The organism is Brevibacterium picturae, from assembly GCF_900105045.1.
GTDB classification, from domain to species: domain Bacteria; phylum Actinomycetota; class Actinomycetes; order Actinomycetales; family Brevibacteriaceae; genus Brevibacterium; species Brevibacterium picturae.
Genome location: NZ_LT629739.1, coordinates 2,919,401 through 2,975,729 on the forward strand (window position 1 = coordinate 2,919,401; position 56,329 = coordinate 2,975,729).

Below are 56,329 nucleotides of genomic sequence, written 5' to 3' on the forward strand. Positions count from 1 at the left end.
CCAAGGGTCCGATCGCCGCCAGCGCTACGCCGACCGCCGAGGTCACTGCCGACACCGAGGCGGTGTGGGCAGGTGAGCGCCCGAACTTCACGATCTGGTCGTAGGAGGCACCGAGGCACAGCCCTTGTGAGACTCCGAGCAGGATGGTGGTAGGCAGGGCTCCGGCCGAGTTCAGCGTCAGCAGCAGGAGCAGACCGATGACGGCGAGCACCGGAGCCAGGGGTGCGATGAAGCGTGAGAGTCGGCCGCGCAGGGCGATCGGTGCGATGAGGCCGAAGGGGATCGCGACGATGCTGATGAGAGAGGTGTACGCACCGGCCGCCTGAGCCGACATCCCGTCCATGACGAAGACCGAGGGCAGCCATGCCGAGGTGGTGTAGAACGTCAGTGACGTGGCGCCGAGGAACAGTGCGAGGAGCCACACATTGGCATCGGTGACCACAGCTTTGGCGCGGTGGTCGCCGCCGGTCCCAGAGGCAGCGGGGTCTCTGTGCGGTCCCGATGACGCGGCGACGTGAGGGGTGCGGACGTAGACGAGCCACAGGGTCAGAGCGATCACCGAGCACAGCGCCCAGGTCAGCAGAGTGCCGCGCCAGTTGAGTCCTGTGACCTCCCGGATCGGAATCGTCAGGCCCAGAGCCAGAGCGGGGCCGAGGCTCAGCGACATCGAGTAGGTTCCGGTCAATCGCGAACGGATCCCGGCTCGTTCGGCATTGATGATCGAAGGGACGAGGACGGTGACGATGGCGATCGAGAACCCCAGGAGTCCCGTCCCGATCAGCAGCGGAACGTCCCCGGGGACCGACCTCAGGGCCATGCTTGCGACGATGGCCACGAGCGACAGGCTGACGGTCCGACTGCGGCCCAATCGATTCGCCAATGCCGGAGCGATGGGAGCGGCCAGCAGGGTGAGGACGAGAGGGATTGACGTCAGCAGAGACAGGAACGTCTCCCCATGCCCGGTATCGACTTTCATCGTCGGCACCAGCGGTGCCAGAGAGATCGTCGGAATCCGCAGGCTGAGCCCGATGAGGAGGACCGAGGCGATGGCGACGATCGCAGCGGCTGCAGATCGGGAGGGAAGCGGCCGAGGGTCGGGCGTTGAGGGATCGTCAGACATTGCTCGTCATCTTAGCCCTGCATCACTCGTGGCCGGGCGCACTTCCGGCCAGGACCGCCTCGGTGACCACACGCGAGCCGACCTTGCCGGTGGCGTCTTCGCGCCGAGGGCGTCGTTGCCGTCGGCAAACGAGGCACGGCTTGCCCGCCGAGGTGGCAGTGGGGTGAGATAGGCAGGTGGATTTACTGGGATTGGTGCTCGTCGGCTGCCTTGTCGGGCTGACGACTGTGCTGTTCGGGTTCGGCGGAGGCTTCGTCACCGTCCCGATCATCACCCTTGTCCAAGCGGACCTCGGCAGTGACACTGCACGGGTGGCCGCAGCCACCTCGGCGCTGGTGATGCTCGTCAATGCCGTCGTCTCTACTCTCTCGACCAAGCGCGAGACCCTGGCCCACCTCAAGGGGGAGTGGTGGCTGTTCATCCTCCTCGCCGCAGGTGGGGCGTTCGGGGCCTTCTGTGCCAAATTCGCGCCGGAGACGCTGCTGAAATGGGGCTTCGTCATCTACATCGCCGTGACCGCGATCGACCTGCTCGCCCGCCCCGGCTTCTTCCGCCGCGGAGCGGCGAAGGCCCGTGACACGGTGAAGGCCGGCGGTGGCTCGGGCGCAGACGGTGAGGACCTGGGTGATGGCGGTCGCGGAATTGCTGCGCTGTTCGGATTCCCGATCGGTGGCCTGGCCTCATTCCTCGGCGTCGGCGGCAGCGTGATGACAGTCCCGATGATGCGTCGGTCCGGGGCGACGATGACTGTGGCGACGACGCTGGCCAACCCTCTGACCTTGGTGATCATGCTCCCCGCGGTCCTCGTCACGATCACCGCCCATGCCTCCACCGAGGTCTCGGGAATGGTCGGTTCCGTGGACCTGCGATCGGCGCTGGCCCTCCTCATCGGCGCTATCCCGTTGATCGTGCTGCTGCGTCGCCGCGTGCCCAAGATCCCGGAGATCATCCACGCCTGGGGCTACGTCATCCTCCTCATCACCGCCGGGGCCGTCGTCGCCGTGTCCTGACCAAGTCGCCGTCTCCTGATCGACGGGAGACTCATCCTTCTCGACGTCGGCGGCGCAGCACCTCGGGCAGGCCGAAATAGATCGGCGGGCGCAGCGAAGCACGGTCCTCTTCGTCGGCACGGTTCGCTCCCTTGGGGCCCTCGTCAATCGGCGACGCCGGCGCCGCGTCGGCGGTCCCGCTCAGCGCCCACGCGCTCTCCCAGCTGATGAGCTCGCCGGCGTGGCAGACGGGATCGCCGCCGCTCGAGGGCGGTTCGGCCCACAGCCACAGGTTGATCCCGTATTCGATGAGGGTGAGCTTCTCATCCCGCTCCCGCACCGTGTTCTCTTTGACCAATGCCGCACGCACCTTCGCCGAGGTGGTCTCAAGTTCCGTCCACCCGTCCTGCTGGTGCGGAAGGAAGATCCACGTCCCCGCGGGGACGTCGGCAGGCACGACTTCCTCGGCGGTGATGATCGTGATGAACCCGTCCGTGGCGGTGGTGTCGGTGTCTGAGGAAGCGCTGTCCAGGAGGTCGGCAAAGCAGGTGCGGGCCACCTCGGCGGTGGGGGAGACGAAGAGAATGTGGGAAGCCTCGGCCCGGACCTCGGCAAGGCTGAGGCGGGTGAAGGTGTTCGCCCGCATCGTCGCCAGCACCTGGATCCAGTGCCCGGGGATCGGGGTACCGGTGATCAGGCGCGTCGTCTCAGGTCGCTCCGCATCGTGTCGCATGATCGTCTGCCTTCCTTCGTCACTGACGAATGCGTTCTCCTCAACCATGGCACGAACCGGTGCCCAGCCTCAGCCCTTCGTCTGTGTCCCTGTTGCCTGGCGGTGGTGGCTGGGGCGGACGCCGTATTCGCGGTGGAAAGCGGTGCTCAGAGCATAGCCGCTGGAATAGCCGACCTCGTGGGCAACGGATTCGACAGTGGCATCGGTGCGCTGAAGAAGGTCGGCGGCCAGGCACAGCCGCCACCCGCTCAGGTATGACATCGGAGGCTCTCCCAGCAGATCGGTGAAGCGGCGGGCCAGGGTGGCGCGAGAGACAAGCGCTTGACGGGCAAGGGTCTCGACTGTCCACGCTCGGTGTGGGGCGTCGTGCATGGCGGCTAGCGCGGCACCCACGACCGGATCCGAACTCGCCTGATACCAGCCCGGGGCTCTCGATTCGGGGAGGGCGAACCAGTCGCGCAGGGCACCCGCGAGCACCAGGTCGAGCAGTCGGTCGAGGATGGCCTGCTGGCCCGGTTCCTCACGCAGGATCTCCGCCTCCAGAAGCTGCAGCGCTGCTGTGCGCTGTACGGCTCGGGGCACGACGAGCACACGTGGCAGTGCGTCCAACAGGCGATCGGCGATACGACCGGTGACGGTGAAGGAGCCGGTCAGCATGGCGTCATCGGCATCCAACGCCAACCCGCATGTTCGTGCACCCAGCGCGATGCTCTCGGACGCGGCGCCGTCATCGGCGAAGCAGACTCCGGTCTGGGTCTGTATGTACATGGGAGTGGGGTTCGCCGTGGGGTCACTGGTCACGTCGAAGGGTGCCGGTCCCACGACAATGGCGATGTCGTGGCAGAAGAGCTGATGGGACGCGTCGCCGTCGCCGTCGACGATCCACGCTTCTCCACGCAGCATCGTGACCAGAGACAGAGAAGCGTGTTCCTCGAAAGCGGTACACCATGGCGGGTTCGCAAGAGTCCGACCTACCAGCGCGCCGGAGGAGCGGATGTGGGTGAGTACATCGGTGAGCGTGTCCACAGCCTCAGCTTAGACGATGGATGATCTGTATGAGACTGTGAGCGATTCTGCGTCTCACTCCAATGCGGTGAGATTGGCATATGAACACATTTCACGAACCCACACCAGGCCGTGCTCATTGGGTCTATACCCACCCGCGGCGCAATTCGCTCAACCGGCACCTGCTCCGGGCGGGGACCTCAGCACTGACCGAACACTTCGATGTGACGGTCTCCGACCTCTATGCCGAGGGTTTCGACCCAGCTCTAAGCGACCGTGACTTGGGCAGTCTGTCCACCGTCGACGGCAACGTGTCAGACCTGGCCGGTCAAGCGTATGCACGTGGCGAAGTTGAGCCCGAGGTGAGACGAGAGCAGGAGAGGCTGGCGGCCTCCGAACTGCTGGTCCTGCAGTTCCCGCTCTGGTGGTACGGGCCTCCTGCGATGCTCAAGGGGTGGCTTGATCGGGTGCTGCAGACCGGGTTCGCGCAGGGGGAGACCGATGAAGCCTCCGGTCTTCCACGCCGGTACGGCGACGGCCGGCTGCTGGGCAGGAAGGCACTGATCATTGTCACCGCGGGAGATGATCAGCGCACGCTGGGTCCGCGTGGTGTCAGCGGAGATCTCGAATCACTGCTCTTCCCCTTGACTCATGGTGCCCTCTGGTACGTGGGGGTCGAAGCGCTGGACCTCCATGTGGTCTATGAGGCGGACGGCATCGGCGAAGCAGGGCGTGAGCACGAGGGTCGGCGCCTGGCTGAACGGATCAAGGGACTGTCCGCTGAACGGCCCCGTTCGTACCGGAGGATGCTGGGAGGAGACTACGACCGCGCGACCCGGGCACTGGTCGATACGGTCAATCCCGGTCGCACCGACCTGGCTATCCACCTCGGCGACTGAAGGGCAATAACGAATCCGTCTCATTGTCCCCATCTGCCGTGCTTTCGGTGCAGATCGGCCATATTCTAGCGGTAGTGGATCGCGACGCGGCATCTTTGCCGCGCACGGTCCACGACCACGTTCCCACCCTTTTTCACGACTGGACACCCATGCCCTTTTCCGCCTTCCTCAACCATGCCATGACGCGCCTTCGTGCAGGCATGGTCTTCGCTCTCATCGCTTTCCTCAGCATCGTTCTCCTGTCCGCATGTGCCGACGGCGGCGAAGTCGGGGTTACCGAGGACGCATCCTGGAACTCGGAATCGACGCCGACAGCGAAGACGACCGACAAGCCGGCCGCGGCATCCGAAACTCCTGCTCCGACCGAGGGCAGCGGAAGCTCAGAAGCAGAAGGGACGAAGGCTGAGGAAACCGAGCAGGGCAGAGCCGGCGGTTCGGCTGCCGGCACCGCGCTGGCACTGCTCGACGAGTTGGAGGTCAAGGGTCGGGCGCCGAAGACCGGGTACGACGCGGACCTCTTCAAATGGCGTTCGGATGCCGACCACAACGGCTGCGACACCCGCAACGACGTGCTGCGCCGCGACCTGTCCGACATCACCCTCAAGGCGGGCACGAAGGGGTGTGTCGTCATTGCCGGTGGCCTGAAAGATCAGTACAAGGGTGAGACCTATACCTTCGACCGGGACCCGAACAACATCGACATCGACCACATCGTGGCCCGCTCAAACGCGTGGCAGACCGGAGCCGCGACGTTCGACGAGGACACGCTCAAAGAATTCGGCAACGACCCGCTCAACCTGCTGGCCGTGAGTTCGAGCCTCAACCGGCAGAAGGGCGATGGCGACGCCGCGACCTGGCTGCCGCCGGCCAAGAGCTACCGCTGCGAATACGTCTCCCGGCAGATAGCGATCAAGCACAAGTACGACCTGTGGGTGGTCACGGCAGAGAAGTCCGCGATGCAGCGAGTGCTGAGCGCCTGTGACGATGAGCCCGCTTTCACCGAGAACGTGACCTGGCCGAAACCCGGCGAGGGTGACGATGTGACAACGGCCGAGGACACGAAGAGGAAGTCGTCGAACTCGCAGAAGTCGAATTCGACGGGGTCGAGTTCGAAGGAGACACGGACCTCTGGGGGAGGCTCCGTCTATTACGAGAACTGCACTGCGGCCCGTGACGCGGGGGCCGCTCCCGTTCGCCGAGGTGACGCGGGATATGCGTCGCACCTCGATCGCGATGGTGATGGAGTTGGTTGCGAGTAGCCGCCTAAACTGTGACATTTCTGACGTTTTCGACCGTCTCATCCGAGGTAGATAACGAAACGGATAATGATTGAGCATTCAACCCACAGGCAGGGTGGATTGGCCCTAACATGTCAAGCGTGCCGAATTTCTTGATCTCCGCAGATGCCGTCCGCAGCGTCCGAGCTCGAGTAGTGGCCCTCTTTGCGGTTCTTGTGCTTTTGCTCTTGTCTGGATGCGGGAGCACCGGAGCGGGCCAGGCGACTGGCGGCGACGTGGACTGGTCCACCGGAGGCGGCGGCAACGCGAATGCCGACCCTGTTCCGTCTCGGCCCGCAGTCTCTCCCGAGACGCCTCAATCAGCGCAGCGAGCTCAGCGCTCGGAGGCACCTTCGAGCGTGCCGCCTGCGGCTGCCAGTCAGGACGAGGCGGCGCCGGCTGCCGAGGGTGCCGACGACAGAGATTCCCCACCGACCAGCGGAGATTCCGCGACGACAGGCGCTGCGATGTCTGAGTTGAACGGGCTGGACGTCAGGGGCAAAGATTACCGAACCGGTTACGACCCGCAGGAATTCGACTGGCGCTCCGATGCCGACAACAACGGCTGCGATACACCCAATGACGTTCTCAGGCGCGACCTCGACGAGCTTGTGCTCGAGGCAGGAACGAACGGGTGCACCGTTGCAGCCGGTCGCCTCGACGACAAATACCTTGGCGACTCCTATGACTTCGAACGCGGCTCCTCCAAGATTGAGATCGACCACATCGTGTCTCGCTCCAATGCCTGGCAGACCGGAGCCGCTGGCCTGACCTATGACGAATTGCGAGAATTCTCCAACGATCCACTCAACCTTCTTGCGGTGAGCTCGACCCTCAAACGGCAGAAGAGCGGAGGCGACGCGGCCGCGTGGCTGCCGCCGAATGAGGACTACCGGTGCGAGTACGTGTCTCGGCAGATCGCAGTCAAACAGAAGTACGGACTCTGGGTGGCTGCGGCGGAGAAAGACGCCATGGAGGAAGTGCTCGACTTATGCGCCGGCCAGCCCTCCTTCAACAAGGACGTGAATTGGCCGCAACCCGGTGAGGGAGACAGTGTGACGACCGAGTCGGCATCGCAGGAGTCCTCCGGGGAGCCTTCCGAAGGGCCTTCGGATCCGGCTGAGGAGACGGCGGGTAACCCCGCCGGAGATTCCTCTGCGAAAGACTCCGCAGGGGACTCTTCGGCGGCGAAAGGCTCTGAGGCGGGAGACTCCGGCGCGGGAGATTCCCCGACGGGAGAGTCTCCGGCCGCGCCGCCACCGGAGTCGGCTGCGAACCCGACCACGCCCGCGACGGAGTCGGCCGGGGACGATCGCCGAGGCGAGCGCTGACCCGACGTCGTCCGACGCTCTTCGTGTTACGTGGTTTCGAGCGGGAAGATGAGCAGGCTTCCTGACGCAGTCGCGACGGTCTTGCCCAGGTTGTCGACGACTTCCCCTTCGGCGAAGGCCACGCGGCGTCCGCCCTTGGTGACACGGCCCGTGCAGACCAGTGGGCCGCTGTCCTTGGAAACCGGGCGCAGGTAATTGACCTTGATCTCGATCGAGGTGTACCCGGTTCCGGCGGGCAGGGTCGTATGCACAGCGCAGCCGAGGGCCGAATCGAGCAGGGTGCAGACGAGCCCACCGTGGACCATGCCGATCGGGTTGTAGTGGGATTCGTCGGGATGGCAATGGAAAGTGACCGTCCCTTCACCCACCTCGGCGATCTGCATTCCGATATGCGCGCCGATGGGTGCCCCGGGGACCTCGCCGGCGGCCATCTTGCGCAGGAAGTCGATGCCGTCCATCGTCGGCAGCAGAGACAGGCCCTGCGAGGGATCGGTCCAGGTCACGGTCGTCTCGCGGGTAGTCGAATCGGTGCTCATGTCAGTTGGCCTCTTTCGGCATCGGAACGTTCTGCAGGCGCAGCTGGCCGCGGGCAAGGACCTTGTCCGTTGACGAATCGGTGATGATGACTTCCCACAGCTGCTGGGTGCGTCCCTGGTGCAGGGCGGTGCCCTCGACGCTCACGCGGGCACCGGTGGTCGGTCGTAGGAAGTCGGTGGCGTTGTGGATTCCGACGGCGAATTCGCCGCGCTCGGCCACCGCGTGGCTGGCGCCGATGCTTCCCGTGCTCTCGACCAGGGTGGTGTAGACGCCGCCGTGGACGACGCCCCACGGGGTGTGGTGGTCGGCGCCCAGATCGGCATGGCCGCGGACGGTTGTGTTCGTGACCTCGTCGATGACGAGACCCGAGGCGGCGACGAAGCGGCTTGCGGCTTCGAGTGAGACGTTCGGGACGGGCCCTGATGGTGCGTTCATGAGTTCTCCTTTGAGCTGTCTGAGATCCTGTCTGAGGTAGCTGGCTGAATAATTTGAAGTTAGCCTACAATGAAGCGACAGGTCAACCGGAGGAGAGGCGATGACGGGGGCGGCGATGGAAGGAGCGCAGGTGGACTGGTTGGAATTCGACACCGCGGAATGTTCGATCCAGAAGACCCTCGATGTCATCGGGGAGAAGTGGACCATGCTCATTCTCCGCGAGGCGTTCAACGGGGTGCGCAGGTTCGATCAGATCCGCGATCATGTCGGCGTCTCCGATCCGGTGCTCTCCGACCGACTGCGCAAGCTCGTGGCCGCCGGAGTCCTCGAGTCCAAGCCCTATCGTGAGCCCGGGCAGCGCGTGCGCAAGGAGTACCGGCTCACGGACAAGGGTCTCGATCTCTATCCGGTGATGATCTCGCTGCTGAGGTGGGGCGACGAGCACTGCGCCGACAGCGATGGTCCGCCTCTCGAGGTGCTGCATCGCGACTGTGGCGAGCCGATCCGTGCCGTCGTCGAGTGCGCGGTCGGCCACACCATCTCCTCGCCGCGGGAGGCCGTGACCTCACCGACGCCTGCGGCGACTATGCGGCCTGCGCCCGTGCGCGGATGAGGTCCTCGGCGGTGCGCACGTATGCGTGGTGATGGACCGCTTCCCTCGTCTGCAGGACGATTCGGCGCCGAGGTGTCGGATCGATGAGCGGCACCGTCGTCACTCCTGCCGGCAGGTCTCGGACTGCCAGTGGGGGCAGGGCCGAGACGCCGACTCCGGCGGCGACCATGGCCAGGACGGCATAGTGGTCATCGGAGCCGGCCGCGAAGCGGGGCTCGTAACCGGCAGCATTGCAGGCTCGGGTGACGATGAACCCTGCCGGCGTATTGCTGATGTCCGCATCGACCCACGCTTCGTCCTTCAGCTCCGACATCGAGACCGCCTCGGCGCTGGCCAGGCGATGATCGGAAGCGAGGACGAGCAGGTAGTCCTCTTCGGTGAGCACCTGCCGGCGGAATCCCGGGATCGTTGTCGGCGGCAGGGACGGTTGCTCCGAATGGATCTCGAGGTCGTGCGGGCGCCAGTCCTCGGCATCGGTTGCGGGACTGAGGCTGATTTCGAACTGCACGGTGGGGAATTCGGTGACGACGGAGGAGACGATGGCAGGTATCCACTCCTTCGCCGCCGAAGAGAAGCAGCCGATCTCGAGCCGGGGGTGGGGGCCTCGACGCAGGTCATCGAGTGTGGCCTCGAGGCGTCGCAGGCTGGAGAAGACCTCACCGGATTCCTCGGCCAGACGAGCCCCGACGGAAGTCGGCGTGATTCCTCGCCCGCTCCTCTCGTAGAGGGGCAGGCCCACGTCCTTCTGCAGCCTGATGATGTGCTGGCTGATCGTCGCCGGAGTGTATTGGAGATTGGCCGCGGCCTGCTGGACGGAGCCGCTGGCGACCACGGCCCTCCAGATCGCGAGTCGGTGGGTGTCGAGCATGCTTCGATTGTAAAGCGTTTGCTGACAGACATGTGAAAACAATTGCTTGTGCTTGATTGAAGCTCGGGGAGACGATAAGGGCATGTGGATCATTCCGGTGCTGTTTCTCACCTTCGGCTACGCCCTCGTCCTCTTCGGCATGGGTCGTTTCCTCCAGCCCTCGCACGACCGGCTGCGGCTGAAGCGTCTGGACAATCCTGCCGTCGTCCAGACCCTTGCTCGCGGGTGGGCTGGACTGACTTCGGGCGGCAACCTCGAGCGCATCACCGATGAACTCTCGGTTCGCCGGCACGTGGCGAGCCGGCGCGGCGATCAGTTCTGAGCCTTATGAGAAGAGCGTGATTGCAAAGATCGCGAAGATGACGAGGTGAGCCGCGCCGTGAATCGCCGTGACCCTCTTCGCCGCGAAAGCAGTCACCGACAACAGCAGGGTGACCGCGAGCAGCAGCAGGTTCGCCGGGGATTCCGCTAGCACGATCGGCTGATCGGTGAGCAGGCCGATGAGCAGCACCGTCGGAATCGTCAGCCCCACCGTGGACACCTGCGCCCCGTGGCACAGGTTGCTCACCCGCTGGATCTCTCCCTGCCAGGCCGCCCGCACCGAGGTGATCGTCTCCGGGAGGAAGACGATGATCGCGATGACGACCCCGGACAGGGCCACAGGAGCGCCGAGGCGGCCCAATCCGTCATCGAGCAGCGACGCCATATCATGGCTGAGCAGGACGATCGGTGTGACCGTGGCGATGAGCAGGGCGAGGCGCACGATGATCTCGCTGCGGTGCGTGGAGATGATCTCGACGATGCTCTGCTTCGGTGGAGTCTCCTCGACAGTCGAAGCAGACCTGCGTGTCACCGCGGCGGGGGTGGTCAGTCGTGGATCCACCTCATGGAAGTCGGCGGCCTGAGCACCCATCTGGCGAAAGAGGAAGAAGGCGTAGATGCCGATCGTGAGCACGATGATCGGGATCTCCTGCCATGCCTCGTAGCTGCCGTTCGTGCCGATGAGGGCCGGCAATGCGAAGGCGAGGGCCGCCAGGACGATGATGAGGGACAGGTACGTCGAGACGCCCGTGCGATTATGGGCGAGACTCCCGTGGCGCAGCCCTGCCACCAGCAGACACAGTCCGATGACGGCATTGAGGATGATCATCGACACGGCCATGACCGAGTCGCGGGCGATCGTCGCGTGCTCGCCGGGGCCTAAGAGGACGGCGGCGATGAGCACCACCTCGATGAGCACGATCGAGAGCGTGAGGACGAGCGAACCGTAGGGATCGCCGAGGCGGCGGGCCAGATGCTCGGCCTCGTGCACCACGCCGAAGGCACAGACGAGGATGACACCGACGATGATGATCAGTGCTGTCACCAGGAGTGGAGCGGGAACCGATGGGGCCAGTAGCGGGCCGGTGAAGAGAAGCGCGGCGAAGGCACCCCAGCCGAGTACCAGGCGAACGATGGCAGACGGAGTGAGAATGCTGCGAATAGCGGCAGTCATGACGGGCATTCCTGTTCTACGAGGCCGTCCTCATCGTGACTGATTGCGTTCGGGTCGTCCCGACCGTTTCTTGCTGATGTTACTCATCCTCAGGATATCGAGACCGCTGCACGAGGGGCAAACACGTCGGCTTTCCGTCGGCTCGGAGCCCTCACCCCATCATCACGAGACGATCGAAGCATCGATGAGCACCGGGCCCGACGCCTCGAGTGCCTCCCGATAGGCGGCGGCGAACTCGGCGCGGGTGGACGTCTGCTTCGCCGGGACCCCGTAGCCGTGGGCCAGGGAGACGAAATCGATGCCGCCCAGGGCCAGCCCGGGGGCCTTGGGCACGCCCATGCGCTGGGCAAAGCCTGCCAGGGCACCGTAGCCGGAGTTGTTGATGATGACGAAGATGGTCCGCGTCTGCAGCTGGGCGGCCGTGTACAGGGCGGTGATGCCGTAGTTGGCCGAGCCGTCACCGACGGTGGCGACAATGGTCTTCTCCGGTGCTCCGATCGACATTCCGACGGCGACAGGCAGCCCGAAGCCCAGACCGCCGGAGGCTGGGAAGCTGTACATGCCGGGTCGGTCGATGGCGACACGCTCAAGGTAGTCGAGGTCCAAGGTGGTGGTCTCATTGACATAGGACACGGAGTCATTGACGTGCTCGTTGAGCACCTCGAGAACCTCTGCGCCGGTCATCCCCTCCGCCGAGGTGGCCGCTGGGCTCATGATCCGTGAGCCACGTTCGCCGCGTCGGGTGCCGCGATCGGTGATCTGCTCGGCGAGAGCCACGGCGGTGCTGGCGATATCGGTGATAAGGGCCTTGCCGAATGGTGCCCGGGTGGCCTCGCGCGGATCCTGGGTGATCTGGATGACCTCGGTGCCGGGAGTCAGGTAGTTCGACGGCTCCCACCGGTGATATCTGAACACTGCGGCACCCAGCACCAGGACGACGTCATGGTCGGCCAGTTGGTCACGCACCGACTTGATCCCGGGAACCAGGACACCTTCGAAGTTCGGGTGGGTTGTCGGGAAGGGGCAGCGGGTGGGCGACGGCGCGACATACACGGAAGCGTCGAGCTTTTCCGCCAGCGACATCACCGCTTCGGAGACGCTGGGATCAGTGACAGCAGCGGCATCCACCTGAGGGCCGACCACGAGGGCGGGACGCTTCGCCCCATCAAGAGAGGCGAGCAGTTCCCGCTGCTGCTGCGGATCGAGACCACGCCCGGTCGACACCGTTCGTGTCGTCAGCAGGTCATCGTCGTCGAGAGCCACCTCGTCCCAGTCGTCCAAGGGAACCGACACATAGACGGGTCCGCTGGGTTGGGTAGTTGCCTCGAAGGCGGCTTGGGACAGAGTCCGGGGAACGTCTGTGGCCGACAGCGGCTCATGGGAGTACTTCACCAGCGGCGTCGGCAGGGTGGCGGCGTCCGAGTTGGCCAACATGGCTTCCTGGCCCACCGTTCGTCGAACCTGCTGTCCGGCCAGGACGACCAGCGGAACATGGCCGTAATGGGCGTTGGTCAGCGCCCCCATCCCGTTGCCGGACCCGGACGCGGCATGCAGGTTGACCAGGACCGGACGTCCCGTGACGCGCGAGAAGCCCTCGGCCATACCGACGACGACCTGCTCATGCAGGCCGAGGACGAAGCGGAAGTCGTCGCCGAGTCCTGCCAGGAAGGGCAGCTCGTTCGATCCCGGATTGCCGAAGACCGTCGTCATTCCATGGGTGCGGAAGACATCCAGACTTGCCTGAAGGACGGTCTTGCCAGTCGCAGTCATTGACCTCACTGCTTTCTTCGGGGGAGCGGTTCGTGTTGCATCTTACGCAGGCGACAGGAACGCCGCGATGCGCTCCAGGGTGTCTGCCGCCAGCGAGTAGTAGGACCAGATTCCTCGCTTCTCGCGGTGGAGGACACTGGCGTCGACGAGGATCTTCAGATGGTGTGAGACTGTGGGCTGGCCCAGGCCGACCGGATCGATGAGATCGCAGGCGCAGGCCTCATTGCCCTCGTGGGCGGCGACCAAGGAAACCAGGCGCAGTCGTGTCGGGTCGGCGAGTGCCTTGAGGATCCGGGCGAAGTCCTGTGCTTCGGCCAAATCCAGAGGTTCGGCGGTCAGGGGAGTGCAGCAGGCCGCCGAGGCGGGTGCGGGCAATGTCTGTTCAACAGTCACCTGTCCATTATGCCCATATATTGACAGTTGTCGATATGTGGTGGTTGGATTCATATCGATAACCATCGATGTTTGTGGCCGGTCGACTTCTGTCCTGAGCAGAGTCACCTGTCATGAGCGAAGACACCAGTCGTGAGCAGAATCGTCCGAGGAGTTCGATGAGCACCCCAGCCACCGCCACCAATGAACCGGCCCAGGTCAAACTGTCGACCCTCGACCGCTTCCTGCCGGTGTGGATCATCGCAGCGATGATTCTCGGGCTGCTGCTCGGCCGACTCGTGCCCGGACTCGCAGCCGCACTCGATTCGGTGAAGGTCGCCGATGTGTCCCTGCCGATTGCCCTGGGGCTGCTGGTGATGATGTACCCGGTGCTGGCCAAGGTCCGCTACAACGAGACCGGTCGGGTGCTTGCCGACAAGAAGCTGATGATCACGTCTCTGGTCATCAACTGGTTGGCCGCACCTGCCTTCATGTTCGCCCTCGCCTGGATCTTCCTGCCCGATCTGCCGGAGTACAGGACGGGGCTGATCATCGTCGGCCTCGCCCGGTGCATCGCGATGGTCTTCATCTGGAACGACCTCGCCTGCGGAGACCGTGAAGCCGCAGCCGTCCTCGTGGCGATCAACTCGGTCTTCCAGGTCCTCGCCTTCGGTCTCCTCGGCTGGTTCTACCTGCAATGGCTGCCGAACCTCCTCGGACTGCCGACGACGAGCGGCGAATTCTCCTTCTGGGCGATCACGCTGAGCGTCCTCGTCTTCCTCGGCATTCCACTGCTGGCCGGCTTCCTCACCCGCACCATCGGCGAGAAGACGAAGGGGCGGACTTGGTACGAAGACCGGTTCCTGCCCGCAATCGGACCATTCGCTCTCTACGGGCTGCTGTTCACCATCGTCTTGCTCTTTGCCTTCCAGGGAGATGAGATCACCTCGAACCCCTTGGACGTCGCGCGCATCGCCCTGCCGCTGCTCATCTACTTCATCATTGTCTTCGCCGCCGGCATGATCGTGGGGCGTGCCCTGAAGCTGGGATATGAGAAGACGACCACGCTGGCGTTCACCGCCGCAGGCAACAACTTCGAACTCGCCATCGCCGTGGCCATCGGCACCTACGGAGTCGCCTCCGGGCAGGCCCTGGCTGGTGTCGTCGGCCCCCTCATCGAGGTCCCCATCCTCGTCGCCCTCGTCTACGTGGCACTGTGGTCACGACGTCGCTTCTTCCCCGAACACGCCGGAGGCCAGATGGCCCCGAACCGACAGGAGTCCCACTCATGACCGCAGCTGTGCCGAAGCCCAGCGTGCTCTTCGTCTGCGTGCACAATGCCGGCCGATCCCAGATGGCCGCCGGATTCCTCCGCGAACTCGCCGGTGCCCAGATCGAGGTCCGCTCCGCGGGCAGCGAACCGGCTCACATGCTCAACCCCGCCGCCGCCGAGGCGATGGCTGAGGTGGGCATCGACATCACCGACCAGCAACCGCGAGTCCTCACCCCGGAGACCGTGAAGACCTCCGATGTGGTGATCACCATGGGATGCGGCGATGCCTGTCCCATCTTCCCCGGAAAACGCTACGAGGACTGGGACCTCGACGATCCGGCAGGTCAGGGAATCGAGGCCGTTCGCACCATCCGCGACGACATCCGCGCCCGCATCGAGACTCTGGTCGCCAACCTGGAAGGGACACCTCATGATTGAGAACACACCGCTGACCGAACTTCCCGTTGCCGTCATCGGCGCCGGACCGGTCGGCCTGGCCGCCGCTGCCCATCTCATCGCTCGCGAGATCGAGCCACTCGTCTTCGAAGCAGGGCCGGCCGCCGCCGCGGCAGTCAGCGCCTGGGGTCACATCGGACTCTTCTCGCCGTGGAAATACAACATCGATGAAGCAGCCCGGGACCTGCTCGAACCAACAGGATGGGTGGAACCCGAAGCAGACCAGCTGCCCACCGGCGCCGAACTCGTCGCGAACTACCTCGCACCGCTGGCGGCAACCGAGCCGCTGCGGGAGACCATCCATACGCGAACACGCGTCATCGCTGTCAGCCGCGTCGAAAAGGACCGCACACGCACCCCGGGCCGCAGCGACACCCCCTTCCTCGTCCGCACCCGGAACGAGAACGGGGCGATCGACGACCGCCGGGTTCGCGCTGTCATCGACACCTCCGGGACCTGGGAGACTCCGAACCCTCTTGGGCAGGCAGGACTGCCGGCCGCCGGCGAACCTGCGGCCCGCGAGGCAGGCCTCGTCTCCTCACCGTTGCCCGACGTCCTCGGCCGAGACCGTGCGCAATTCGCTGGCCGTCACACGCTCGTCATCGGCGCCGGACATTCGGCAGCCAACACCCTGCTGGCGCTGGGCGAACTCCGCGGGGCCGAGCCGAACACTCGCATCAGCTGGGCCATCCGCAGCGCCGACCCCGCCGGTGTCTACGGCGGCGGAGACCAGGACGGTCTCCCGGCCCGAGGAGCACTGGGGACACGCCTGCGCAACCTCGTCGAGAAGGGAGACATCGCGGTTCATACGCAGGTGACCATCACGGAACTGGCCTACGCAGATCCGGCACCCGCCTCGGCGACTGCCACGGGCGAAGTCGCCGTCACCGGGTCCACCCCAGACGGCGCAGTGTCGCTGAGCGTCGACCGTGTGGTTCCGGCAACCGGTTTCCGGCCGAACCTCGACTTCCTGCGCGAGATCCGACTCGACCTCGACCCGATCGTCGAAGCACCCACAGGGCTGGGGCCACTCATCGATCCCGAACACCACAGCTGCGGCACCGTCGCACCGCACGGCGCTCGCCTCCTGTCACATCCGGAGAAGGATTTCTACATCGCGGGGATGAAATCCTACGGTCGCGCGCCGACGTTCCTCATGGCCACTGGTTACGAGCAGGTCCGTTCGATCGTCGCCGCTATCGCCGGCGATCAGGACGCAGCCGACAAGGTCGAGCTCGTGCTTCCGGAGACCGGAGTGTGCTCGGCCGACATCGGTTCGTCATGCGATGCGCCATCGGTTGTGACGGTGACTGCCGACAGCAGCGGGTGTTGCGAGGCTGCTCCTGCACAACCGGTCTCGATCGGTATCCCCACCGGGCTGGAACACGGTCGCAGCGCACGCCAGGAGGCGCAGTGAGGACCCCACCCCGCGTCCTCTTCGTCTGTGTGAAGAACGGCGGAAAGTCACAGATGGCTGCGGGGCTCATGGGCGACATCGCCGGAGACTCGGTCGACGTCGTTTCCGGCGGTACCAAGCCCGGCACCTCGCTCAATCAGCTCTCGGTGGAGTCGCTTGCCGAATGGAACATCGACATCAGCGAAGGAACTCCCAAACCGGTCACGCCGGCGGATCTGGAAGCCGCTGACGTCGTCGTCACCCTTGGACGCGAGGCGATCGTGCATGCGCCCGAAGGCGCCGAGGTTGAAAACTGGGACACCGATGAGCCATCCGAGCGCGGCATCGAAGGAATCGAGCGCATGCGTCTGGTCCGTAACGACATCAGCGCCCGAGTCGCCGACCTTCTGGAGCGGTTGCGCTCGGGTTGTTGAGCAGACATTCCAGAGGAGTCAGAAGCGCAGGACCCCTCGACCTTCGCCTGCGACTATTTCGTCGGCGTCTGTTCGGTCGGAACGGAGTCTGCGCTCGTTGCTGCGGTACTCCGCGACTGCTTCGACCCCTTCTTCCGCCTGAACAGGAACCGGTCGACGCTGAAGCGTCCCGGTCCCATGGCTGCCAGCAGCAGAGCGCCGGCGGCCAGGGCTGCTACGAGTTCCCAGCCGCCCTGATCGACGAAGGGAACGGGCACCAGGTGCACGATGACCAGTGCGCCGATGAGGTTGGCAGCCAGCAGGATCCCGACGAGTGGGGTCAGGGCGCCGAGGATGAGCAGTCCACCGCCGATGAGCTCGACGAAGGTGGCGAACGGTGCCGCGATGTCCGGCAGCGGCACACCCATCTGGGCGAAGGACTGGGTGGTTCCCGAAACAGTCCACTCATTGAACTTCTGCCAACCATGGGCGATGAAGATGACGCCGAGAGCGATCCGGGCGAGGACGGTGATGATGTCGCGGGCGATGGTCGGGAATCCAGTTGTGGCGTACACAGCGATCTCCATAATTGATTGAAAGTGCAACTACACCGTATTCTGAGTTTATGTCAGGGAGCTGAACATACGACCCCCGCCCGGGATCATCCTTGGTCGACCCCGGGCTGACCTGAGACGGCCCGACCCCGGACCGGCTCACTCCATGCTCATTCCCTTCGCCGGAGCGATCCGGGACATCGAGCGGGCGGGAATCGCCGAGGCGAGAACCGCGGCGATGACCGTTGCCAGGGCGATGAGGCCCACCTGGATCGCGGGAACGGAGAGCACCGGATCGGTCGTGCCTGCCGTGAGCGAAGAGGTGCCCACCCATCCGAAGAACGTGCCCAGCACCGAACCGAAGACGAGGGCGATGACGGCCATGAGCAGGGACTCGGTCGTGATCATCCGCGACATCGCCCGCCGCGTGAAGCCGAGGGCACGCAGCAGCGCCCCTTCCCTGCGCCGGTCGATGACCGAGAGGGTAAGCGTGTTGCTGACCCCGATGACGGCGATGACGACTGCCGCGGCCAGCAGGCCCAGCACCACCGTGAGTGCGACCTGGAAGACCGAAGCATATTCGGCCCGGGTCGCCGCAGCACCGGCATCGCTCGATGCCCCGACGGCGTCGAGTTCGGACGTCAGAGCCTCGATCTGAGATGTCGAGGCGTCATCGGCGATCCGCACCCATGTCTGCTCTTCTGCCGAGCTGCCGGCCGCCTCGGCGATCGAGGCGGAATCCGCGCCGCTGACAACCGCGGTGCCCGTGGGCACGCTGCGGGAGCCGACGACGGTGAGATCGATGTTCTCGCCCCCGATGCTCACGGTTGCACTCTGACCGTCGATGTCCTCCGCGGCGGCATCGATGCCCAGGGCCGACGGTTCGATGAGGACTGTGCCCTCCTCGACGTCGAAGCCCTCGCTGCGCAGCACCGGAGTGTCCGCGGCTTCCTCGGCGCTGGTGAGAGCCAGCTCACCCGAGCCGGAGAACCCCTCGACGGTCACCGAGGCGGTGGGGGCCGGTACGGTGGTCCGGTCCTCGACGATGTCGGATCCGTCGATGACGGTGTCCACGTCGCTGCCCGATTCGGCGACGACGAGGTCGACCGGGGTGTCACCGGCAGTGGCGAGCTCGAGGGTGCGCTGCAGACTGGCCGAGCCGACGACGACAGCGGTCACCAGAGTGACGCCGATGAGCAGGGCACCCGTCGTCGACGCCGTGCGAGAACCTGCGGAACTTGCTGAGCGCCCGGCCAGCAGCACCGCAGGCGACCGTCCGGTGATCGCACCGATGAGCCGGGCGAGCCACCCGACGAACGGCGGGACGAACACCCGCGCGGACACGAGCATCGCGAGGAAGAGGGCGAAGCAGCCGAGGATGCCGAAGACGATCGACTGCTCGAGGGCCCCGTAGAGGCTCACAGCGATGCCGATGCAGGCGATCACCAGGCCGAGTACCGCCCGGTACCAGGGGAATCGGCGGGAGGCTGAGGGGACGTCGACCGGCCGCAGGGCCTCGATGGGAGAGACCCGCGAGGCACGGACAGCCGGAATGAGGCCGGCGGCCACAGTCACTGCGATGCCGACGGCCGGGCCGAGAAGCAAGGCCATCCACGAGGGGGAGAGGTGCGCGAACTCAGGCATCCAGAACGCTCGTGCCGCGGCCGTGAGCCCCCAGCCGATGAGGAATCCGAGGCCGACGCCGACGGCCGAACCGAGGACGCCGAGTGCGAGACTCTCGACCAGGGCCGCGCCGCGGACCTGCTGTCGCGAGGCACCGACGGCGCGGAAGAGCGCCAGCACACGGATGCGTGAGGCCACCAGCACCTGGAACGTATTCGAGATGACCAGAGCCGCGACCCCGGCCGAGAGGAGCCCGAAGGCGATGCCGACAGTCGAAAGGAAATCCGAGGCTCCGGAGAGTTCGTCGACCTGTTCCTCGACGACTTGGTCGACGGTCTTGACCGACACGCCCTCGTCGAGTCCGGCAGACTCGAGCGCCGAGGTGGCCGCCGCCGCGAGATCGGCACGTTCGATGCCGTCGGCGGCGACGATGCGCACCGCCTCGGGCATCAGCTCAGTCGGTGCCTTCTGCAGCCCGGCCTCGGCGAGATAGAGCGTGAGCCCGGAGCTTGAAGAGCCGGGAATGATGCCGGAGACGGTGAAGGAGGGCCCTTCGCCATCGCTGCTTCCGGACGCGTCGAAGGTCGACAAGGTCAGCGACTCCCCGACATCGACTCCGAGCGTCTCGGCATCGGCACCGCGGAGCATGATCTCGCCCGCCCCGCTCGGGGCCGATCCCTCCTCCGGCTGTAGCTGCCCACCCTGCGGAACGTTCGTCACGTTCGCGGTCACGGTGGAGGACGCCGAGGTGACCGAGACGTAGCCGGACTCCGTGAGCTGGGTGGACTCGGCACCGTCGACTTCGGCGACGGCCTCGCGGACGGAATCGCTGAGCGCAGAGCCCTCCGCGGATCCTGTGGGGTCATCCGCCGCGTCCGCAGTGATGGCGACATCGGCACCCGACCACTGGGCGCGGACCTGGTTGCGCAGCGTGTCGCCGAAGGCCTGCGAGAACAGGAGCGCGGCGACGATGAAGGCCACCGATACGGCGATGGCGATGCCGGCGGCGATGAGTCTGCCGGAAGCGCTGCGGAGATTGGAGACGGCGAGGCGGATCATCGAGGACCTCCATCGGCAGCGGAGGCGACCTGCATGAGAGCCGAAGCCACGGTCTCCGGTTCGGGGTCGGTGAGTTCTCCGGCGAGGCGTCCGTCGGCCAGCAGCACCACCCGATCGGCGCGGGAGGCGGCAACCGGGTCGTGGGTGACCATGACGACGGTCTGGCCCAGCTCATCGACCGAGGACCGCAGGATGCCCAGGACCTCGGCACCGGCGGCCGAATCGAGGTTGCCGGTGGGTTCGTCGGCGACGATGACCGCGGGTTGGGCGACGAGGGCGCGGGCGACGGCCACGCGCTGCTGCTGCCCGCCGGAGAGCTCGTGAGGGCGGTGGCGCAGGCGATCGCTGAGGCCGAGCAGATCGACGATGCGGCGGAAGAAGCGCGTGTCGGTCCGCCGGCCCGACAGATGCGAGGGCAGCAGGATGTTCTCCTCGGCGTTCATCGCCGGAACGAGGTTGAAGGCCTGGAAGACGAACCCGATCCGATCGCGGCGCAGTGTCGTGAGCTTGCGGTCGGAGAGACCGGAGATCGCGGTGTCGCCGATGATGACCTCCCCGGAATCCGGGGTGTCGAGTCCGGCGAGCATATTGAGCAGTGTCGACTTCCCGGACCCGGAGGGACCCATGATCGCGGTGAAGCGTCCGGACTCGATGTCGAGGCTGAGCCCGTCGAGTGGAAGCACCTGCGCGTCGCCTGCGCCGTAGGACTTGCGGAGGTCGATCGCTCGGATGGCCGGCCTCGGTGAGGGAGGCCGCTGTGAGTGATCGTGATGATCGCCGGAATCGACGGTCGGCGGAATGGTGGGCCCTGCCTGAGTCGGTGATGAGTTCATGCCTCCAGCTTCGTCGCCGGCGGCGCCCGGCACATCGGACCGGGGGATGGTCTTGCCCCTGCCGCCGACCGACCGCAGGCGTGGCAGGTCATACCAGGGGATGACCTCCTCGGCGCCGGGGATGACCTCGGCGGTGGCGAATCAGCCGGGCGAACCGACGAGGCCGGATTCGTAGGCGAGGATGACGGCCTGGACTCGGTCGCGGGCCTCGAGTTTCATGAGGATGCGTCCGACGTGGGTCTTCACGGTCGGTTGGGCGAGGAAGAGCTCGTCACCGATCTCGGTGTTGCTCAGCCCGGAGGCGATGAGGGTGAGGACCTCTCGCTCCCGCGGCGTCAGTGACTCCAGGCGCTGTGCGGCCTCGTCGAGCAGACCGGACGCGGACGGGCTCTCTGCCGGCTGCTGTGCCGATGGCGTGGCCCGTTCGGAAAGATCGCCATCGCCGAGGTGGGGGAGCAGCTGTCTGTCGAGCAGTCTGCGGGTCGTGCTCGGAGCGATGACCGCTCCGCCGTCGATGACGGTGCGGATCGATTCGAGGAGCATCTCAGGCATGGTGTCTTTGAGGAGGAAGCCGGAGGCGCCGCAGCGGAGGGCCCGCAAGGCGTATTCGTCCTCGTCGAATGTCGTCAGCACGATGATCTTGGGAGTCCGGATCTGCCCGGCATCGGCCAGGGCGAGGAGCTGCTCGGTGGCGGCGATGCCGTCCACGCGCGGCATGCGCACATCCATGAGCACGACGTCGGGTTCCACGGTTCGAACTGCGGTCACTCCCTCGTCGCCGTCGGCGGCCTGTCCGGCGACGACCATGTCGGGTTGGGAGTCGATGACCATGGCGAATCCTGTGCGCACGAGGACCTGGTCGTCGATGAGCACGATCCGCAGAGCAGCGCCCGGGTTCGTCTGCATCTGGGTCTCAGGCGGGGTCATCGGCCTGCCCGGGAGTCGGTGCCTGCGGTGCCGGCCGCCGGGGCAGGGCCGTCGGCGGTGATGCCGTTCGTCCCCGCCGATGTGTGGTGCGAATCGTCCGCCTCGGTGCCCTTGCGCAGGGGGAAGCGAGCCTCGACGACGAAGCCGGTGGCAGTGCCGAATGCGCTTCCGGTGACGCTTTCCGAGGACAGACCGGCGTCACGTCCGGCGCGCGGCCGATTCGCATCGGGCAGTCCCGTGGAGCGGATGGGGCGCGCCGTGAGGGTGCCGCCGTAGAGAGCGGCTCGCTCCTTCATGCCGGTGATGCCGTTGCCGCGGGAGCGCAGCTGCGTGGAGTCGGAGGTTTCGGCGTCGGGGGTCTGCCCGGCTCCGTCATCGCTGATCCTGGCGACGAATTCCCGCGTTTCGATGTGCAGCGACACATGGGCGCGAGCGATGCTGCCGGCGTGCTTGAGCACATTGGTCAACGCCTCTTGGACGATGCGGTACACCGCCAGGCCGGCGCCGTCGGGCAGCGTGGTGTCGTCGACTTCGTCGATGCCGCCGATGGACACGGGCAGACCGGCGGAACGGATGTCGTCGATGAGTCGTCTGATGTCGGCGACGCCGGGCAGCGGCGCGGCGCGGCGGTTGTCCTCGTCGTCGGTGCGGAGGAAGCCCAGCAGCGACCGGGTCTGTTCGAGTGCTTCTCTGCCTGTGCGGGAGATCGTCTCGAGCGCCCCGACCGCCGCCTGGGGGTTCGCTGACGCTGCGTAGCGTCCGCCGTCAGCCTGAGCGATGACGACGGAGAGCGAGTGGGCGATGACGTCGTGCATCTCCCGAGCGATGCGCATCCGTTCGGCATCGGTGGCCAGACGCGTCTCGGATTCGCGTTCATGTTCGAGCAGGCGGTTGCGTTCCCGGATCCCTTCGATCTCACGCCGCCTGCGGTAGCCGACTCCGCCGAGCAGCCAGGCGGTGAGCACGATCGACGCGCAGAGGGCGACGACGGTGAACATGAGCAAATACTCGCCGAAGTCCATGGGCCGCGCATCCGGTCCGACCGTCGACTGCAGTGAGACGAGGTAGAACCACAGGCCGAGCAGGCACGCTCCGCCCAATCCGAGGCCGAGCACGATCTGGCCGTGGCGGCGCGTGCCCCAGGCCGTCGTCGAGTAGATCGTCAACGGCACGGCGATGATGCCGATCGTGGGGCCGAGCATCGTGAGTATGCTGAGCAGGCAGGCGAGGGCGATGAGCATCGAACTGAACAGCGGTGCTGTGCGCCGCAGAGCCAATGGGAGCGTCTGGAGCAGGACGATGGCGACTTGGAAGAAGGTCGGCAGTGCCGTGAACGTGGGCGTATCGGCACTGGCCAGAAGAGTCACGACGGCGATGTAGGCCAGCGGGAGCACCCAGATCAGCGCATCGGCCACCCAGGGGTGCGCGGCGAGCAGCCTGCGTGCGCGGTGGAGACGACTGTCAGGGTCCGTCGGGGGTGCGGCCTGCTGGCCACCTGCGGCGGAGTGTCGGTCGTTCATGGGGCTCATGCTAGTGCGAAGGCGAACCGACGCGCATCATACCCAGGGCTGATCGGTCGGCAAGGCGTCGGCGGCGATGAGCCATCAGAGTTCGAAGGCCGCGATGAGCTCGGCGAGATCGGCGATGTGCTTGGTCGGGGTTCTGCGGCACCGGTAGAATGTGAGCTGAGCCACTGAGTGTCTCGCCGACACCGAGGTGGCGTCCGTCTGCTGTCGAACACCCGAGCGGGAGGTAGCCGTGGCCCCAGAGACGGCCGTGCGCGCAGAGTTGGCCGTCGAAGCCACCGGTCTCGTCAAGCACTTCAAAGACGTCAGGGCCGTCGACGGTGTGGATCTGCGCGTGCCCGCGGGTTCGGTCTACGGTGTCCTCGGGCCCAACGGTGCGGGCAAGACCACAGTGGTGCGGATGCTGGCAACGCTGCTGAGACCGGACGCCGGCACCGCGCGGGTGCTCGGTTATGACATCGTCGCCGATGCCGACGATGTCAGATTCAACGTCGGGCTGACCGGACAGTTCGCCTCGGTGGACGAGGACCTCACCGGGTCTGAGAACATCAGACTGCTGGCTCGCATGTACGGGTTCACCGGAGGTGAGGCACGCGAACGTGCCTCGGGTCTGCTGGAGGCCTTCGAGCTGCGCGAGGCGGCGGACAAGCCGGTCAAGTCCTATTCCGGAGGGATGCGTCGGCGCATCGACCTGGCGGCGAGCCTCGTGATGAGCCCGAAGGTGCTCTTCCTCGACGAGCCGACCACCGGGCTCGACCCCCGCAGCCGAAACCAGGTCTGGGACATCGTCCGTCTGCTGGTGTCCGAGGGTGCCACGGTGCTGCTGACCACCCAATACCTCGAGGAGGCCGATCAGCTGGCCGACCGCATCGCGGTGATCGACCAGGGCAAGGTGATCGCCGAGGGCACGGCCCCGCAGCTGAAGACCTCCGTCGGCGCCGGAAGCGTTCACCTCCGGCTCGCCGATGCCGGGCAGCGGGAGGCAGCGGCAGGAGTCATCGACCGGATCGTCGGTGATGAGATCACCCGCCCCACCGACCCGTACACGCTCACGGCCCGCATCCCGCAGGGGATGGAGGATCGGGCGGCGCGACTGCTGTCGCAGATGAACGAGGCCGGAATCTCCGTGCCGGAGTTCTCGCTGGGACAGCCCAGCCTCGACGAGGTCTTTCTCGCACTCACCGGCACCATGGCCGGCGGTGACGGTGCACGGCCGGACGAGCAGCAGACCGAGGGGGTGGCCGATGACGACGTCGAACATCGGTGACGACGATCGACTGCGCAGGGTCATCCGAGTCGACCGGCGGCCCAAACGGCCCTCGGCGCCGGCGGTGACGCTGACATTCACCCATCGGGCGCTGCTGAAGATCAAACATGTGCCCGAGCAGCTGATGGACGTCACCCTCACACCGGTGATCTTCACCCTGATGTTCGTCTATCTCTTCGGCGGTGCCATCGCCGGCGACCCGCAGACCTATGTGCAGTTCCTGCTGCCGGGCATCCTCGTGCAGTCAGTGCTCCTGATCACCGTCTACACCGGATTCACGATCAACACCGACATCACGAAGGGCGTGTTCGACCGGTTCCGGTCACTGCCGATCTGGCGACCGGCCCCGATCGTCGGAGCACTGCTCGGCGACAGCGTGCGGTACACCGTGGCCTCGATCATCACCATCGGCCTCGGACTGCTCCTCGGATTCCGGCCCGAAGGCGGTGTGCTCGGAGTCGTGCTGGCCATCGTGCTCCTGCTCATCTTCGCCTTCTCCCTGAGCTGGATCTTCACGATCCTCGGTCTGCTGATGCGGACCCCGAACGCTGTCATGGGAGTCTCCATGCTGATCTTGATGCCCTTGACCTTCGCATCCAACATCTTCGTCGACCCTGAAACCATGCCGTCGGGCCTCCAGACCTGGGCTCAGAGCATCAACCCCGTCTCGTATCTGGTCACCGGGGTGCGGGAGCTGATGTACGGCACCGCCACGTTCGGTGACATCGCCTGGGTGCTCATCGTCTCGGCGAGCCTGACAGCGGTGCTGGCCCCGATCACGATGCGCCTGTATCGCACGAGGACTTGAGGGTCGCGCCGACGATGAGAGCGGTGGCGCGAGCCCGAGCAGCGCAGGGCGAGGCATGGTCCCCGCCGCCGGTAGCGCTCGCGCAGGTCACCGCGTCGAGGAATCCGCTGCCGTCGCCGAGGCGGTTCGGCGTTTCTGAACCCGGGCGAGAACGAGCAGACAGGCTGCATTGCTCAGCAGGATCGCTGTGCCGATGAGGCAGATGGTGATGTCGAGGATGCCTGCATGGGAGTGCTCCGGCGGATCGGAGAAACCCGGAGCCGTCCAGAGAAGAGTGCCGATCGACAGGGTGAGGACCGCTGTCGCGACGAGTCCGACGACGCCGAGCACCTCGACGGCGGCGAGGGTGAGCAGCGCGACGATGGCGAGGAAGATGATCACGGCCATGATGTCGTAGCTGTGCCCGGTTCGGGTTGCCTCCTGCCACAGGCTGCCGTACTGCGTCGACTCCCCGGGATCCGACTTGTAGTACGGGAAGAAGGTGAGTACGAAAGTCAGTACGGCCAGCGGGGAGTAGAAACGGGCGAAACCCGCCGTGATCTGACGCCTGCGCTTGTCGAGATCGGTGGAGATCTCATGGGAAATGGCCTGAGATGTCATCGACTGCTCGCTCCCTTCGTCCGCGCTCCTGGTGGATCCAGTGTCCGGCGCCCGGTGCCGCAGAGACAAGCTGCTGACGATCCTCAGGCGGATGCCCGCGAACGGGAGGGCCGGCTGTGATTTCGCGGGCACGGACGGTGATGGCCGTTCGTGCATGGACATCGTGGCGAGGTGCTGAACACACTGTGACCATGTCTGACTCCGAAGAGGACCCGTCGGATGACCCGACGCATTCCGAGGTGGCCCCATCTGCCGGGCCGAGGCGTGGGAGCGCTGCGCGCGAGGCCAGGAGCGCGGCGGCGTTCGCGTGGTTCCTGGGCCTCGTCGCCGCGCTCCTGCTTGTCCTGCCCACTCTTGGCAGTCTCGGCGCCGACGCCAGCAGTTACGGAGGCGAGCATTTCATCTGCTTCCCGGCCGTCGGACCGACGACCGGCTACCCGGTGAATCTATGGGAGGAGCACAGAACCGACCCCTCGGATGTCGCTGTCGGTGCCGAGCAGAAGGCCCGACTGACGCGAAGCGAGGCGGAATCGACCTTCGAGGTCGCAGTCTGCGGCGAGCAGCGTTCGCGCCGAGTCGCATGGGCGCTCATTCTCGCGGTGCCGGCGCTTCTCGCGGGTCTCTCGGCACGCGAGAAGCGCTGACAGTCGGTCTCGGGGCGGATGCTGCTCGGCGACCGCACGGCTCTCGGCGGAACGCCATCCGGGCTTGGTCTTCTTGCGGAGAAGAGAACACGGTCGAGTGCTTCCCGGACTCTGGACTCAGAACCCGTACGAGGCCTCCTTCTCCTCCCTCATCGAGGCATAGGTTCGCGTGAGGACGAGCGTGTCCTCGACCAGTCTGTCGAGTCGGGCAAGGACATCGTCGTTCACGATCTGATTGCGCAGCAGATCCTTCTCCTCGACGAACACATAGGGGTGGACGACCTGGGCCTTCATATAGCTCAGAATCGGATGCAGCTGTTGCTGGGGGATGAGATAGTGCTTGGCCGATCCCGCGGTTGCGACCATGGCCGCAACCTTGTCGCGGAAGGCATCGACCGGCAGCAGGTCGAAGATGTTCTTCAACGTTGCCGGAATCGAGGCCTGGAAGATCGGAGTGCCGATGATGATGGCGTCGGCGTCCATGATCGTCTGTGTGACACGACCGGTGTCGCCGGTGTATTCGGTGAAGTTCCGGCCGTCGCTGAAGACCATGTCCTCTTCGGCGAGGTCGATGAGCGTGACCTCGACGTCGGGGTTCTGGGCCATCACCGCCTGGGAGACGTACTCCATGACGGTCCGGGTCTTCGTGCCCACGTTCGAGCCGGACAAAGCGACGAGTTTCATCGCGTAGCCTCCTGTGCACTGTCGTCTTCGGCGGGTGTCGCCTCGGTGGCGGTGTACTTCTTCACGGCGGGGATGACCTCTGATCCGAGGACCTCGATCTGCTTCCTCACCATGTCGTAGGGCATTCCGCCGAAGTCGATCTGGCCGAGGTAACGCTGATGGCCGAAGACCTCATGCTGGTGCAGGATCTTCTCCACGACCTGCTGCGGGCTGCCGAGGTTGACGATGCTGTGCGGGTCGACGCTCTGAGCAAAGGCCTGTTTGGGCATGCCCTGACCGTTCGTGCGCTTCATCCCCTCGTTGATATGAGGGTAGAGCCCGCGCAGCGCCTCCTGCGAAGTCTCGGCAACATGAAGGAAGCCTGCGGTCGCGATCGGCAGGGTCGCCGGGTCGTACCCTCGGTGGCGGGCCGCCTCCCGGTAGGCGTCGACCGTCGGCCGAAACGACGAGGTGGTCCCACCCAGGTGTGCCATGACCATGGGCACTCCGGCCAGGCCGGCCTTGATCGCGCTCGTCGGGGCACCGCCCACCGCGCGCCAGATCGGAAGCGGATCCTGCGCGGGACGGGGGAGCACCTCGGCGTCGTTGAGTGGTGCACGGAACTGTCCGGTCCACGTGACTTTCTGTTCCCGATTGATGCGGTTGAGCAGATCGAACTTCTCCTCGTACAGCTCTTCGTAATCGCGCAGGTCGTAGCCGAGGAGTTCGAACAGTCCGACTCGAGAGGCCCGACCGGCGACGAGCTCGGCCCGACCGTCGGAGATGTGATCGATGGTCGAGAAGTTCTCGAACACACGCACCGGGTCAGAGGTGCTCAGGATCGTCGAGGTGCTGCCGATGCGAATGGTGCTCGTCGCCTGGGCGATCGCGCCGAGGATGACCGCATGGGCCTGGGAGGCGAAGTACTCCTGATGGCTCTCGCCGACGCTGACGAAGTCGAAGCCGGCGTCCTCGGCCGCTTGCGCGTAGCCGATGAACTCGCGAATGCGTTCGCCCGCACCGACCCGTGAACCGTCGGCCGGATTCGGCAGATGATCGCCGAGGCTGTACATCCCGAACTGCAGTCCCTGACCTGAGGTGAACCCGAGGCGGTCCATCATGGTCGTCGAAGTGGCTTGGCCGGTCGGCTCGTTCAATCGTTCTCCTCAGTCACGCAGATGTCGATACGGGGATCGACTCCGAATATTGTCGTTTGCCATGTCAACTGATGACGGCGGAGAAAAATTCCCTAGAAGCGTTCCTCATCCGCGCGGCGCGCGAGGCTGTTCTCGTAGAGCTTCTTCATCAGTGCGTGCAGCTCCGTCTGTTCGTCCTCATCGAGGACCTCGTCGAAGAGTGAGGCCTGCTGCTCGAGTTGTGAGGGATAGGCCCATTCCAGGAGCTCGGCGCCCTCATCGGTGAGTGAGATGTGTTTGGTCTTCCAGTCCTGCTGCCGGGAGATGAGGCCGGCGTCCTCGAGTCGGGTGAGCATGCGGGAGATGCCGCCGCCGGTGACGGTCAGGCCGCGGGCCAGATCGGTCTGAGTGATCGGCTGAAAATTGCGGATGTGGGCCAGGGCCTCGAATTGGGCGAGCGTGAGACCGAATTGGCGCAGGTGGTCGTGGGAGAGCTGATTGCTGTTCTGGACAAAGCGGACCATCCGCAGCCAGATCAGCGTGCTCAGCGACAGATCCTCCATGTGCCCCCAGTACTGTCGGGCCGAGCGCGTCGGCGATGTCCCTTCACCGTCAATGTACCGTTTGGACTCGGTGGGCCCAAGCGAGTTCCCACGCCGGATAGGCCGCGAAGAGACGACAGAGGCAAGGACCCGAAGATCCTTGCCTCTATTTACTTTATAGTGCAGATGGGGGATTGCGGCAAGACCCCATATGCGAAGGATACTTGTACCTCGTGCTGAGAGAGTGGAGCTGTTGTGACTGAAGTGATCATCGTCGGTGCCGGGCCGACCGGATTGATGTTGGCCGCAGAGCTGGCACTGGGAGGGGTAGACAGCACTCTCCTCGAGAGACGACCGAACCAGGAGCTGACCGGAACCCGTGCGCTCGGACTGCAGTCGCGGACCCTTGAGATGTTCGACCAGCGAGGCATCGTCGATCGCTTCCTGGACGCGGGCCAAATCTCGCAGGTGCTGGGATTCGGCAATACGCGCCTGGGCATCATTGATTTTCCGTCCCGGCACCCGTACGGATTGGGCCTCCACCAGCAGCACACCGAACGCATCTTGGCTCAGTGGGTCGAAGAGCTCGGGGCGAGCATCGAGTACGGGGTCGAAGTCACCGGATTCGACCAGGACCGCAGCGGAGTCGACGTTCGGCTCTCCGATGGGCGCGAGCTGCGCGCCGACTACATCGTCGGCTGCGACGGCGGGCGCAGCCTGATCCGAAAGGCTGCCGGGATCGATTTTCCCGGTTGGGAGCCGACCATGAGCAGTCTCATCGCCGAGGTCGAACTGACCGAGGATCCGGTGTGGGGTGTCCACCACCACGAATTCGGTACCCAGGCGTTCAGCCAGCTCGCGAACGGTCGGGCGAGCCTCGTCGTCTCTGAGAAGGAACCGCAGGAGAGCGCAGAGCCCACACTCGATGATCTGCGTGCCGGGCTGATCGACGCGTGGGGGACTGACTTCGGCGCCCACGCCCCCGGCTCGATCTCTCGGTTCACCGATATGGCCCGCCAGGCTGCCACCTATCGTTCCGATCGGGTGCTGTTGGCCGGTGACTCGGCGCACGTCCACTCCCCGGTCGGCGGCCAGGGCCTCAACACAGGTGTCCAAGATGCCGCGAATCTTGGCTGGAAGCTCGCCCAGGTGGTCAGGGGGACTTCGCCGGAGAGTCTCCTCAACACCTACCATTCGGAGCGTCACGCCGTCGGCGCGCAGGTCATTCACCACAACCTGGCACAGACGGCTCTGATGCGGATGGACGACCGAGTCAAGGCCCTCAACGAAGTGATCGATGGCTGGCTCCACATGGACGAGCCCCGCAAATCACTGGCCGGCGACCTGTCCGGGCTCGCCATCCACTACGAAAGCAGAACAGGACGCGAAGCCGGTGGCGAACACGATGCGGACGAACATCCGTTGGTGGGACGCCGCGTACCCGACTTGGATCTCCACACCCCGGCGGGGGCATTGAGAACGTACACGCTGCTCCACGGGGGCATCCCGGTGCTGCTCAACCTCGGCGATCCCGGTGACATAGACATCACCGCCTGGACGGACCGAGTCAAGCGTGTCGATGCGCGCTACTACGGTGCATGGGATCTGCCGGTCATCGGTGAGGTCTCGGCTCCCACCGCCGTGCTCATCCGCCCCGACGGCTACGTGGCATGGGTCGGCCGATCCACGACGACTGGGCTGGAAGAGGCGCTGGAGTTCTGGTTCGGCTCCCTGCCCGGTGTGGAAGAGCAGCCTGGCCTGCCGTGAAAGGACATCCTGACCGGCCGACCCCCGCGGAAGGCGGCTTCGAGGAACGCCGCGCGGACTGCGGCGACGTCGGTGCTGACTGCCTCTTCGATGCCCTCGAAGACCTGCTCGGCAACGCGTCCATGGCCGTATCGTGCGACATACCTCGCCAGCTCTCCGTTGGCCATCGAGGACCCGGCCAAGATGACATCGCGAAGGTCGAGTGCCTCGAGCATCTCACCCCGTAGACTCACACCTATCCAGCCACCGGAGCCTGGCCGTCAGGAGCCTCATGCGCAGCAGAAGCAGCGCGAAACCCAGCGACAACGCAGAGACCGAAACCGCGGAGACCGTAACCGAGGGCGAACATGGTGATGCCATTGTCGTCGGCAGCGGCTTCGGCGGAGCAGTGGCGGCCGCCCGCTTGGCTCAAGCCGGGTTTTCAGTCACCGTTCTCGAACGCGGCAGACGATGGCTTCCCGGGCAGTTCCCACGATCGACCGATCTCGAAGAGGGCTGGCTGTGGCAAGCCGGGCACGGGCTGTACGACCTTCGCTGGCTGAACTCGATGCTCTCGCTGCAGGCCGCCGGCTGGGGCGGCGGCTCCCTCGTCTATGCGAATGTCTTCGCAAGGCCCGCCGCACAGACACAAGATGATCGCTGGCCGACGACCCTGCGTCGGGAGGCCCTCGACCCCTACTACGATCTGGCCGGCACCATGCTCGGAGTCACCCCCGTGCAACCCGATCCGCGCACCGGTGTGGTGCCGACTCGCACGAACGTGGTCGAAGACATCGTCGACCAGACGCAGGTCAGACCGGCAATGGTTCGCCCGAACCTCGCAGTCCGCTTCGGTGCATCGGACACCTGGTCGCGCAACCTCCATGGCGTGCCGCAGAGAGGGTGTGCCTTTCTCGGAGAATGCGTACTGGGATGCAACAGATCAGCCAAGAACTCCCTGGACCTCAACTACCTCGCCGTCGCAGAACAGCACGGGGCCACTGGCGTCACCGGAGCCGAAGTCACACGCATCGCACCAAACGAAACCGGATGGTCCGTGTGGTCGAAGGAAGGCGAGGGATCCGAAGGGAATCTGGTCCAACGCAGGGCCACACGACTGATCCTCGCCGCCGGTTCCGTCGCTACGACCGAACTCCTGCTGCGATCCCGCGACATCGACCAAACGCTGCCCAATCTCTCTGCCACTCTGGGACGCGGCTTCTCCGGCAACGGAGACCAGCTCGCACTTGCAAATATTCGCCGAGGCGACGGGGACCTCACAACCGGTCCCACGATCACCACAACAACCGTCCTCGACGTCTGGGAGCGCTCCAAGCCGGTATGGTTCCAGGTCCAGGATGGTGCCGTGCCCGTCGTGATCTCCGACATGCTCGATCGGCTTCTGCCTCTGCAACGACTGCGTGCCTGGTGGAGCAGACTGCGCCGAAACGATCCCACTCGGACCCTTGCGCTGCTGTCGATGGGACATGATTCGGGAACGGGCCGCTTGGAGCTCGACAAGCACGGTGAGGCACGACTGCGCTGGGCGAACAGGTGGCAGGCACGCCTCTACCGCGCCGAGGAACGAGTGGGTCCCCTCATCACCCGAGTCACAGGGTCACGCGTCCGATCGGTGATCCCCTGGTCGATATTCAAGAAACCGGTGACGGTGCATCCGCTGGGCGGAGTACCTGCCGGAGACAGCAGCGACACCGGCGTCGTGGGACGAGACCTGCAGGTGCATGGGCACCCGGGCCTCTATGTGATGGACGGAGCTGTGCTCCCGGCATCGACGGGCGCAAACCCCTCGGCGACCATCCTTGCCGGCGCGGAACACGCGATCGAAGGACTTATCCGCACACTCACCGGAGACAGTTCGTGGCGTGCCCCGGAATGGGACCGTGTCCGCCCCGTCCCGGCACCCGAGGACGTGGCCTACGAATGGATAGCTCGCCGACGCCGGGATACCGCCGGTGACGGGATCGTCTTCGATGAGCATATGCACGAAAGCGCCCCCGGACCTGGCAGGGTCGGAGACCTGCAGGTGCGGCTCGAGATCACCAGTCTCGATCGTTTCCGTGCCGATCCCGAACACCGGCTTGCCGTCGACGGCACGCTCACACTCGCCCAACTGCCTGGAACCCTCGACGTGACGGGCGAGCTGCACATGTTTCCGGACGAGGGAGAACCCCTCATGCGCTATGACCTTCGTGTTACAGGCCAGGATGGGCAGATCTGGATCGGCGAGGCCATCAAATCCCAACGAGGACGAGGCCCTCTCGCCCGGTATCGAAGCCTCACGAGCGCGGAACTCGTCCTCCGAAGCGAAGGCGACCCGAACGAATCGATCAGGACTCGGCTGGTGCTGGACCCGCACAATGTGGCAGGAAACGGACTTTCCCTCCGGGGGCAGGGATTCACATTCCCACGGCGGGCAAAAGCGCTGATGAACTTCTCGGCCTTCTTCCTTACCGGAGTGCTCGGACTCCGCCGACGCGGAGAATAAGGGTGAAGTCGAGCGCTTGGAACAGGTCGAGCGGACGGCGATGTGCCATGAAACAATGGAGACCTGAACACGTGTGCACCGGAAAGAAGGATCGTCTGTGACCACTGAGAACTCGAGAGACAAGGAGACCGGCGACCTCCTCGGTGCGGGACGCTTGGCAGCGGTCATCATTGCGTCGACCTCGGCGGCAAGGGGAGAGGCGGCGGACACGACCGGCCCGATCCTCGTCGACTGGCTGCGCTCACGCGGCTACACCACACCCGATGCCATCGTCGTCCGCGACGGTGAACCCGTCGGCCAGGCTCTCCGGTCTCTCCTCGTCGACGCCGGCGAGGACGAGCGCCCACGCATCATCGTCACCAGCGGCGGCACGGGACTCGCTCCCGATGACCGGACGCCTGAGTTCACCGCTGAACTCCTCGAACGGCAGTCGCCGGGCCTCGTGTACGCGATGTGGCGCAAGGGGCTGGAGGCGACCACCTCGGCGGTGATGAGTCGCGGAGTCGCCGGCGTGCGAGGCCGCAGCTTCGTCATCAACTTCCCCGGCTCGAAGGGCGGCGTCAAGGACGGCATCACCGTCATCGACGACCTCCTCGAACACATCCAAACCTCGATCGAGGACACCACCGACCACGGACCAAGGGTCTGATCGACATGCAGCAGCGCAGGGCCGTCCGCGCCCGAGTCCACAAGTTCGACGCCACCGGAGAGATCTCCGCCGGACCGGACTCCCTGGCCGGTGAGGAGCCGCTCGAGATCCGGCTCAACGGCGAGCAGTTCGCCGTCACGATGCGCACCCCCGGCAGCGACGTCGAACACGTGGCCGGCTACCTCCTCTCCGAGGCGATCATCACGACCATGGACGATATCGAGGAGATCGACTTCTCCGCCGGACTCGCCCCCGATGGCTCCCGGAACTACAACGTCGCCCGGGTGCGGCTGAGGCCCGGGATCTGGAGCGCCGAGGCGGCCCCCGCCCGATCCGTCTACACCTCGTCCTCGTGTGGGATCTGTGGAACCGCGGCCATCGACGCGGTGACGAAGACCTCCGCCTACCCCCTGATCCCGGCATCCTTCCCCGTCGACCTCGACGAAGAATTCCGGTTCCCGTCCCTGATCTCAGCGGCGAGGATCGGGGAACTGCCCGACCGGCTGCGTGAGGGACAAAACGTCTTCGACAAGACCGGGGGAGTCCACGCCGCGGCACTCTTCGCCGTCGGTGAGGACCCGAATGCCGAGCCCGAGCTCCTCGTCACCCGCGAGGACGTGGGCCGACACAATGCCGTGGACAAGGTCATCGGCTGGGCCATGTCACACAATGGAATCGGCCTGCCGCTGAGCCGCACCGTCCTCCAGGTCTCGGCCAGGGCCTCCTTCGAACTGGTGCAGAAGTCCGCGATGGCCGGCATCCCGATGATGTCGGCCGTCAGCGCACCCTCGGCGCTCGCCGTTGATCACGGCAAGAGCGTGGGTGTCAGCGTCATCGGCTTCAATCGTAGGGGCCGCTTCAATGCGTATTCCTACCCGGAGCGCATCGCCTAGCCGCATCGCCTGCGCTCTGCCTCGGTGCTAGATTCGGTGGAATGGGAATCAATGACGATCGCAGCACGCACACGTCCGCACTCTCGCTCGCCGAAGCGCAGGCGGAATGGGACGTCGAACGCACCTTCCTCGACTCCTGCTCGTACGGGCCACCACCTCGGCGCGGGTGGGACGCGATGCAGGCATCGCTCGAGCAATGGCGACGCGGCACCCGCCCCTGGCAGACCTGGGCGGATTCCGTCCAGACATCCCGAGAACTCTTCGCACGGATGGTCGGTGCGGATGCGGACTGGGTGACCACAGGCGCCGCCGTCTCCCAGCTGCTCGCCCCGATCGCCGCGGCCCTTCCCGATGGTGCTGAAGTCCTCGTCCCCGACATTGAGTTCACCTCCGGTGTCTACCCTTTCGCCGTCCATGCGGACCGCGGTGTGCACGTTCGCACCGCACCGCTGCAGTCCCTCGCCGAGGCGATCGATGAGTCCACAGCGCTCGTGTCGTTCTCGGCGGCACAGTCGGCAACCGGGGAAGTGGCCAACATTCCGGAGATCACGGCACGTGCACGCGAGGTGGGAGCACTGACCGTCCTCGATGGCACGCAGGCCGCCGGGTGGCTTCCGCTGAATGCCGCAGAGGTCGACTTCCTCGCCGTCGCCGCCTACAAATGGCTGTGTGCTCCGCGCGGGGCTGCGTTCCTCACGATGCGCCCACCGGCCAGACGCTGCGCGGGTGAGGCGAGCACTCGGGCGCAGGAGGAATTCGCCGCGCGGCTGAAGCCGCTCGCGGCTGGATGGTTCGCAGGCGGGAGCGGAGCCAGCTTCGGCATGCCGATGCGCCTGGCAGACAACGCTCGTGCCTTCGACATCTCTCCGGCCTGGCACAGCTGGGTCGGGATGGCACCGGCGCTCGAGCTTCTGCTTGAGGTCGGCGTCGAAGCGATCCATGAGCATGATGTGGCCTTGGCCAATGCTTTCCGTGAGGGGATGGGGTTCGAAGCGTTGAACTCTGCGATCGTGTCGATCGAGGTCGCCGATTCTGCACCGTCGCGACTTGAAGAGGCGGGGATCCGATTCTCGATGACCGACGGCCGGGCACGATTCGGCTTCCACATCTACAACGACCAAGACGATGTCACTGCGGCAGTCGAGGCGCTGCGTGGACTGAGATGAGCGGACCTCAGGTCTCACCAGCTCTCACCCGATGAGCAGGAGAGTCTCCTCGATGACGACGACTGCAGCAATGGCCAGGACGAAAAACCCGAATCCCTTGCGCAGGCCTTGACTGGGCAACCTGTTGCTGAGCCAGAAGCCGATGAAGGATCCGGCAACGGCGAGGCCGGCGATGGCCGTGGCCAGCGACCAGTCGAGTGGGGTCGAGAGGGCGTAGCCGGCCAGCCCGGACGCCGACTGCATGGTGATGATGAGCAGGGACGTGGCCACGGCGCGTGGCATCGGAAGCCGTGCCAAGAGCACCAGCGCGGGGACGATGAGGAACCCTCCGCCGGCGCCGACGAAACCGGAGACCAGACCGACCGCTGCACCGGTGGCAAGGACCTTGCTGATCGGCAGCTCCTGTGGCTTCTCGTGCTGGGCACCGGCCTGACGGCGTCCGCGAATCATTGCGATGGCGGCGGCCGTCATCACCGCGGCAAAGGAGAGCATCAGCACCGGAGCGGGGACGTATGCTCCTGCTCGGCCGCCGGCGAATGCACCCACCATGGTTGCCAGCCCGAAGACGAGTCCCGTGCGCCACTCCACCCGCTTCTTCAGCGCATGCAGGCTCAGGCTGACCAGCGAGGTGACACCGACGATGAACAGCGAAGTCGGAATTGCCTGGACGGGTTCGAGTCCGGTGATATAGGTGAGCACCGGGACAGCGAGAATTGCGCCGCCGCCCCCGAGCAGTCCCAGGGTGATGCCGATGACCACGGCGAGGGCGAAGGTGAGTGCGAGTGAGAAGTCCATGATCTCCGGAATCTGACACGACAGACGCATCCGGCGCATGGTGGCGCCGGATGCGTGTGAGGACGGTCCTACTTCTGGGCGGCCTGCCAGCCGAGGTAGCTGCCCTCGAGCTCAACGACACGGTGCCCGGCTCTGCGCAGGGCGCTGGCGGCCACGGAGTTGCGTACTCCGCTCTGACAGAACGTCACGATCGTCCCGTCCTCCGGCAGCTCGTCCTGGTGCCACAGGACCCGCCCAGCACTGAGCTGCTTCGCCCCGGGGATCGTCCCCGCGACATATTCGGAGGCGTTGCGGACATCGAGGAGGAGATCGTAGTCGGTCGTGGACAGATCGGACGGTGACACCAGTTCAGGCACCACCACGGGAAGTCCGTCGAGGCTGGTCACATATCCCGTGACATCGTCGATGCCGACGCGAATCAGGTGGTCGCGCATCAGCTGTGCGAGGTCCTGATTCTTCGCGAGCAGGACGAGCGGTCGGGAATCGGCTTCGGGATCGTAGGCCCAACCGGCATGGGCGGCGGGTTTGCCGTTGACCGGGACGTTGATCGAGCCGGGGACGGTTCCCTGATGGACCTTGTGCTGGTTGCGAGTGTCGACGAAGGTCACTGTGGCCTCCTCCACGCCCTTCTTCACCACCTCGGCGTCGAGCTCCTGCACGGGATCTCGCTCACCGAGAATCTGTGGTCCGTCACGGTTCTGCCGCTTCATCCGTGAGAAGTAGGCGGGCGCATCCGGCTGGCCCTCGAGCAGTTCGTCGATGAAGCCCTGTTCATCGTCGGCTGCGAGATGACGACCCCACCAGGAGAAGTTGCGTTCGTATCCGACCGTGGTCGTGGGAACGGCGCCGAGGGCCTTGCCGCAGGCGCTGCCGGAACCGTGGGCGGGGAAGATCTGAACGTAATCGGGCAGTGCCAGCAGCTTGTCGCGCAGGCTGCGGAAGAGCTGCTTGGCGCCCTCGAACCGGGTGTCGACGCCGCCTGCCGCCTCGTCGAGCAGATCGGGGCGACCCAGGTCACCGACGAAGACGAAGTCGCCGGTGAAGAAGTAGCCGGGCTTATCGGCCGCGGCCCCATCGGTCAGCCGAAAGGAGAGGTGCTCAGGAGTGTGCCCGGGCGTGTGATCTGCGGTGAGGGTGAGGTTGCCGACGGTGATGGTGCTGCCGTCGTGGAGGCGCTGACCTGCGAAGCCGTATTGCCAGTCCTGTCGGCCTTCGCCCGAGACCCAGATGGTCGCGTCGGTGGCCTCGGCGAGTTCGCGTGTTCCGGAGAGGTAGTCGGCATGGATGTGGGTCTCTGTGACATGCAAGATGCGCATGCCCTTGGATCGGGCCAGGTCCAGATAGACGGAGACGTCCCGCCGAGGGTCGATGACGATGGCTTCATTCGTCTGCTGGCAGCCGATGAAATAACTGGCCTGCGAGAGGTCTTCGTCGTAGATGCGTTCGAGAAGCATGATGGTTCTCCGATGTTCGTGATGTGCAATTGTTCGCGATGTGCAATGGATGGGGCACTGCTGCGTGTGCCGCAGTGCTGAGCCAAGAGGTCAGGCACGCCCCTTGAGGAAGAGGTTCCAGTACATGGCCGGCAGGCCATAGCGCTTGAGGTACCACATGTCGCGACGTTCGTGCGTGGTGTCGATGACCGGGATGCTCGGAGCCGGCTGCATGCTGTAGTCGAACTCGGCCAAGAGCATGGTGGTTCGCGATGTTGTGAGCGGGCATGAGGCATAGCCCTCGTAGCGGCCGTTCATGGGGCGGTGCTCCATTGTCGCCAACAAATTCTCCACCACTACCGGAGCCTGTTTCCTGATGGCGGCACCGGTTTTGGAATTCGGTGACGAGCCCGCGTCGCCGAGGGAGAAGATCTCGGGCCAGCGCACGTGCTGCAGAGTGTTGGCATCGATGTCGACGTAGCCGTTCGGGTCGCCGGGCTTAGCCACTGGGCTCTGTTTGATCCAATCCGGCGCGGACTGCGGGGGGACTACGTGGAGCATGTCGTAGTCGAGCTGTTCGCTGTTCTGTGCCGAAGTGTCTGTGATGGTCACGGACTGTGCTGTCGGATCGATATCGGTGACCTCGCTGTTGAAACGGACCTCGATACCGTAGCGTTCCACTACCTTGTCGAGCTCCTTGGCGAAGACTTCGACTCCGAACATGCCGGGAGTGGGAAGGACGAGAACCACTCGGATGTCGTCCAGTACCCCCTGCTGCCTCCAGTAATCGGCTGCCAGATAGGCGATCTTCTGTGGAGCTCCGGCGCATTTGATCGGCCCGGAAGGCATAGTGAACACGGCGGTTCCTCGTTTCATGCCCTTGATGAGCTTCCACGTCTTCGGTGCCAGCTCGAAGTCGTAGTTGCTCGATGCCTGTGGCCCTGCGACAGCTTCGGTCATGCCGGGCACGCGGTCCCAGTCGAGTTGCAGGCCGGGGGAGACGACAAGGTAGTCATAGCCGACTTCGCCACCGGAGGCGAGTTTCACGGTGCGTTCATCCGGCTCGATCTCAGACACTGAGTCCTTGACCCAGGCAACTCCCTGCGGCATGACCTGTGTTTGGGGGCGGACGCTCTCCCTGCGCGGGGCTCGGCCTCCGCCGACGAGTGTCCACAGCGGCTGATAGTAGTGCTCGGTGCGTGGTTCGATGATGGCGACATCGCCCTGGCCGGCGTTGCGCAGACGTGCGGCCACGCTGAGGCCCGCATTTCCTCCGCCGATGACGACGATCCTATGATGCATGCTCATTGTCGATCCCTCCTTGGCCAATTGGCGTCCGCCGAGGTTGGCCGACGGCACAGAGGCAATTTCTGCAAATGGTCCGTTCAAATGTTCGTACATGTCTAATGTACGTACATTTATCGCTGAGGGGAAGCCCTGGGGAGCATTGATGTGATCACAGTAGTGACGACGAGGGAGATTCTGTCCGGAGGCGCCGGGCGTCGGCAGGGCTCGTCCAGGCAAGGCTCGTCAAAGCCGGGCAGGGCAGGATCCGACCGGGCAGGGCAGGATCCGACGGGGCAGGACCTGCAGCGTCAGGTGTGTCGCATGAAGAGGAAGGAGAGCAGCAGGACTCAGGGGTAGGTGGTTGTGACGGTGAAGCGATCGCCGCGGATGAGAGTTTCTCGCCATTCCAGTGCCCGGTCGTCGATTTTGCCCAGGCGCTCGATGAAGAAGGCCGCCGAGCCGGGCTCGGAGTGGAGACGACTTGCCTGCTCAGCGGTGAGGTTGATCGAATGCACGGTCTCCTCTCCTGCAGTCAGAGTGAGATTGCAGCACCGCTGCAGGGCATCGTAGAGAGCGGTGTGGGTCAGGTTCTGTTCGAGCACTCCGCGAGCTTCGTGGGTCAGCCACACGCGATCAATGGCCAGGGGCTCATCGTCGGCATACCTCATCCTCGCGAGGTAGACCAGATCTGCATCCGGTCCGACGCCGAGGCGTTTCGCGACCTCGGGATCCTTGCGCAATTCAGCAACGTCGATGGTGCTGCGTTGTGTCATCCCTGATTTCTGGACCGCGGCGAAGAGGCTGTAGACCGGACCGAACCGACGTTCCCTGGCAACATGGACGACCTCGGAGGGGCGCCCAGGCTGAGCCGTGACAAGTCCTTCTTGGCGCAGGGGCGTCAGCGCTGCACGGATCGTCGAGCGGCTCACGTCATAATGCTTTGTGAGTTCGAGTTCTCCCGGGAAGGTGTTGTCGAACTCTCCCCGCTTGATCCTTTGTTCAAGGTCCGCTTTGACTTTGGCCCACAGCGTCCGGTGGCCAGAGTTGTTGCTGCCTCCGGTGTTGCCGCCGGTCGAATCGATGTGTCCAGATGATGCCATGGCACCAGTCTGCCCGAATCCTTCGTCTTTTGCGGCAACGCTGACCTCTGTTGACTCCTTGACCATCCTGTCTGTGGCCGGCTGGGCCAGAATCCATCCCGAGAGGGAGCTGCGAATCGGCCGTCAGGGGGAAGTGGCCCCGGAAGGTGCGCGCATACGCTGAATTCCTGGGCTACCCCGCCCAACTGAGGTAAAGGATTCGCCATGACTGAAGTCACCGTCAACAACAATCGGCTGACGATCATCTTTCCCGGGTGGGAGCGAATGATGGCACGACGCCGTTTCCATTCTGTTCCCGTCGATGCGATCCGCGCCTTCGAAGTCACCGGGTGGCCGTCGGAGTTTTTGGGTCTGCGATCTGGTCTGAACATCTCCGGCTACCGGAAGCTCGGCACCTATCGGCACCCGAATACTGGTAGGGCCACATATCACTAAATCTATTATTGGACTGAGTACTGCGGCGACCCAGGGGTTGGCGTGATGGTATCGAAGTCGTCGCGATGGACGGATTCTCTGGATTCAAAACAGCTGCCGCGGAGGAACTTTCCGATGCTGTGGAAGTCATTGATCCGTTCCACTTCGTCAAGCTTGCTGGTGACACCCTCGACGACGTTCGTCGTCGCGTCCAGCAGGAGACAACTGGGCATCGGGGACGGGCGAAAGATCCGCTGTATCGGGCAAGGAGGACGCTGCACACGGGCACGGACCTGCTCACAAGGCGACAATAAGCACGGATCGCCAGTCTCTTCGCTGATGCGAACAGCACCGAGGTCGAAGTCACCTGGGCGCACTACCAAGACATCGTGGCTGCTTACCGGGCCGAGGACAGAAGCGAAGGCAAGAGGCTCTTGCAGGCTGTCATCGAAGCTTTGTCGGCGCGCCTGCCTGCTGGGTTGGTTGAGTTGAGGCGGTTGGGGAGAACGCTGAAGCGATGTGCAACTGACGTGTTGGCGTTCTTCCCAGGCCCGGGACGTCGAACGGGCCAACCGAATCGATCAATGGCAGGCTCGAACATCTTCGGGGATCGGCCCTGGGGTTCCGCAATCTCACTCATTACATCGCGAGGTGCTTACAGCTCGATTCCGGTGGCTTCCGACCGGTTCTACATTCTAAATTGCGATGATCCCCATAAGCGCGGGCGGCCAGCACAGATTCCGGAATTAATGAAGTACAACCCCTGGCCCAAGCGGAATGCCCAGTAGATACCACACGCAGAAGAAGAGACCCCAGCCGATAAGGATCGCGACCGACAGCGGAACCGTGAAAGCCATGAGTGTGCCGATTCCCGCGTCCTTGCGATATCGCTGTACGAATCCGAGCGCGAGGATGAAGTAGGCGCTCATGGGTGTCACGGCGTTCGTCACTGAGTCTCCGATCATGAACGACACCATGGCGGCCTCAGGGCGAACACCGTAGTAAATCATCATCGGCACGAGGATGGGTGCGAAGATCGCCCACATCGCCGAACCACTGGTGACGATCATGTTGATGAACGCCACTCCGATGATGATGACGATGAGCACAACCAGGTGTGGGGCCTCGAGCCTCTGGAGCAGATCTGCGCCGTTGACTGTAAGCACCGAGCCGATCCCTGTCCAACTGAAGTATGCGAGGAATTGGGCCACGGCGAAGAAGAGGACGATGACCGGCGCAAGATTGACCACACCCGAGATCATCGCCTCAGGAACAGCTCTGAGGGTGGTGAATGCTTTGGTGCTGTATCCGTAGACGATCCCCGTCAGAGTGAAGAACAGCGAGATGAAGATCGCGATGTTGTCGAGGACCATCGATTCGACCAGCGACTGGCCGGGTTCGATGAATGGTGAGTCCGGCAGCAGCAGGATGACGACGACTGCGCCGATGAAGACCACTCCGGCCGCCGTTGCAAGCAACAGGCCGCGAGTCTGACTGTCGTCGAGAGCCATCGACTCGGTGCGGTCCTCCACGGGTCGACCGTGTCCGGCGGCTTCACTGGCGGTAGCTTCGCCGTCGGCTTTTCCACTGGAGTTCGCGGATACTTCTGCCGGGACCTTGAAGTCGTCTCGCCGGGAGAGCACGAGTTCCACGACCAACGTGATGATCACGGCGAGAAGCAGCGACGATGTGGCCGAGAAGAAATAGGTTGCCACCGGCGTGATCGAAGCGCTCGAGTCGACCGTCTGGGCTGCAGCGGACGCCAGTGACGAGCGGATCGCGTCGGAGGGAGTGACAAGTGGACTCGCATTGAATCCGGCGGATACCGATGCGTAAGCCACCATCACGCCGAGAACAGGACTCCGTCCCGCAGCCTTGAAGGCCATTGCTCCCAGCGGGATCATCACCAAGTAGGCCGCATCGCCCATGATGTGGGCGATCATTCCGCTGAAGGCGATCGCGAAGGTCACCCACCGTTTGGGCAATCTGATGATCGTCAGCCGGATGAGGGCTTCTAGCACCCCGCTCTTCTCAGCGACGCTCACACCGAGCAGGACGACGAGCACGACCGCCAGGGGTGGGAAGGATGCGAAGTTGTCTAGAGCCGATTCGATGGCGTACTTGAGACCATCGGTCGACAGCAGGTTTTTGACTTCGACGACTTCATTGGATTCGGGCAGCGTCACTGAGACGCTGGCTGCCGAGAGCATCCAGCTGACGACGCCGAGCAGCAGAGCCATGATCCAAAACAGCCAGAACGGATGCGGAAGCAGATTGCCGATCCGCTCAATGAAGCCGATCGCGCGGTACAGAAGTGGGAGCCGTTCCGGAACAATGGAAGCGGCGGTGGTTCGTGTAGTCATCGGTCTCCTTTGATCGACGTGAGAGTCGTATTATTGATCGCCGAGCTGCAATGACAGATCTACTCCGCCAGCTGTAGCCGTGGCATATTCGAATCGGGTCGGACGGAAATTCTCAAGCAAGTCCTGTTGGCTGTCAGCGATGAGCTCCTCGGCAGCCAGGCGACCGAACAGTGGCCCAAGCATGATCCCGCTGTGTGACGAGGCAGTAGGCACGAGATAGGACGGCCGCGAATCCGATGATCGTGAAACGGTCGGCAGGCAGGGACCGAAAGCTCTCGTGTAGGCCGATCAGGTCGGGCGTTAAGTCGTTCGTCACCGCAGTAAACCACTACTGCGACATCAGAGCTCTGGCCCCGAACACAGCTCAAAGCATGCGACGAATTATGCTTCGCGCATTGAACAATCGGTCATGAAATCCACTTTCGCACCGTAATAACTGGATTCTTCGCGAGATAATTTGGGTGGGCTCTTCCATAATTCTTCCGAATAGAGACGGCGCGAACCCTGAAATGGTCGGCTTCGTCTTCAGGGTTCGCGCCGTGCTTCAACACTTTGAGCTTACATAATTTCCGATAGCGTCTTAGACCTCGGCTTCAACAGCATGAGGGTCAAAGTTCTCTGCACCTGACTCGTTCGGAAGGGAGAGGCGATCTGCTCGGAATCCCTCCAGCAGTCGGACCTTGGAGTCAGTCATCAGTTCCTCCGCGGCCAAACGTCCCATCAATGCGCTGAGCGTCGCGCCACTGTGCATGGTCAGCAAATACAGATTGGAAGTATCGTTCCAGAAGCCAGCAACCGGTAGGCCATCGAACGGATACGGTCGCACGGCGAGGCTTATGCGTTCTCCGCGAGTTTGATCAGAGTTGACGTCTGCCACCCCATGAGAGGCACGCTGTATCAGGTCTGCCACGGTCGAATTCGGAAGCGTCCACGACTCAGTGTCGAGCGTCTGATCACCAGCTACCGAACGTACCGCAAGCCTTCCGCCTGCAATCGGACAAACCGAGACCCCGGGCAAATGCAATAGTGTCGACAGAGAAGACGTCCCTGGCACAGTAATTACTGTCGCGCCTGGTTCTCCGACAGTTGAGACCGAGACTCCCAGCTCTCCCATAAGTGCGCCGATCTGGCTGCCCGCAGAAAGAACTACCCGGTCAGCATGAACGTGGCTTCCATCATTGAGGACTACACCAGTCACCTTATCCGACTCGATGAGCAGGTGGTCAACCGCCGTCTGTGACCGCACAACGGCGCCGAGATTCTGGGCCGCCTGGAGCAAACGGTGAATCAGCTGCGGAAGATTCACCCAGCTCTCCCCAGGGAAAAAGGCGGCCGTACGGTAGTCGTCATGGACCCGAATGAGCGGGTCGTAACGGGGAAGGTCCTGGGGCTCCAATTCGATTGCCGCATACCCGTAGTCGTGGAGACGATCAATTCGCGCCCGAAGTGATTGGGCTGCCTCGTCTGTACCGGCAACTTCAACGTTTCCACCGCTGTATAGCCAATCATCGTTCCCGAGTTCACGTGCTATTGCGCGGTGCTCGGACATCGACATCACATTGAGGTCGTGGTATCGACGCTGCTCCTTTGTATTTGAGTTCAGCCAAGCCAGGCTTGCAGAACTCGCTTCGTCTCCCGGAATGCCCCGCTCGAAGAGCTGAACGTCAGCACCCCTCTTTGCAAGCTGGTACGCCGCGGAAGCACCAAGTACGCCGCCGCCAATTACGATGATTTTCATTCGAATTTACTCCTTATATCTGCTCTGACTACTATCTAATTGACTGCCTCGACCAATTCGTTCTCCACCAGGTCGTCCTTGTCTGCGGACATTCAGCTAGAGCACGAGTGGCCTATCCTCAACGAGCCATCTCGCCCCTCTCCTCGGATTCTCGTCACAGGCGGTGATGACGGCTGTTTTCACAGGAGTTGATTTCATATGCCTTCCGTTCTTAAAACGTAACAAGTTACATGAAGGTTGTGCGGCTATCGCCGCAGCCTTCTAGATCTACTCGGTTGGCTCTTCGCTTTCGCCACAGGACTGGCGAACCACGAGCCGTGGATTTTTAACGATATGTTGCGGGTGATCGTTTCCGTTAGTGATGAGAGTTGCAGCTTCGACCCCCATATCGAATGACGGCTGAGCAACCACGGTGATTCCCAAAGTTTTCGCCCAAGGGAAGTCATCCATTGCGATGAGGGCGATATCCTCCGGTATATGACAGCCACGCTCATTGAGGACCTCGTAAGTTCGAGTGGTGAGCAGACCAGTGAGACAGACAATAGTGTCGATTGGGCGGCCGACGGCTCTGGCATTCGTGAAGATCTCATCCAATGCGACACTGACGTCGTTTCCGGATTCGGCAACGTGCACCACGTCATCATGGAGAGTCAGGTCGTACTCTGCCAGGGTCTCTCTGAGACCATCGATCCTCTCGCTTTGGGAGGTTCGACTGCCGCCGTGAAGCACTCCGATTGATTTCTTGCCACATTCGATGAGATGAGTTGCGATCAGTCGCCCAGCTTCGTGATTATCAAGGGCGATAGAGTGCAGGTTGGGCACCAGATCGGGTGCTTTACGTGCCACGATGACACACGGTGTACCGCGTTCGGCGAAGTGTTTTGTTCGATCGTCAGTGGAGGGGCCAGTTGTGAGAATGAGGCCCCGTACCCGTTGTTCATCCATGGTCTGGACATGCGCAGCTTCTCGTTCAATTTGATTGAAGGTGTTAGCGAACATCACTAAGCTGCGATCGTGCGTTGCAACTTTATCGATGCCACGCATCAGTTCGAGATAGAAGGGGCTGTTGAGATCTCTGATGATCACACCAATCGTGTTAGAACGACCTGCAAACACTCCCCGTGTCAATGCGTTCGGTGTGTAATCAAGTGTGCCTACTGCCGCCCACACCCGATCTGAGGTGGAACTTGTCACCTTGTGACCATTGAGCACACGTGACACAGTCGCGGTCGACACATTCGCCGCTGTAGCAACGTCGTTGATTGTAGCGCGTGGCATAACCAGTCCTCTCAGTTAGCCCAATATTTCCTAAGCAGCAGATGCGACTCGTTTCCCGTTTCGTACCTCAACAGTTCCGTTGACGATGACCGCCTGAACGTCATCGAGCGCATCTGCCCTTGTAATTACCATATCCGCACAGCCTCCGGGAACTACACGACCTCGGTTGGGGGCGAGGCCCGGTATGGCATCAGCTACATTTGCACTGGCCATCGCAATTGCAGCCGGAAGCGACACGACCCCAGCTTTTACTGCCCGATCGATGACCAGCAAGATGGAGTCGTGATGTCCGCCTGCGTAGTCGGTCGAGATGGTATCGACTAGCCCTTGATCAAACATTGCGAACAAGAGGTCTGGTCCGGAAGTGATGAGTTGAGCCCCGAAAGTGTCGAGCGTGGATACGTCGACGATCACACCGTGTTCTTTGAGACGTTCAGCGTGCTCAAGCCCTTCACGCAGATCGAAGCTGTTGTGGTTTGAGTGACCCGCAATGACGGTGACTTCTCGGCGTGCGATGTCGGCGACTTGTGTCATGGAGGCTGCCGCATTATGTACCAGCACAGGAACACCGGATTGTTGCGCTTGGCCTGCCGCCTCTGTGAGCCCGTACAAGGCGACGTCGAAGGCAGGGAGAACGATATCGGACACGATCTCCTTCGCTTCGTCGACTGACAATTTTCCGGCGAGATTTGCGTCGACAATTGATTCCTCGACCGCATCGTGGTCGAACGACGATGCCGAAATGTGGCGCCCAAGGACTGCGATCTTCAGTTTGTCTGCCTGCTTTGAAGTAATCGTGACCCCGGTTCGGCGCCGCACTTCCATGGGGATGTACATATAGCTGGCACCGCCGCCACCGAGCGTGTGGCCGGCACCAATTTCCCCGAGCGCCACTGCTCCAGCACCAATAGCATCAGTAGCTGAGAATGCAATGTTTTCGTCGGATAAACCTCCCCCATCAGCCAGCGTCGCTGCTTCAAGGCAGGCTGGGGTATTGCACGATGCGAGGCTCACTTGAAGGGGATGACTTTGGTTGGTTGCAGCGAGGGCGTCAGCCGTGACGAAACCGTCAACGCACAACACAGTGGTCGTTCCTTCTTGCAGGTGAGTGTCCAAGTTCTGCAAGATTTGGCTGTGAGGTAGCGCCTCATGGCCGCTCGGGAAAAGAGGACCAAATGCTGTCCCATGAGTGTGGTTGTTGATCAATCCGGGCGTCACGAGGTTGCCGTCGACTGAGATGATCTCATCGACTCCACTGTAAGTTTCGGTTGTGCTAGTTGGAGATATTTCGCGAATCGTTGATCCTACGACGATGATGTCAACGTTGGACTGTATGCCGGTGTTCCGACCGTCAACGAGTTGGCAATTGTGCAAAACGGTAGTCCGCATGTTTCTCCTAGTGAATTGTGACTACTGAGAGGATTCCAAATGATCAGGTGAGTAAGGCGAGCCCAGTCTCGCTTGGGATTGCGACACGGACTGAATCTCCGGGGACTGGCAACACGGTCCCGCTCGGATCTGGGACTCTTACGGTGATCGTCTTCCCACCTGAAATTTCGACTTCTACGGTGGCGTTGTCCCCTTCGTTGACTACTTCGAGGGCGTGGCCATCGATCGATGGAGACGAGGCGTCTTCGGTGGTATCGATGAGGTGCAGAGATTCAGGACGGAAGAGGACACGTATGGGGGTATCAGAAGTGGGTGTTGGCTCCGCCGAGATTCGGACAGAAACCTGCGTGCCGTCGTTCAATTCGACTATGCACCGGTCGCCATCACGCCTTAGGAACTTTGCGTCGACGAGATTCGACTGCCCCACGAAGCCTGCGACGAACTCGTTGCTGGGCGAGTTGTAGATTTCAGCGGGAGTACCGAGCTGTTCGATTCTGCCGTCGCGCATCACCGCAATCCGATCACTCATGACGAGCGCTTCGGTTTGGTCATGAGTCACAAATATCGTCGTTAGGCCTAAATCTCGCTGCAGATGTTTGATCTCGAGTCGCAGTTGTTCTCGAAGCTTTAGATCCAGATTCGACAGAGGCTCATCTAAAAGCAGTACTTTGGGCTCAACGACGATTGCTCGAGCAAGAGCTACGCGCTGCTGCTGACCGCCGGATAGCTGTTTAGGGTAGCGGTCTTCTTGACCGTCCAATCCCACTCTTTGTAGCGCGCCGTCAACGCGCTTGCGAATTTCTGATGCAGGTACTTTTCGATTCTTCAATCCATACGCAATGTTCTCTCCAATGGTGAGGTGTGGGAACAGGGCATACTGTTGAAAAACCATGGTTGAGTCACGTTTATTGGGCGGTTCAGATGTGACTGCCTCGTCGTCGAGGATGATCGATCCGGAATCCGGCGAAATGAAGCCAGCGACCATGTTGAGAGTCGTCGTCTTCCCGCATCCTGACGGACCGAGTAAGGTCAGAAACTCACTTGGCTGAACGTCGAACGACAGTTTGTGAACGATCGTCGATCCACCGAGGGACTTGCGAATGTCGCGCAATGCTACGCTAGATCCCCCTCGAACTGGGGTGTCCGATGTGTCGCTTTGCGCATTGTGTCGAGTGTTCTGGGTAATGGACATATTAGCGTCCTCCAATGAAGTCGGTCATCCTCGTGAAACGAGAGGCGATAACGGCAATGAGCAGGATTCCGGCCATTCCGGTCACTGCGACGGCGGCGAGGCTGGGAGAGTATTCAAACTCCATATAGTTGAGTATCTTGATCGGTAGTGTGGTCGCCGAGCGCGAAGTGAGAAACAGTGACAGCTCAACATTGTTGAACGACATGATGAATGCGAACAGTGCACCCGCGAAAATTCCTGATTTCATCAACGGAAGCGTGATGGTGAAAAAGGTTCGCAGTCGCGAGGCTCCCAAATCGTAAGCGGCACGCTCCCACAACGGATCGACCCCGACGAGACTTACGCCGACAGTTCTAACGACGAAGGGAATGCCTATCGTGACATGGGCCGCGATCAGCAGCTCAGGTCCTAGCCAGGAGCCACCGAACATCGAAATGAACTGTAAGACCGCGAGGCTGATGACAATCTCGGGCAATAGCAGTGGGGAAGTCAGAAATCCTTCCAGCATTGTTCGGGCTCGACTGTTCGAACGTGCTAGTGCATAAGCGGCAGCGGAGCCCAAAATGACAGAGATTATTGTCGCGATCCCAGCGATTTCGGCAGAAAGCGCAAGGGGGCGCATCCATTCACCTGTCAGTGCTTCGTTCCACCACTTCAGCGAGAACTGAGTCGGAGGGAACTTGGGATAAGTGTTGGGCTGGATCGAGGTCCAAACGACTACCAGCATAGGGACAGTCACGAAGAACATCGTAAGAACGAGAAGCACATTCCGAAGTGCGTTTCCTGCTCGCGCAATTGAGCCGCGGTTGTTTTTCATTCTGAGACCCCCGGGATCCGCGTCTTCCGTGAGAAGGACAGAAGCAAACCAACGACGAATGCCCCGATGACGAGGATGATTGCGGCGATAGCAGCTGCCTGTCCCCATTCCAAGCTCGTCACCATTCGCTCTCGAACAAGCACTGCCAAGGTCTGAAGAGATCCGCCGCCAAGGACAGCTACAGTGGCGTAGGCGCCGATGCTGATGGTGAACGTCAATATGAAGCCACTGATCAGTCCCGGCGCGATGAGTGGAATAGTGATTCTTCGGAACGTGGCCACTGGTCCTGCACCGAGATCTCGAGAGGCACGCTCTAGGCTGGAGTCGACTCCTTGCAGGCTTGACATGATTGTGAAGACGGAGAAAGGCAGCAGCACATGGACCAAACCGATGATGACCGCGAAGCGCGAACCGATGAAGGCTATGGGCGCATCTATCAGTCCAAGATCCATGGCCACGGAGTTGATCAGGCCTCCGTTCTCCAGAAGTACGAGCCATCCGTATGTTCGAACGACAACGCTTGATACGAGTGGAAGAATCACCAACAGAATGACGAGACCACGCAGTCGCGAGTTGGAACGGACGAGGAAGTGCGCCACCAATGTTCCAAGAATCAGGCAAATGACCCCTACAGCTGCGGCCATCCATACGGTGTCCAACAGGACTGAGCGGAAATAGGAGTCGCTGAAGAGGTCGGTGTAGTTTTCGAGAGTGACCGGGCCGGTCACCGAAGCTCCTTCATAGGTGAAGAAGCTGGTCCCCAGCATCACTGCTGTGGGAATTGCGCATACAGCCAATACCCAGATGATGCCAGGAAGGCCCAGGTTGAGTTTAGAACGGCGTTTATTGTTTCCAGGAACAGGACGGCCGGGTACGCTTGTCGCCTTTGTCGGCGATGTCAGAACGGTTCTCATCGCACGGACTCCGACCACTGTTTCGACCAATCGGTCCGATTTTCCTGGACTGTTCCTGGATCAGCGATCTTGATGCGCTCCAAACTCTCCGGAGTCACAATGTGCTTCTCCGTAAACTCAGGACTGAACTCGATCCCTGAAATTGCTGGACCGACGTTGTACGATTCGGCCCACTGTTTTTGAATGTCCGGTCGTAGCCAAAAGTTCATCAATTTGTACCCGGCTTCCTTGTTCGGTGATTCGGCCGGCATACCTAATGCGCCGAGCAGACCGTACGATCCTTCTTTAGGAAGTGTGAAGTCATAGTCGGTGGTCTTTGAGTAGATCGCGGCTCTGCCATCCAGATACGGGAATACCGTGGCCTCTCCCCGTTCCATGAACGGCACCGCCTCGGCTGACGTGCCTGGAGTGCCCGCTGCATAAGATGCAAGTTTCGCGAGCTGGGTGAACCCAGGTTGAGTATCGTTGATTCCGCCTCCGGCCATGTCCGCGGAAAGGAGGATTTGGTGAACACCTAACATTCCTGAGGGATTGAATATCAATGCGCCGTTACGGTATTTCGGCTCGGACAGCACCTTCCAGCTCCGAGGCGGGGACGAGAAGAGCTTCTTGTTGAACATCAGTGACACGTATTGGACATCTTGAATTGCACCGAAACCGTGCGCAGCTTCGCGCAGTTTCTGTGGCTGCTTGTCTAAATTGGGAACATCTTCTTCAGTGACCGGCGCGAGTAGTTCGTCGCTCTTGCCTTGATAAAGCTCGACATCCGTCAATATGGTGAGATCGAAATCTGGGTCCCCTCTCGAGGCAAGAATTTTCGCGTATCTTTGCGTCGCAGACCCTGAACCCTGGTATTCCACCGTGATGCCTGTCTCGCTTTTGAACGGTTCGGCGATCACTTCGTTGAAGATCTCTGCGTACTCTGCTCCGTAGCCTTCAACGACGAGTACATCGCCGTCGATGTCGCTCGAGGTTGCTGTTGATGTGCATGCCGACAGCAACACCGTGAGTGCGAGTGCAAATACGGTCGTTGGACCTTTGCGTCGCCTCATACATGCCTCCTCACATGTAGATGTAACTAGTTACAGTAACTAGTTACAGTTGAGCTTAATGCGATACACGATCGGCGTCAAGATTTTTACACGGTACATGATTGGGCGCTCAGTATTCCTCGACCGATGTAACCGCCACTGCCTGATGAAGAATGACCGCCTTTAAGCACTAAAGCTCACACTCGTAGGCAACGGCGACCGGCCCTGGATATTTGGCCAGCCACAAATGTACGTGCTCATCCTATGGAGTCAGTGTCAACTGGACGTGTTATCCAATGCTGCGGGGATCGACTAAGCGTGCACATCCAGGCCAACGCTGTACGCTCTGTGAATATCGGTGCCTCTCGCGAATGGTAGATAGATAGATCGGGCAGGTGGCTTCTTATCCGGTAACTCACGAGTTTCGTGGGTGAGCCCCGTGCCGCAGCTCCACCGCCAGGACGATGGGGCCACTACATACCGTCTAGGCCTGAGGCCGAGTAGGTGCTGAACGGATGACGGGGTAATCCGACCACTCCCCGCCAGCAAGACGCGACCATGCTGCGGCTCTCGCTGGCGTGATACCGAGGAGGTCAGAGACCACACGCGGGTGCAGTTGCCGTGTCAACTTAATTAGCGCTGTCGCCCGTGCGCTCACGGCCATCAGCCCCTCCTTACGCAGGCGGATCCCCAATGGTCCAGCAGTCAGAGGTCGGCCAGGGATTCGACCTGGAAACAGCCACGTTCCCGAGCGACTTCGAGCCAACCCGAGCTGGCGAACAATCGCCTCCCCGAGCGGTTCCGGCAGATCGATCGGGTCAGTCCCAACTGTCAGCGTCACCGGTCGGGAATCAGCGTTGATCTGTGACTGTGTGATCGAGGTGATCCGCGTTAGAGGAAATCCGTAGTACAAAATCAGCAAGCCGGCGACGCGAGTTACGCTGTGCATATCGGTATCGGCAATGAACTGTCGTGCCATCTGCACTCTATGGTTGGCGGCATACTCGCGCCCCTCGAGAACACTTGGGCGGAATTCGACGCGAAGACTGCTCAGGCCATGCCGCCGTAACCAGCGGGTGAATGGTGCAAGCGCATCTCTTTGAACAGGTGAGCCGGTGAGGAACACGTCCAACATTCGTTTGGGATAAGTCATCAGACTCGCCTCCTGCAAACGAATCTCGCGAAGGAGTCGCTCGCAGTGTTTGAGCGCCATTCGCACCTTCTGGTACTGCGCTCGGGAGGAGATACTCGTCTTATTCGCGCCGAGCAGCTCCCACGCACAATACTGTCTAAGCACCAGGCGATCGCCGGGCTCCCCGATGCCGTCGAGCCAGGATTTCAGCCACTGTTCGAAGCGCATGGACGGCACATTCATTTCAGGCAACACACCGGATCGCACCAGCAAAGATAGAATGAACACCGCCCCTTGAGGGCTCTGAGCACGCGAATTGATGGCGTCTGCCTCCAACGGTAGCCGCCCGGTGACGATCTCGCGAAGGAGCGGTGCCGCGCTACCGGATTTACGTAGCCAGCGCTCCAAGGAGAGAGCTTTGTCATGATAGGTGAGCAGATAGTGCGCAAGAGGCGCCAATTCATCACGGATTTCTCCAGCCTCGTCGGCGAGAAGGTGCTGGATTATTATGGGGCGACGGCACTCGACACACAGATGGTGCTTGCGTACTTCGGAGATCGAGCCACACCCAGGACAGGCCATTGTGATGGGAGTGCCAGCGCATTCCGCACAGACATTTTTCTCATTCATATATCCGGTGAGAAGGACTTTGCGATTGCATTCAGGGCAGGGCTTAGGGCTTCGCATCGCGTAGTAGCAGCGGGCACACACTCGTCGTCCATCGAGGTGTGAGGTGATCCTTCCGCGGTTACCGCACAGTCCACAAATCTTGATCGGTGCCCTGTAGCAGTCGAGGCACACGGTTTCGGAACGGCGGACAACTGCAGTCGCATATCGGCCGCATCGCGAGCAGTCAGCAAATGACCGAGGATCCGCCCGCCAGCAGGTGCGGCAGAATCGCTGACCTTCAATGTTGCGCTGTACAGGTTTCACCTGGCCACAATTGGCACAGGCTATTGACCGAGCGTTCCTCTCACAGCGGGAACAACGACGACCCCCGCCCGATGTTTTGTGAGGCAGACGCAATGCCCGCCCGCACGACTCACAAGTCGGCAGAACCACCCGACTGGCCCTTGCCTCGACGAGCAGGTGCGCGAGGTCCTGAACAGTCACTGGTACGTTCCTGTGCCGTCCTTCAAGAAGACCCGGTTGCTTGAGAAGCGCAAGTTCCAGCAATCGCTGCGTCACCGGAGCCGGTGCGACTTCGGTAATGAGCTCGGCAAGGCGCTCGGCGGGAACCCCTGAAACTACCGGCTGTACGAGCTCAACGACCTCGCTTACCCGTGAGGTTTGTTTGCCTCCTGTCACAGCCAGAGTTATTTCGATTGGGGACGTCTGATAGTTGCTCGAACGGGACGCAGATCTCCGATCGAGCCGCGCGTCGGTTCTTCACCCACCGCTTTAGGAACAGCTATGGGCTCGCGGCGGGTGATCGTGACCAGGTCGTTGAGAGAGCAGTCCAGGGCGTCGCACAACGCAGCTAGAACATCGATGCGGACTCGCTGCGGCGGATGCGTGACGAGCCGATAGATTTGCTCGCGCGACAGATCGATTCCGCGTTCTTCGAGCAGCGGTTTCAGCTTCGTGGTCTGAAAGATTCCGCGAGAGGCCATCATACTTCGAAGGTGCCAGTCAGTTTCGAGTTCAATGGTCATTAGCTTCTCCTTCGGTTAGATCTTTCAGAGCCTCCGCGAGCACCCGGTTCTTATAGTCGGAACTCACCGAGGCATAAATCGTTGTTGTTGACGCATGCATGTGTCCGACCTGGTCCTGGACGAATCGGTCGGCATATCCAAACTCGAGCAAGTGGGTGACATAGGAATGACGGAGACTATGCAGAGTCAGCGCCTTCGACAACCCTGCTTCGTCTCGCAAATCAGCAAACCGTCGATCAAGATACCCGGCAGATACTCGGGTGCGTCGTTCGGTCACCCACAGCGCATCCAGGTCTCTTCCGGGAGCGAAACGTGATCGAGCTTGCTCGTTCCACTGCTGCATACCTGGAACCCACCAGTCGAACTCGGGCACCAGGAGCACAGTACGTCGCCGAGGTGCGCCGCCGCCAGCTGCTTTCGCCCACCTCACGTGAAGGGCACCATAGCACCCCCAGTGTCTCATTTTCGAACTGTAGTGGAGGTCAACAGTATCGAGCATCACCGCTTCCGTTCTACGCAGCCCGAAAGCGTAAATCGTCTTCAAAAGCTGCGCATCTCGTAAAGCACCCAGCGCCCCCTTGCGCCCAGAAGAAGCCAACGTATCGACACGTGCATCTGCCGTATCGAACAACAGCTCCACCTCCTCGTACGTCAACGGCCTGCGCTTTCCGTCACCTTCGAACTCGAAGCGGTGAGCGACCGTGTTCCACGGGAGACACACCTGTGAAGGCACTTCCCCAAATTGGTGATCACAGATTTCCATCCAGTCGTACAACGGGCTGGTGATGTAGTCACAAAACGTTCGGATCGCCCCATGGTTCTGTCGCAGTGTCGACAGAGTCAAGGAACGTCCGGCAGCGTCCCCAGTGAACTCATCCACGTCCGCGACCGTCCACTTCCACGGTGGCTTGTCAACGAACTCATGAAACCGCGAGACGATCGCTGTTCGACCGTCAATAGTCTGCTTGCGGAGCCCACGGGACAGCTGCTGATTCTCCCAACCAGACATCATGGCCTCAAATACCTGCTGCTCGGGTTTGACCAACGAGACGTTCGATCCCGAAGGCAACAGCCTGAACGCCGTGAGCGAGTCCCTATAATCTGTCATCAGATGCAACAATATATGATTACCTGCAACATAAAGTCAACCGCCCCGCTTACACTCCCTGTTTCGGCGGAAACAATCGGGGTATGCTGGAGTTCGGCTTAGCGGATAGTGACGTCCAGCAAGTATCGCCAGTTGCATTTGATGCAATATGCGATAGTTCGGCACACGTCGTCTCGTGGCGATGAAGACCGGTGCACCGGTGCTGCGCATCCGTTTGACCGACGGCTCTGAGAACGGGGGATTCGATGAACTGCTCATCTCCGCTCCCAATGCCGAAGAGGTGAGCGCCGCGCTGCGAAGGTCACCGAGGTGAGCGCCGCGCTTCAGGACTGAACTTGCGCAGCTGCGGTCGGCGGCAGCACTAACCTTCTGTGGATTCCTCGACCACCCTGTCTGTGGCCAGCAGGGTCCGGTCTCCGGCTCGAAGAGTTCCCACACCCCTCGATGTGAAGACGTCGGGAACTGCCACGATGCCCGAGCCCTCGGCAGGGTAGCCCCTGGCGATGCTGCCGGTGGCTGCGTTGTGGACCCGCAGACTCTCGCCCTCGCGCAGGTAGAT

General features: G+C 62.8%; 55 protein-coding genes and 1 pseudogene (2 of these 56 cut by a window edge). 22 read left to right on the top strand and 34 right to left on the bottom strand.

Annotated features, from left to right (window positions below):
- On the bottom strand, window positions 1-1,120 hold the 5' portion of the coding sequence (locus BLT92_RS13420; RefSeq protein ID WP_092106318.1) for an MFS transporter. 110 nt of this gene lie to the left of the window's left edge; 1,120 of the gene's 1,230 nt are visible here — the first part of the coding sequence; it begins with the start codon at window positions 1,118-1,120; its stop codon lies off the left edge, out of view.
- A 176-nt stretch (window positions 1,121-1,296) separates the two neighbouring features.
- Here BLT92_RS13420 and BLT92_RS13425 point away from each other — a divergent pair, with 176 nt between their 5' ends.
- A complete protein-coding gene (locus BLT92_RS13425) occupies window positions 1,297-2,130 on the top strand; it encodes a sulfite exporter TauE/SafE family protein (RefSeq protein WP_092106319.1) in 834 nt (277 codons plus the stop codon).
- Between the two features lie 31 nt (window positions 2,131-2,161).
- On the opposite strand, the gene BLT92_RS13430 is transcribed toward BLT92_RS13425, so the two are convergent.
- Entirely contained in the window at window positions 2,162-2,842 is a 681-nt protein-coding gene (locus tag BLT92_RS13430) for a hypothetical protein (RefSeq protein ID WP_092109324.1), read from the bottom strand.
- A 69-nt stretch (window positions 2,843-2,911) separates the two neighbouring features.
- Entirely contained in the window at window positions 2,912-3,868 is a 957-nt protein-coding gene (locus tag BLT92_RS13435; protein ID WP_092106321.1) for an AraC family transcriptional regulator, read from the bottom strand.
- 80 nt (window positions 3,869-3,948) lie between these two features.
- On the opposite strand from BLT92_RS13435, the gene BLT92_RS13440 reads away from it, so the two are divergent.
- The 3 genes from BLT92_RS13440 to BLT92_RS13450 all read left to right on the top strand — a co-directional run bounded on the left by BLT92_RS13440 (window position 3,949) and on the right by BLT92_RS13450 (window position 7,354).
- Entirely contained in the window at window positions 3,949-4,746 is a 798-nt protein-coding gene (locus BLT92_RS13440; protein WP_092106322.1) for an NAD(P)H-dependent oxidoreductase, read from the top strand.
- Window positions 4,747-4,895: 149 nt separating this feature from the next.
- Window positions 4,896-6,005 carry a GmrSD restriction endonuclease domain-containing protein gene (locus BLT92_RS20900; RefSeq protein ID WP_172802594.1) on the top strand — a complete coding sequence of 370 codons (1,110 nt, stop codon included), beginning with the start codon at window positions 4,896-4,898 and terminating at the stop codon, window positions 6,003-6,005.
- A 485-nt stretch (window positions 6,006-6,490) separates the two neighbouring features.
- Window positions 6,491-7,354, top strand: a complete 864-nt coding sequence (locus BLT92_RS13450) for an HNH endonuclease family protein (RefSeq protein ID WP_157691443.1) — start codon at window positions 6,491-6,493, stop codon at window positions 7,352-7,354.
- 26 nt (window positions 7,355-7,380) lie between these two features.
- On the opposite strand, the gene BLT92_RS13455 is transcribed toward BLT92_RS13450, so the two are convergent.
- Window positions 7,381-7,890, bottom strand: coding sequence for a PaaI family thioesterase (locus BLT92_RS13455; protein ID WP_092106325.1), 510 nt, complete (start codon window positions 7,888-7,890; stop codon window positions 7,381-7,383).
- A 1-nt stretch (window position 7,891) separates the two neighbouring features.
- On the bottom strand, window positions 7,892-8,326 hold the full coding sequence (locus BLT92_RS13460; RefSeq protein WP_092106327.1) for a PaaI family thioesterase: 435 nt from the start codon (window positions 8,324-8,326) through the stop codon (window positions 7,892-7,894).
- Window positions 8,327-8,456: 130 nt separating this feature from the next.
- On the opposite strand from BLT92_RS13460, the gene BLT92_RS13465 reads away from it, so the two are divergent.
- The gene (locus BLT92_RS13465; RefSeq protein ID WP_092109331.1) at window positions 8,457-8,939 is read left to right on the top strand and encodes a winged helix-turn-helix transcriptional regulator; all 483 of its coding nucleotides are present in this window, start codon (window positions 8,457-8,459) and stop codon (window positions 8,937-8,939) included.
- Here the strand turns inward: BLT92_RS13465 and BLT92_RS13470 are convergent.
- Window positions 8,911-9,807: a LysR family transcriptional regulator gene (locus tag BLT92_RS13470; RefSeq protein WP_172802595.1), complete on the bottom strand. Its 897-nt coding sequence runs from the start codon at window positions 9,805-9,807 to the stop codon at window positions 8,911-8,913. The two genes, BLT92_RS13465 and BLT92_RS13470, sit on opposite strands and share 29 nt — an antisense overlap.
- A gap of 82 nt (window positions 9,808-9,889) precedes the next feature.
- On the opposite strand from BLT92_RS13470, the gene BLT92_RS13475 reads away from it, so the two are divergent.
- The gene (locus tag BLT92_RS13475) at window positions 9,890-10,129 is read left to right on the top strand and encodes a hypothetical protein (RefSeq protein ID WP_157691444.1); all 240 of its coding nucleotides are present in this window, start codon (window positions 9,890-9,892) and stop codon (window positions 10,127-10,129) included.
- Between the two features lie 3 nt (window positions 10,130-10,132).
- Here the strand turns inward: BLT92_RS13475 and BLT92_RS13480 are convergent, their stop codons facing one another.
- The 3 genes from BLT92_RS13480 to BLT92_RS13490 all read right to left on the bottom strand — a co-directional run bounded on the left by BLT92_RS13480 (window position 10,133) and on the right by BLT92_RS13490 (window position 13,465).
- On the bottom strand, window positions 10,133-11,302 hold the full coding sequence (locus tag BLT92_RS13480) for a calcium:cation antiporter (protein ID WP_092109335.1): 1,170 nt from the start codon (window positions 11,300-11,302) through the stop codon (window positions 10,133-10,135).
- A gap of 162 nt (window positions 11,303-11,464) precedes the next feature.
- Window positions 11,465-13,072, bottom strand: a complete 1,608-nt coding sequence (gene mdlC, locus BLT92_RS13485) for a benzoylformate decarboxylase (protein WP_092106332.1) — start codon at window positions 13,070-13,072, stop codon at window positions 11,465-11,467.
- A 42-nt stretch (window positions 13,073-13,114) separates the two neighbouring features.
- Entirely contained in the window at window positions 13,115-13,465 is a 351-nt protein-coding gene (locus BLT92_RS13490) for an ArsR/SmtB family transcription factor (protein WP_092106334.1), read from the bottom strand.
- Window positions 13,466-13,623: 158 nt separating this feature from the next.
- Here BLT92_RS13490 and arsB point away from each other — a divergent pair, with 158 nt between their 5' ends.
- Genes arsB through BLT92_RS13510 form a run of 4 tightly spaced genes read left to right on the top strand, consistent with a single transcriptional unit; the run spans window position 13,624 to window position 17,003 of the window.
- Window positions 13,624-14,736 (top strand): ACR3 family arsenite efflux transporter, encoded by a 1,113-nt coding sequence (gene arsB / locus BLT92_RS13495; RefSeq protein WP_092106336.1) that lies wholly within the window; start codon window positions 13,624-13,626, stop codon window positions 14,734-14,736.
- Window positions 14,733-15,155 (top strand): arsenate reductase ArsC, encoded by a 423-nt coding sequence (locus BLT92_RS13500; protein ID WP_092106338.1) that lies wholly within the window; start codon window positions 14,733-14,735, stop codon window positions 15,153-15,155. The genes arsB and BLT92_RS13500 overlap by 4 nt, the downstream gene beginning before the upstream one ends.
- Window positions 15,148-16,590 carry an NAD(P)/FAD-dependent oxidoreductase gene (locus BLT92_RS13505; protein ID WP_092106340.1) on the top strand — a complete coding sequence of 481 codons (1,443 nt, stop codon included), beginning with the start codon at window positions 15,148-15,150 and terminating at the stop codon, window positions 16,588-16,590. Before BLT92_RS13500 ends, BLT92_RS13505 begins: the two co-directional genes overlap by 8 nt.
- Complete coding sequence (locus BLT92_RS13510) at window positions 16,587-17,003, top strand: arsenate-mycothiol transferase ArsC (protein ID WP_092106342.1); 417 nt, start codon at window positions 16,587-16,589, stop codon at window positions 17,001-17,003. The genes BLT92_RS13505 and BLT92_RS13510 overlap by 4 nt, the downstream gene beginning before the upstream one ends.
- Before the next feature lie 53 nt (window positions 17,004-17,056).
- On the opposite strand, the gene BLT92_RS13515 is transcribed toward BLT92_RS13510, so the two are convergent.
- From BLT92_RS13515 to BLT92_RS13535, 5 genes are all read right to left on the bottom strand, one after another.
- A complete protein-coding gene (locus tag BLT92_RS13515) occupies window positions 17,057-17,557 on the bottom strand; it encodes a DoxX family protein (protein ID WP_231938826.1) in 501 nt (166 codons plus the stop codon).
- 138 nt (window positions 17,558-17,695) lie between these two features.
- Window positions 17,696-20,218, bottom strand: a complete 2,523-nt coding sequence (locus BLT92_RS13520) for an ABC transporter permease (protein WP_092106346.1) — start codon at window positions 20,216-20,218, stop codon at window positions 17,696-17,698.
- The gene (locus BLT92_RS13525) at window positions 20,215-21,051 is read right to left on the bottom strand and encodes an ABC transporter ATP-binding protein (protein WP_092106348.1); all 837 of its coding nucleotides are present in this window, start codon (window positions 21,049-21,051) and stop codon (window positions 20,215-20,217) included. The genes BLT92_RS13520 and BLT92_RS13525 overlap by 4 nt, the downstream gene beginning before the upstream one ends.
- Window positions 21,052-21,192: 141 nt before the next feature.
- Entirely contained in the window at window positions 21,193-21,978 is a 786-nt protein-coding gene (locus tag BLT92_RS13530) for a response regulator (protein WP_231938827.1), read from the bottom strand.
- Window positions 21,975-23,498, bottom strand: a complete 1,524-nt coding sequence (locus tag BLT92_RS13535; protein WP_172802596.1) for a sensor histidine kinase — start codon at window positions 23,496-23,498, stop codon at window positions 21,975-21,977. Before BLT92_RS13535 ends, BLT92_RS13530 begins: the two co-directional genes overlap by 4 nt.
- A gap of 238 nt (window positions 23,499-23,736) precedes the next feature.
- Here BLT92_RS13535 and BLT92_RS13540 point away from each other — a divergent pair, with 238 nt between their 5' ends.
- Both BLT92_RS13540 and BLT92_RS13545 read left to right on the top strand, forming a co-directional pair.
- Window positions 23,737-24,771 carry an ATP-binding cassette domain-containing protein gene (locus BLT92_RS13540; RefSeq protein WP_231938828.1) on the top strand — a complete coding sequence of 345 codons (1,035 nt, stop codon included), beginning with the start codon at window positions 23,737-23,739 and terminating at the stop codon, window positions 24,769-24,771.
- Entirely contained in the window at window positions 24,749-25,579 is an 831-nt protein-coding gene (locus BLT92_RS13545) for an ABC transporter permease (RefSeq protein WP_092106354.1), read from the top strand. Before BLT92_RS13540 ends, BLT92_RS13545 begins: the two co-directional genes overlap by 23 nt.
- Before the next feature lie 87 nt (window positions 25,580-25,666).
- On the opposite strand, the gene BLT92_RS13550 is transcribed toward BLT92_RS13545, so the two are convergent.
- Window positions 25,667-26,179, bottom strand: a complete 513-nt coding sequence (locus tag BLT92_RS13550; RefSeq protein ID WP_092106355.1) for a hypothetical protein — start codon at window positions 26,177-26,179, stop codon at window positions 25,667-25,669.
- 191 nt (window positions 26,180-26,370) lie between these two features.
- Between BLT92_RS13550 and BLT92_RS13555 the strand changes: the two genes are divergently transcribed.
- Window positions 26,371-26,823, top strand: coding sequence for a hypothetical protein (locus tag BLT92_RS13555; RefSeq protein ID WP_157691445.1), 453 nt, complete (start codon window positions 26,371-26,373; stop codon window positions 26,821-26,823).
- 117 nt (window positions 26,824-26,940) lie between these two features.
- Here the strand turns inward: BLT92_RS13555 and BLT92_RS13560 are convergent, their stop codons facing one another.
- The 3 genes from BLT92_RS13560 to BLT92_RS13570 all read right to left on the bottom strand — a co-directional run bounded on the left by BLT92_RS13560 (window position 26,941) and on the right by BLT92_RS13570 (window position 29,185).
- Complete coding sequence (locus BLT92_RS13560; RefSeq protein ID WP_092106359.1) at window positions 26,941-27,507, bottom strand: NADPH-dependent FMN reductase; 567 nt, start codon at window positions 27,505-27,507, stop codon at window positions 26,941-26,943.
- Entirely contained in the window at window positions 27,504-28,643 is a 1,140-nt protein-coding gene (locus tag BLT92_RS13565; protein WP_231938829.1) for an LLM class flavin-dependent oxidoreductase, read from the bottom strand. The genes BLT92_RS13560 and BLT92_RS13565 overlap by 4 nt, the downstream gene beginning before the upstream one ends.
- Window positions 28,644-28,735: 92 nt before the next feature.
- On the bottom strand, window positions 28,736-29,185 hold the full coding sequence (locus tag BLT92_RS13570; protein ID WP_092106360.1) for a MarR family winged helix-turn-helix transcriptional regulator: 450 nt from the start codon (window positions 29,183-29,185) through the stop codon (window positions 28,736-28,738).
- Between the two features lie 234 nt (window positions 29,186-29,419).
- Between BLT92_RS13570 and BLT92_RS13575 the strand changes: the two genes are divergently transcribed.
- The 6 genes from BLT92_RS13575 to BLT92_RS13600 all read left to right on the top strand — a co-directional run bounded on the left by BLT92_RS13575 (window position 29,420) and on the right by BLT92_RS13600 (window position 36,124).
- Complete coding sequence (locus BLT92_RS13575; RefSeq protein WP_092106362.1) at window positions 29,420-30,931, top strand: FAD-dependent monooxygenase; 1,512 nt, start codon at window positions 29,420-29,422, stop codon at window positions 30,929-30,931.
- A complete protein-coding gene (locus BLT92_RS21135) occupies window positions 30,928-31,158 on the top strand; it encodes a hypothetical protein (RefSeq protein ID WP_172802597.1) in 231 nt (76 codons plus the stop codon). Before BLT92_RS13575 ends, BLT92_RS21135 begins: the two co-directional genes overlap by 4 nt.
- 44 nt (window positions 31,159-31,202) lie before the next feature.
- Complete coding sequence (locus BLT92_RS13585; RefSeq protein ID WP_092106366.1) at window positions 31,203-33,416, top strand: GMC oxidoreductase; 2,214 nt, start codon at window positions 31,203-31,205, stop codon at window positions 33,414-33,416.
- 97 nt (window positions 33,417-33,513) lie between these two features.
- A complete protein-coding gene (locus BLT92_RS13590) occupies window positions 33,514-34,065 on the top strand; it encodes a MogA/MoaB family molybdenum cofactor biosynthesis protein (RefSeq protein ID WP_092106367.1) in 552 nt (183 codons plus the stop codon).
- A gap of 5 nt (window positions 34,066-34,070) precedes the next feature.
- Window positions 34,071-34,958 (top strand): formate dehydrogenase accessory sulfurtransferase FdhD, encoded by an 888-nt coding sequence (fdhD, locus tag BLT92_RS13595; protein ID WP_092106369.1) that lies wholly within the window; start codon window positions 34,071-34,073, stop codon window positions 34,956-34,958.
- Between the two features lie 41 nt (window positions 34,959-34,999).
- Complete coding sequence (locus BLT92_RS13600) at window positions 35,000-36,124, top strand: aminotransferase class V-fold PLP-dependent enzyme (RefSeq protein ID WP_092106371.1); 1,125 nt, start codon at window positions 35,000-35,002, stop codon at window positions 36,122-36,124.
- Window positions 36,125-36,148: 24 nt separating this feature from the next.
- Here the strand turns inward: BLT92_RS13600 and BLT92_RS13605 are convergent, their stop codons facing one another.
- The 4 genes from BLT92_RS13605 to BLT92_RS13620 form a co-directional block, all read right to left on the bottom strand.
- The gene (locus tag BLT92_RS13605; RefSeq protein WP_231938830.1) at window positions 36,149-36,919 is read right to left on the bottom strand and encodes a sulfite exporter TauE/SafE family protein; all 771 of its coding nucleotides are present in this window, start codon (window positions 36,917-36,919) and stop codon (window positions 36,149-36,151) included.
- A 68-nt stretch (window positions 36,920-36,987) separates the two neighbouring features.
- On the bottom strand, window positions 36,988-38,373 hold the full coding sequence (locus BLT92_RS13610; RefSeq protein WP_092106373.1) for an MBL fold metallo-hydrolase: 1,386 nt from the start codon (window positions 38,371-38,373) through the stop codon (window positions 36,988-36,990).
- 90 nt (window positions 38,374-38,463) lie between these two features.
- Window positions 38,464-39,660 carry an NAD(P)/FAD-dependent oxidoreductase gene (locus BLT92_RS13615; protein ID WP_092106375.1) on the bottom strand — a complete coding sequence of 399 codons (1,197 nt, stop codon included), beginning with the start codon at window positions 39,658-39,660 and terminating at the stop codon, window positions 38,464-38,466.
- Between the two features lie 326 nt (window positions 39,661-39,986).
- Complete coding sequence (locus tag BLT92_RS13620) at window positions 39,987-40,739, bottom strand: GntR family transcriptional regulator (RefSeq protein ID WP_231938831.1); 753 nt, start codon at window positions 40,737-40,739, stop codon at window positions 39,987-39,989.
- Between the two features lie 204 nt (window positions 40,740-40,943).
- Here BLT92_RS13620 and BLT92_RS13625 point away from each other — a divergent pair, with 204 nt between their 5' ends.
- Window positions 40,944-41,174 (top strand): hypothetical protein, encoded by a 231-nt coding sequence (locus tag BLT92_RS13625; RefSeq protein ID WP_092106380.1) that lies wholly within the window; start codon window positions 40,944-40,946, stop codon window positions 41,172-41,174.
- A 26-nt stretch (window positions 41,175-41,200) separates the two neighbouring features.
- Window positions 41,201-41,862 (top strand): annotated as a pseudogene (locus BLT92_RS13630) (ISL3 family transposase); the annotation flags it as partial.
- 37 nt (window positions 41,863-41,899) lie between these two features.
- Here the strand turns inward: BLT92_RS13630 and BLT92_RS13635 are convergent.
- The 11 genes from BLT92_RS13635 to BLT92_RS13685 all read right to left on the bottom strand — a co-directional run bounded on the left by BLT92_RS13635 (window position 41,900) and on the right by BLT92_RS13685 (window position 55,707).
- Window positions 41,900-43,516, bottom strand: coding sequence for an AbgT family transporter (locus tag BLT92_RS13635; protein WP_092106382.1), 1,617 nt, complete (start codon window positions 43,514-43,516; stop codon window positions 41,900-41,902).
- A gap of 580 nt (window positions 43,517-44,096) precedes the next feature.
- Complete coding sequence (locus BLT92_RS13640; RefSeq protein ID WP_092106384.1) at window positions 44,097-45,254, bottom strand: NAD(P)/FAD-dependent oxidoreductase; 1,158 nt, start codon at window positions 45,252-45,254, stop codon at window positions 44,097-44,099.
- 267 nt (window positions 45,255-45,521) lie between these two features.
- Window positions 45,522-46,532, bottom strand: a complete 1,011-nt coding sequence (locus BLT92_RS13645) for a LacI family DNA-binding transcriptional regulator (protein ID WP_092106386.1) — start codon at window positions 46,530-46,532, stop codon at window positions 45,522-45,524.
- A gap of 30 nt (window positions 46,533-46,562) precedes the next feature.
- Entirely contained in the window at window positions 46,563-47,921 is a 1,359-nt protein-coding gene (locus BLT92_RS13650; RefSeq protein WP_092106388.1) for an amidohydrolase family protein, read from the bottom strand.
- Between the two features lie 43 nt (window positions 47,922-47,964).
- On the bottom strand, window positions 47,965-49,113 hold the full coding sequence (locus BLT92_RS13655; RefSeq protein WP_092106390.1) for an ABC transporter ATP-binding protein: 1,149 nt from the start codon (window positions 49,111-49,113) through the stop codon (window positions 47,965-47,967).
- Between the two features lies 1 nt (window position 49,114).
- Entirely contained in the window at window positions 49,115-49,930 is an 816-nt protein-coding gene (locus tag BLT92_RS13660) for an ABC transporter permease (protein WP_157691446.1), read from the bottom strand.
- Window positions 49,927-50,844 carry an ABC transporter permease gene (locus tag BLT92_RS13665; RefSeq protein WP_157691447.1) on the bottom strand — a complete coding sequence of 306 codons (918 nt, stop codon included), beginning with the start codon at window positions 50,842-50,844 and terminating at the stop codon, window positions 49,927-49,929. The genes BLT92_RS13660 and BLT92_RS13665 overlap by 4 nt, the downstream gene beginning before the upstream one ends.
- Complete coding sequence (locus BLT92_RS13670; RefSeq protein ID WP_092106396.1) at window positions 50,841-51,896, bottom strand: ABC transporter substrate-binding protein; 1,056 nt, start codon at window positions 51,894-51,896, stop codon at window positions 50,841-50,843. The genes BLT92_RS13665 and BLT92_RS13670 overlap by 4 nt, the downstream gene beginning before the upstream one ends.
- Window positions 51,897-52,359: 463 nt before the next feature.
- Entirely contained in the window at window positions 52,360-53,637 is a 1,278-nt protein-coding gene (locus BLT92_RS13675; RefSeq protein WP_231938832.1) for a hypothetical protein, read from the bottom strand.
- A gap of 686 nt (window positions 53,638-54,323) precedes the next feature.
- Window positions 54,324-54,662: a helix-turn-helix domain-containing protein gene (locus tag BLT92_RS13680; RefSeq protein ID WP_092106400.1), complete on the bottom strand. Its 339-nt coding sequence runs from the start codon at window positions 54,660-54,662 to the stop codon at window positions 54,324-54,326.
- On the bottom strand, window positions 54,652-55,707 hold the full coding sequence (locus tag BLT92_RS13685; RefSeq protein WP_092109348.1) for a tyrosine-type recombinase/integrase: 1,056 nt from the start codon (window positions 55,705-55,707) through the stop codon (window positions 54,652-54,654). Before BLT92_RS13685 ends, BLT92_RS13680 begins: the two co-directional genes overlap by 11 nt.
- A gap of 244 nt (window positions 55,708-55,951) precedes the next feature.
- On the opposite strand from BLT92_RS13685, the gene BLT92_RS21055 reads away from it, so the two are divergent.
- Entirely contained in the window at window positions 55,952-56,083 is a 132-nt protein-coding gene (locus BLT92_RS21055) for a hypothetical protein (RefSeq protein ID WP_269457369.1), read from the top strand.
- 48 nt (window positions 56,084-56,131) lie between these two features.
- Here the strand turns inward: BLT92_RS21055 and BLT92_RS13690 are convergent, their stop codons facing one another.
- Window positions 56,132-56,329 carry the end of a hypothetical protein gene (locus BLT92_RS13690; protein ID WP_092106402.1) on the bottom strand. 975 nt of this gene lie beyond the right edge of the window, so 198 of the gene's 1,173 nt are visible here — the last part of the coding sequence; the start codon falls outside the window, past its right edge — the gene reads right to left on this strand; the stop codon is at window positions 56,132-56,134.

Excerpts from the sequence above, each read along its gene's own strand:
- BLT92_RS13655 (WP_092106390.1), bottom strand. The coding sequence starts at position 49,113 with ATGTCCATTACCCAGAACACTCGACACAATGCGCAAAGCGACACATCG.
- BLT92_RS13450 (WP_157691443.1), top strand. The coding sequence starts at position 6,491 with ATGTCTGAGTTGAACGGGCTGGACGTCAGGGGCAAAGATTACCGAACC.
- BLT92_RS13430 (WP_092109324.1), bottom strand. The coding sequence starts at position 2,842 with ATGCGACACGATGCGGAGCGACCTGAGACGACGCGCCTGATCACCGGT.
- BLT92_RS13500 (WP_092106338.1), top strand. The coding sequence starts at position 14,733 with ATGACCGCAGCTGTGCCGAAGCCCAGCGTGCTCTTCGTCTGCGTGCAC.
- BLT92_RS13480 (WP_092109335.1), bottom strand. The coding sequence starts at position 11,302 with ATGACTGCCGCTATTCGCAGCATTCTCACTCCGTCTGCCATCGTTCGC.
- BLT92_RS13460 (WP_092106327.1), bottom strand. The coding sequence starts at position 8,326 with ATGAACGCACCATCAGGGCCCGTCCCGAACGTCTCACTCGAAGCCGCA.
- BLT92_RS20900 (WP_172802594.1), top strand. The coding sequence starts at position 4,896 with ATGCCCTTTTCCGCCTTCCTCAACCATGCCATGACGCGCCTTCGTGCA.
- BLT92_RS13545 (WP_092106354.1), top strand. The coding sequence starts at position 24,749 with ATGACGACGTCGAACATCGGTGACGACGATCGACTGCGCAGGGTCATC.
- BLT92_RS13610 (WP_092106373.1), bottom strand. The coding sequence starts at position 38,373 with ATGCTTCTCGAACGCATCTACGACGAAGACCTCTCGCAGGCCAGTTAT.
- BLT92_RS13620 (WP_231938831.1), bottom strand. The coding sequence starts at position 40,739 with ATGGCATCATCTGGACACATCGATTCGACCGGCGGCAACACCGGAGGC.
- BLT92_RS13455 (WP_092106325.1), bottom strand. The coding sequence starts at position 7,890 with ATGAGCACCGATTCGACTACCCGCGAGACGACCGTGACCTGGACCGAT.
- BLT92_RS13645 (WP_092106386.1), bottom strand. The coding sequence starts at position 46,532 with ATGCCACGCGCTACAATCAACGACGTTGCTACAGCGGCGAATGTGTCG.
- BLT92_RS13520 (WP_092106346.1), bottom strand. The coding sequence starts at position 20,218 with ATGATCCGCCTCGCCGTCTCCAATCTCCGCAGCGCTTCCGGCAGACTC.
- BLT92_RS13605 (WP_231938830.1), bottom strand. The coding sequence starts at position 36,919 with ATGGACTTCTCACTCGCACTCACCTTCGCCCTCGCCGTGGTCATCGGC.
- mdlC (WP_092106332.1), bottom strand. The coding sequence starts at position 13,072 with ATGACTGCGACTGGCAAGACCGTCCTTCAGGCAAGTCTGGATGTCTTC.
- BLT92_RS13555 (WP_157691445.1), top strand. The coding sequence starts at position 26,371 with ATGTCTGACTCCGAAGAGGACCCGTCGGATGACCCGACGCATTCCGAG.
- BLT92_RS13570 (WP_092106360.1), bottom strand. The coding sequence starts at position 29,185 with ATGGAGGATCTGTCGCTGAGCACGCTGATCTGGCTGCGGATGGTCCGC.
- BLT92_RS13675 (WP_231938832.1), bottom strand. The coding sequence starts at position 53,637 with ATGAATGAGAAAAATGTCTGTGCGGAATGCGCTGGCACTCCCATCACA.
- BLT92_RS13440 (WP_092106322.1), top strand. The coding sequence starts at position 3,949 with ATGAACACATTTCACGAACCCACACCAGGCCGTGCTCATTGGGTCTAT.
- BLT92_RS13660 (WP_157691446.1), bottom strand. The coding sequence starts at position 49,930 with ATGAAAAACAACCGCGGCTCAATTGCGCGAGCAGGAAACGCACTTCGG.
- BLT92_RS13615 (WP_092106375.1), bottom strand. The coding sequence starts at position 39,660 with ATGAGCATGCATCATAGGATCGTCGTCATCGGCGGAGGAAATGCGGGC.
- BLT92_RS13535 (WP_172802596.1), bottom strand. The coding sequence starts at position 23,498 with ATGAACGACCGACACTCCGCCGCAGGTGGCCAGCAGGCCGCACCCCCG.
- BLT92_RS13560 (WP_092106359.1), bottom strand. The coding sequence starts at position 27,507 with ATGAAACTCGTCGCTTTGTCCGGCTCGAACGTGGGCACGAAGACCCGG.
- BLT92_RS13635 (WP_092106382.1), bottom strand. The coding sequence starts at position 43,516 with ATGACTACACGAACCACCGCCGCTTCCATTGTTCCGGAACGGCTCCCA.
- BLT92_RS13585 (WP_092106366.1), top strand. The coding sequence starts at position 31,203 with ATGCGCAGCAGAAGCAGCGCGAAACCCAGCGACAACGCAGAGACCGAA.
- BLT92_RS13505 (WP_092106340.1), top strand. The coding sequence starts at position 15,148 with ATGATTGAGAACACACCGCTGACCGAACTTCCCGTTGCCGTCATCGGC.
- BLT92_RS13550 (WP_092106355.1), bottom strand. The coding sequence starts at position 26,179 with ATGACATCTCAGGCCATTTCCCATGAGATCTCCACCGATCTCGACAAG.
- BLT92_RS13670 (WP_092106396.1), bottom strand. The coding sequence starts at position 51,896 with ATGAGGCGACGCAAAGGTCCAACGACCGTATTTGCACTCGCACTCACG.
- fdhD (WP_092106369.1), top strand. The coding sequence starts at position 34,071 with ATGCAGCAGCGCAGGGCCGTCCGCGCCCGAGTCCACAAGTTCGACGCC.
- BLT92_RS13640 (WP_092106384.1), bottom strand. The coding sequence starts at position 45,254 with ATGAAAATCATCGTAATTGGCGGCGGCGTACTTGGTGCTTCCGCGGCG.
- BLT92_RS13470 (WP_172802595.1), bottom strand. The coding sequence starts at position 9,807 with ATGCTCGACACCCACCGACTCGCGATCTGGAGGGCCGTGGTCGCCAGC.
- BLT92_RS13525 (WP_092106348.1), bottom strand. The coding sequence starts at position 21,051 with ATGAACTCATCACCGACTCAGGCAGGGCCCACCATTCCGCCGACCGTC.
- BLT92_RS13650 (WP_092106388.1), bottom strand. The coding sequence starts at position 47,921 with ATGCGGACTACCGTTTTGCACAATTGCCAACTCGTTGACGGTCGGAAC.
- BLT92_RS13600 (WP_092106371.1), top strand. The coding sequence starts at position 35,000 with ATGGGAATCAATGACGATCGCAGCACGCACACGTCCGCACTCTCGCTC.
- BLT92_RS13475 (WP_157691444.1), top strand. The coding sequence starts at position 9,890 with ATGTGGATCATTCCGGTGCTGTTTCTCACCTTCGGCTACGCCCTCGTC.
- BLT92_RS13625 (WP_092106380.1), top strand. The coding sequence starts at position 40,944 with ATGACTGAAGTCACCGTCAACAACAATCGGCTGACGATCATCTTTCCC.
- BLT92_RS13680 (WP_092106400.1), bottom strand. The coding sequence starts at position 54,662 with ATGACCATTGAACTCGAAACTGACTGGCACCTTCGAAGTATGATGGCC.
- BLT92_RS13665 (WP_157691447.1), bottom strand. The coding sequence starts at position 50,844 with ATGAGAACCGTTCTGACATCGCCGACAAAGGCGACAAGCGTACCCGGC.
- BLT92_RS13530 (WP_231938827.1), bottom strand. The coding sequence starts at position 21,978 with ATGACCCCGCCTGAGACCCAGATGCAGACGAACCCGGGCGCTGCTCTG.
- BLT92_RS21055 (WP_269457369.1), top strand. The coding sequence starts at position 55,952 with ATGAAGACCGGTGCACCGGTGCTGCGCATCCGTTTGACCGACGGCTCT.
- arsB (WP_092106336.1), top strand. The coding sequence starts at position 13,624 with ATGAGCACCCCAGCCACCGCCACCAATGAACCGGCCCAGGTCAAACTG.